The 57,671-nt window shown below is 46.1% G+C and carries 55 protein-coding genes, 1 pseudogene and 1 riboswitch (2 of these 57 only partly in view); of the genes and pseudogenes, 32 read left to right on the forward strand and 24 right to left on the reverse strand.

Going from position 1 to position 57,671, the window contains the following annotated elements; genetic code table 11:
- The 5 genes from QFZ77_RS07780 to QFZ77_RS07800 all read left to right on the forward strand — a co-directional run.
- Positions 1-8, forward strand: the 3' end of a protein-coding gene (locus tag QFZ77_RS07780; RefSeq protein WP_307438218.1) for an ABC transporter substrate-binding protein. Its footprint begins 1,336 nt before the window's first position; 8 of the gene's 1,344 nt are visible here — the last part of the coding sequence; its start codon lies beyond the left edge, outside the window; the stop codon is at positions 6-8.
- 103 nt (positions 9-111) lie between these two features.
- Positions 112-1,899 (forward strand): cache domain-containing sensor histidine kinase, encoded by a 1,788-nt coding sequence (locus QFZ77_RS07785; RefSeq protein WP_307438219.1) that lies wholly within the window; start codon positions 112-114, stop codon positions 1,897-1,899.
- 2 nt (positions 1,900-1,901) lie between these two features.
- The gene (locus tag QFZ77_RS07790; RefSeq protein WP_307438220.1) at positions 1,902-3,533 is read left to right on the forward strand and encodes a response regulator transcription factor; all 1,632 of its coding nucleotides are present in this window, start codon (positions 1,902-1,904) and stop codon (positions 3,531-3,533) included.
- Between the two features lie 545 nt (positions 3,534-4,078).
- Positions 4,079-7,651, forward strand: a complete 3,573-nt coding sequence (locus QFZ77_RS07795) for an OmpL47-type beta-barrel domain-containing protein (RefSeq protein ID WP_307438222.1) — start codon at positions 4,079-4,081, stop codon at positions 7,649-7,651.
- Positions 7,652-7,809: 158 nt separating this feature from the next.
- Positions 7,810-9,036: a multidrug effflux MFS transporter gene (locus QFZ77_RS07800; protein ID WP_307438224.1), complete on the forward strand. Its 1,227-nt coding sequence runs from the start codon at positions 7,810-7,812 to the stop codon at positions 9,034-9,036.
- Positions 9,037-9,155: 119 nt separating this feature from the next.
- On the opposite strand, the gene QFZ77_RS07805 is transcribed toward QFZ77_RS07800, so the two are convergent.
- From QFZ77_RS07805 to QFZ77_RS07815, 3 genes are all read right to left on the reverse strand, one after another.
- Positions 9,156-9,782 carry a DedA family protein gene (locus tag QFZ77_RS07805; RefSeq protein ID WP_307438226.1) on the reverse strand — a complete coding sequence of 209 codons (627 nt, stop codon included), beginning with the start codon at positions 9,780-9,782 and terminating at the stop codon, positions 9,156-9,158.
- Positions 9,783-10,004: 222 nt separating this feature from the next.
- The gene (locus tag QFZ77_RS07810; protein WP_307438228.1) at positions 10,005-10,466 is read right to left on the reverse strand and encodes a GNAT family N-acetyltransferase; all 462 of its coding nucleotides are present in this window, start codon (positions 10,464-10,466) and stop codon (positions 10,005-10,007) included.
- A 144-nt stretch (positions 10,467-10,610) separates the two neighbouring features.
- Positions 10,611-11,561, reverse strand: coding sequence for a DNA-3-methyladenine glycosylase family protein (locus tag QFZ77_RS07815; RefSeq protein ID WP_307438229.1), 951 nt, complete (start codon positions 11,559-11,561; stop codon positions 10,611-10,613).
- A 156-nt stretch (positions 11,562-11,717) separates the two neighbouring features.
- Between QFZ77_RS07815 and QFZ77_RS07820 the strand changes: the two genes are divergently transcribed.
- The 3 genes from QFZ77_RS07820 (at position 11,718) to QFZ77_RS07830 (ending at position 14,101) form a co-directional block, all read left to right on the forward strand.
- Complete coding sequence (locus tag QFZ77_RS07820) at positions 11,718-12,260, forward strand: bifunctional transcriptional activator/DNA repair enzyme AdaA (protein ID WP_307438230.1); 543 nt, start codon at positions 11,718-11,720, stop codon at positions 12,258-12,260.
- A gap of 23 nt (positions 12,261-12,283) precedes the next feature.
- Positions 12,284-12,913 carry a methylated-DNA--[protein]-cysteine S-methyltransferase gene (locus QFZ77_RS07825; RefSeq protein ID WP_307438232.1) on the forward strand — a complete coding sequence of 210 codons (630 nt, stop codon included), beginning with the start codon at positions 12,284-12,286 and terminating at the stop codon, positions 12,911-12,913.
- Between the two features lie 369 nt (positions 12,914-13,282).
- On the forward strand, positions 13,283-14,101 hold the full coding sequence (locus tag QFZ77_RS07830; RefSeq protein ID WP_307438234.1) for an SPL family radical SAM protein: 819 nt from the start codon (positions 13,283-13,285) through the stop codon (positions 14,099-14,101).
- 55 nt (positions 14,102-14,156) lie between these two features.
- Here the strand turns inward: QFZ77_RS07830 and QFZ77_RS07835 are convergent, their stop codons facing one another.
- Positions 14,157-15,098: a helix-turn-helix domain-containing protein gene (locus QFZ77_RS07835; RefSeq protein WP_307438235.1), complete on the reverse strand. Its 942-nt coding sequence runs from the start codon at positions 15,096-15,098 to the stop codon at positions 14,157-14,159.
- A gap of 209 nt (positions 15,099-15,307) precedes the next feature.
- Between QFZ77_RS07835 and QFZ77_RS07840 the strand changes: the two genes are divergently transcribed.
- A complete protein-coding gene (locus tag QFZ77_RS07840; RefSeq protein ID WP_307438237.1) occupies positions 15,308-16,045 on the forward strand; it encodes a ThuA domain-containing protein in 738 nt (245 codons plus the stop codon).
- Positions 16,046-16,362: 317 nt separating this feature from the next.
- Here QFZ77_RS07840 and QFZ77_RS07845 read toward each other — a convergent pair whose 3' ends face one another.
- From QFZ77_RS07845 to QFZ77_RS07870, 5 genes are all read right to left on the reverse strand, one after another.
- On the reverse strand, positions 16,363-16,521 hold the full coding sequence (locus QFZ77_RS07845; RefSeq protein WP_200984434.1) for a hypothetical protein: 159 nt from the start codon (positions 16,519-16,521) through the stop codon (positions 16,363-16,365).
- 50 nt (positions 16,522-16,571) lie between these two features.
- Entirely contained in the window at positions 16,572-16,904 is a 333-nt protein-coding gene (locus QFZ77_RS07850; RefSeq protein WP_307438239.1) for a winged helix-turn-helix transcriptional regulator, read from the reverse strand.
- Between the two features lie 405 nt (positions 16,905-17,309).
- Positions 17,310-18,875, reverse strand: coding sequence for a HAMP domain-containing sensor histidine kinase (locus QFZ77_RS07860; protein ID WP_307438241.1), 1,566 nt, complete (start codon positions 18,873-18,875; stop codon positions 17,310-17,312).
- Positions 18,872-19,567, reverse strand: coding sequence for a response regulator transcription factor (locus tag QFZ77_RS07865; RefSeq protein ID WP_171645048.1), 696 nt, complete (start codon positions 19,565-19,567; stop codon positions 18,872-18,874). The genes QFZ77_RS07860 and QFZ77_RS07865 overlap by 4 nt, the downstream gene beginning before the upstream one ends.
- Before the next feature lie 101 nt (positions 19,568-19,668).
- Positions 19,669-20,427 carry a hypothetical protein gene (locus QFZ77_RS07870; protein ID WP_307438244.1) on the reverse strand — a complete coding sequence of 253 codons (759 nt, stop codon included), beginning with the start codon at positions 20,425-20,427 and terminating at the stop codon, positions 19,669-19,671.
- 183 nt (positions 20,428-20,610) lie between these two features.
- Here QFZ77_RS07870 and QFZ77_RS07875 point away from each other — a divergent pair, with 183 nt between their 5' ends.
- Complete coding sequence (locus QFZ77_RS07875; protein ID WP_307438246.1) at positions 20,611-20,907, forward strand: Rieske (2Fe-2S) protein; 297 nt, start codon at positions 20,611-20,613, stop codon at positions 20,905-20,907.
- Positions 20,908-20,914: 7 nt separating this feature from the next.
- On the opposite strand, the gene QFZ77_RS07880 is transcribed toward QFZ77_RS07875, so the two are convergent.
- The 3 genes from QFZ77_RS07880 to QFZ77_RS07890 all read right to left on the reverse strand — a co-directional run bounded on the left by QFZ77_RS07880 (position 20,915) and on the right by QFZ77_RS07890 (position 22,764).
- Complete coding sequence (locus QFZ77_RS07880) at positions 20,915-21,256, reverse strand: YrdB family protein (protein ID WP_307438248.1); 342 nt, start codon at positions 21,254-21,256, stop codon at positions 20,915-20,917.
- Between the two features lie 140 nt (positions 21,257-21,396).
- On the reverse strand, positions 21,397-22,239 hold the full coding sequence (locus tag QFZ77_RS07885; protein WP_307438250.1) for an SDR family oxidoreductase: 843 nt from the start codon (positions 22,237-22,239) through the stop codon (positions 21,397-21,399).
- Positions 22,240-22,350: 111 nt separating this feature from the next.
- A complete protein-coding gene (locus QFZ77_RS07890) occupies positions 22,351-22,764 on the reverse strand; it encodes a MarR family winged helix-turn-helix transcriptional regulator (RefSeq protein WP_307438252.1) in 414 nt (137 codons plus the stop codon).
- 233 nt (positions 22,765-22,997) lie between these two features.
- On the opposite strand from QFZ77_RS07890, the gene QFZ77_RS07895 reads away from it, so the two are divergent.
- Positions 22,998-23,480 (forward strand): PDC sensor domain-containing protein, encoded by a 483-nt coding sequence (locus QFZ77_RS07895; protein ID WP_307438254.1) that lies wholly within the window; start codon positions 22,998-23,000, stop codon positions 23,478-23,480.
- On the opposite strand, the gene QFZ77_RS07900 is transcribed toward QFZ77_RS07895, so the two are convergent.
- Together QFZ77_RS07900 and QFZ77_RS07905 are read right to left on the reverse strand one after the other, a co-directional pair.
- Positions 23,380-24,207, reverse strand: coding sequence for an S-layer homology domain-containing protein (locus QFZ77_RS07900; RefSeq protein ID WP_307438256.1), 828 nt, complete (start codon positions 24,205-24,207; stop codon positions 23,380-23,382). The two genes, QFZ77_RS07895 and QFZ77_RS07900, sit on opposite strands and share 101 nt — an antisense overlap.
- A gap of 249 nt (positions 24,208-24,456) precedes the next feature.
- Entirely contained in the window at positions 24,457-25,068 is a 612-nt protein-coding gene (locus tag QFZ77_RS07905) for a biotin transporter BioY (RefSeq protein ID WP_307438258.1), read from the reverse strand.
- Between the two features lie 118 nt (positions 25,069-25,186).
- Between QFZ77_RS07905 and QFZ77_RS07910 the strand changes: the two genes are divergently transcribed.
- From QFZ77_RS07910 to QFZ77_RS07925, 4 genes are all read left to right on the forward strand, one after another.
- Positions 25,187-26,026 carry an ATP-binding cassette domain-containing protein gene (locus QFZ77_RS07910; protein ID WP_307438260.1) on the forward strand — a complete coding sequence of 280 codons (840 nt, stop codon included), beginning with the start codon at positions 25,187-25,189 and terminating at the stop codon, positions 26,024-26,026.
- Entirely contained in the window at positions 26,017-27,693 is a 1,677-nt protein-coding gene (locus tag QFZ77_RS07915) for an ATP-binding cassette domain-containing protein (RefSeq protein ID WP_307438262.1), read from the forward strand. The genes QFZ77_RS07910 and QFZ77_RS07915 overlap by 10 nt, the downstream gene beginning before the upstream one ends.
- Before the next feature lie 507 nt (positions 27,694-28,200).
- Positions 28,201-28,974: an EcsC family protein gene (locus QFZ77_RS07920; protein WP_307438264.1), complete on the forward strand. Its 774-nt coding sequence runs from the start codon at positions 28,201-28,203 to the stop codon at positions 28,972-28,974.
- A 160-nt stretch (positions 28,975-29,134) separates the two neighbouring features.
- On the forward strand, positions 29,135-30,364 hold the full coding sequence (locus QFZ77_RS07925; RefSeq protein WP_307438266.1) for an NAD(P)/FAD-dependent oxidoreductase: 1,230 nt from the start codon (positions 29,135-29,137) through the stop codon (positions 30,362-30,364).
- Positions 30,365-30,645: 281 nt separating this feature from the next.
- Here the strand turns inward: QFZ77_RS07925 and QFZ77_RS07930 are convergent, their stop codons facing one another.
- The 3 genes and pseudogenes from QFZ77_RS07930 to QFZ77_RS07940 form a co-directional block, all read right to left on the reverse strand.
- Positions 30,646-32,166: an MDR family MFS transporter gene (locus QFZ77_RS07930; RefSeq protein WP_307438268.1), complete on the reverse strand. Its 1,521-nt coding sequence runs from the start codon at positions 32,164-32,166 to the stop codon at positions 30,646-30,648.
- Between the two features lie 208 nt (positions 32,167-32,374).
- Positions 32,375-32,680, reverse strand: coding sequence for a helix-turn-helix transcriptional regulator (locus QFZ77_RS37740; RefSeq protein WP_373462728.1), 306 nt, complete (start codon positions 32,678-32,680; stop codon positions 32,375-32,377).
- A 129-nt stretch (positions 32,681-32,809) separates the two neighbouring features.
- Positions 32,810-33,422: pseudogene (locus QFZ77_RS07940) on the reverse strand (AraC family transcriptional regulator ligand-binding domain-containing protein); the annotation flags it as partial.
- 91 nt (positions 33,423-33,513) lie between these two features.
- Between QFZ77_RS07940 and QFZ77_RS07945 the strand changes: the two are divergent.
- The gene (locus tag QFZ77_RS07945) at positions 33,514-34,095 is read left to right on the forward strand and encodes an NAD(P)H-dependent oxidoreductase (RefSeq protein ID WP_307438273.1); all 582 of its coding nucleotides are present in this window, start codon (positions 33,514-33,516) and stop codon (positions 34,093-34,095) included.
- Positions 34,096-34,161: 66 nt separating this feature from the next.
- Here QFZ77_RS07945 and QFZ77_RS07950 read toward each other — a convergent pair whose 3' ends face one another.
- The 3 genes from QFZ77_RS07950 to QFZ77_RS07960 are packed head-to-tail and all read right to left on the reverse strand — an operon-like array spanning position 34,162 to position 37,644.
- A complete protein-coding gene (locus QFZ77_RS07950; protein WP_307438275.1) occupies positions 34,162-35,238 on the reverse strand; it encodes a Ger(x)C family spore germination protein in 1,077 nt (358 codons plus the stop codon).
- A gap of 2 nt (positions 35,239-35,240) precedes the next feature.
- A complete protein-coding gene (locus QFZ77_RS07955) occupies positions 35,241-36,314 on the reverse strand; it encodes a GerAB/ArcD/ProY family transporter (RefSeq protein WP_307438277.1) in 1,074 nt (357 codons plus the stop codon).
- Positions 36,307-37,644: a spore germination protein gene (locus QFZ77_RS07960; protein WP_307438278.1), complete on the reverse strand. Its 1,338-nt coding sequence runs from the start codon at positions 37,642-37,644 to the stop codon at positions 36,307-36,309. The genes QFZ77_RS07955 and QFZ77_RS07960 overlap by 8 nt, the downstream gene beginning before the upstream one ends.
- A gap of 171 nt (positions 37,645-37,815) precedes the next feature.
- Here QFZ77_RS07960 and QFZ77_RS07965 point away from each other — a divergent pair, with 171 nt between their 5' ends.
- From QFZ77_RS07965 to QFZ77_RS07975, 3 genes are all read left to right on the forward strand, one after another.
- Positions 37,816-38,550, forward strand: coding sequence for a (S)-benzoin forming benzil reductase (locus QFZ77_RS07965; RefSeq protein ID WP_307438280.1), 735 nt, complete (start codon positions 37,816-37,818; stop codon positions 38,548-38,550).
- Positions 38,551-39,001: 451 nt separating this feature from the next.
- A riboswitch (cyclic di-AMP (ydaO/yuaA leader) is annotated at positions 39,002-39,154 on the forward strand.
- A 97-nt stretch (positions 39,155-39,251) separates the two neighbouring features.
- Entirely contained in the window at positions 39,252-41,087 is a 1,836-nt protein-coding gene (locus tag QFZ77_RS07970) for an APC family permease (RefSeq protein WP_307438282.1), read from the forward strand.
- 45 nt (positions 41,088-41,132) lie between these two features.
- Positions 41,133-41,393 carry a YqkE family protein gene (locus QFZ77_RS07975; protein WP_057304082.1) on the forward strand — a complete coding sequence of 87 codons (261 nt, stop codon included), beginning with the start codon at positions 41,133-41,135 and terminating at the stop codon, positions 41,391-41,393.
- A gap of 82 nt (positions 41,394-41,475) precedes the next feature.
- On the opposite strand, the gene QFZ77_RS07980 is transcribed toward QFZ77_RS07975, so the two are convergent.
- Positions 41,476-41,643, reverse strand: a complete 168-nt coding sequence (locus tag QFZ77_RS07980; RefSeq protein WP_307438285.1) for a hypothetical protein — start codon at positions 41,641-41,643, stop codon at positions 41,476-41,478.
- Between the two features lie 28 nt (positions 41,644-41,671).
- Between QFZ77_RS07980 and QFZ77_RS07985 the strand changes: the two genes are divergently transcribed.
- The gene (locus QFZ77_RS07985; RefSeq protein ID WP_307438287.1) at positions 41,672-42,448 is read left to right on the forward strand and encodes a polysaccharide deacetylase family protein; all 777 of its coding nucleotides are present in this window, start codon (positions 41,672-41,674) and stop codon (positions 42,446-42,448) included.
- Positions 42,449-42,464: 16 nt separating this feature from the next.
- On the opposite strand, the gene QFZ77_RS07990 is transcribed toward QFZ77_RS07985, so the two are convergent.
- A complete protein-coding gene (locus tag QFZ77_RS07990) occupies positions 42,465-42,680 on the reverse strand; it encodes a hypothetical protein (RefSeq protein WP_307438289.1) in 216 nt (71 codons plus the stop codon).
- Between the two features lie 148 nt (positions 42,681-42,828).
- Here QFZ77_RS07990 and QFZ77_RS07995 point away from each other — a divergent pair, with 148 nt between their 5' ends.
- The 3 genes from QFZ77_RS07995 (at position 42,829) to QFZ77_RS08005 (ending at position 46,116) form a co-directional block, all read left to right on the forward strand.
- Positions 42,829-44,241: a hypothetical protein gene (locus QFZ77_RS07995; RefSeq protein ID WP_307438291.1), complete on the forward strand. Its 1,413-nt coding sequence runs from the start codon at positions 42,829-42,831 to the stop codon at positions 44,239-44,241.
- 880 nt (positions 44,242-45,121) lie between these two features.
- Positions 45,122-45,688, forward strand: a complete 567-nt coding sequence (locus QFZ77_RS08000) for an NUDIX domain-containing protein (RefSeq protein ID WP_307438292.1) — start codon at positions 45,122-45,124, stop codon at positions 45,686-45,688.
- Between the two features lie 56 nt (positions 45,689-45,744).
- The gene (locus QFZ77_RS08005; protein WP_307438293.1) at positions 45,745-46,116 is read left to right on the forward strand and encodes a DUF1284 domain-containing protein; all 372 of its coding nucleotides are present in this window, start codon (positions 45,745-45,747) and stop codon (positions 46,114-46,116) included.
- A 33-nt stretch (positions 46,117-46,149) separates the two neighbouring features.
- Here QFZ77_RS08005 and QFZ77_RS08010 read toward each other — a convergent pair whose 3' ends face one another.
- Complete coding sequence (locus QFZ77_RS08010; RefSeq protein WP_307438295.1) at positions 46,150-46,797, reverse strand: SOS response-associated peptidase; 648 nt, start codon at positions 46,795-46,797, stop codon at positions 46,150-46,152.
- A 239-nt stretch (positions 46,798-47,036) separates the two neighbouring features.
- Complete coding sequence (locus QFZ77_RS08015) at positions 47,037-48,128, reverse strand: GGDEF domain-containing protein (RefSeq protein WP_307438297.1); 1,092 nt, start codon at positions 48,126-48,128, stop codon at positions 47,037-47,039.
- A 160-nt stretch (positions 48,129-48,288) separates the two neighbouring features.
- On the opposite strand from QFZ77_RS08015, the gene QFZ77_RS08020 reads away from it, so the two are divergent.
- From QFZ77_RS08020 to QFZ77_RS08060, 9 genes are all read left to right on the forward strand, one after another.
- Complete coding sequence (locus tag QFZ77_RS08020; protein ID WP_307438298.1) at positions 48,289-50,511, forward strand: ATP-binding protein; 2,223 nt, start codon at positions 48,289-48,291, stop codon at positions 50,509-50,511.
- Between the two features lie 436 nt (positions 50,512-50,947).
- Positions 50,948-51,526 (forward strand): Pvc16 family protein, encoded by a 579-nt coding sequence (locus QFZ77_RS08025; protein ID WP_307438300.1) that lies wholly within the window; start codon positions 50,948-50,950, stop codon positions 51,524-51,526.
- A 12-nt stretch (positions 51,527-51,538) separates the two neighbouring features.
- On the forward strand, positions 51,539-52,342 hold the full coding sequence (locus tag QFZ77_RS08030) for a peptidase associated/transthyretin-like domain-containing protein (RefSeq protein ID WP_307438302.1): 804 nt from the start codon (positions 51,539-51,541) through the stop codon (positions 52,340-52,342).
- Positions 52,343-52,468: 126 nt separating this feature from the next.
- Entirely contained in the window at positions 52,469-54,202 is a 1,734-nt protein-coding gene (locus tag QFZ77_RS08035) for a phage tail sheath family protein (protein WP_171694288.1), read from the forward strand.
- Between the two features lie 42 nt (positions 54,203-54,244).
- The gene (locus tag QFZ77_RS08040; RefSeq protein ID WP_057304094.1) at positions 54,245-54,679 is read left to right on the forward strand and encodes a phage tail protein; all 435 of its coding nucleotides are present in this window, start codon (positions 54,245-54,247) and stop codon (positions 54,677-54,679) included.
- A gap of 122 nt (positions 54,680-54,801) precedes the next feature.
- Positions 54,802-55,179 (forward strand): hypothetical protein, encoded by a 378-nt coding sequence (locus QFZ77_RS08045; protein ID WP_057304095.1) that lies wholly within the window; start codon positions 54,802-54,804, stop codon positions 55,177-55,179.
- 20 nt (positions 55,180-55,199) lie between these two features.
- The gene (locus QFZ77_RS08050) at positions 55,200-55,379 is read left to right on the forward strand and encodes a DUF6760 family protein (protein WP_307449325.1); all 180 of its coding nucleotides are present in this window, start codon (positions 55,200-55,202) and stop codon (positions 55,377-55,379) included.
- 7 nt (positions 55,380-55,386) lie between these two features.
- A complete protein-coding gene (locus QFZ77_RS08055; protein ID WP_307438307.1) occupies positions 55,387-55,830 on the forward strand; it encodes a phage tail protein in 444 nt (147 codons plus the stop codon).
- A gap of 63 nt (positions 55,831-55,893) precedes the next feature.
- Positions 55,894-57,671, forward strand: partial view of a hypothetical protein gene (locus QFZ77_RS08060; RefSeq protein WP_307438309.1) — the start only. Its footprint extends 2,986 nt past the window's final position; 1,778 of the gene's 4,764 nt are visible here — the first part of the coding sequence; it begins with the start codon at positions 55,894-55,896; its stop codon lies beyond the right edge, outside the window.

Below are 57,671 nucleotides of genomic sequence, written 5' to 3' on the forward strand. Positions count from 1 at the left end.
CCAAGTAGTTATTAACCAACAAGTGCACCATTCCTGATATAATTGAAAGAGGAGGCCTAGGGCTCCTCTTTTTCCCATTTCATCGATTCAACCGAAAGGCAGGAGAGTGCAGTGCCGAGCTGGCTTCGTACCTTATCACTACGCAATAAATTGGTGCTGACGATTCTGATTTGTCTCGTTCTTCCTTCAATCGCTTCCATGAACGTCTCCAGTTTGCTAACACGGGATGCAGTAAGGTCGCAAGTGGCAGATAACTCGCAGGAATCGATGCGGATCGTCAATCAGATTGTTAACGGACAAATGAAAAATATGCTTTATGTGATGAATTTCATTCAATTTGATGAGGATCTGCAGCCTTCCATTCGGGAATTAGGCCGGGCAAATGACCTAACGGATAAAGGCGATGTCTTGGCTTATAAGCAAACGATAATCAAGAGAATATCAACGGTCATCAACTCTTTTGGTAATTTGTACGTCACAGTGCTTTTGCCCAATGGAGAGTATGTTGCTTCGTATTCAACCTTTGCTTTTAACCCGAACGAATTCCTGCAAAAAAGTTGGTTTAACGATGTGGAGAAGATATCCGGTTATAATGTCAAATGGATAGGAGCTGAAACCAATTATAGTCAAGCAACCAATCAACCTTATTTATTGGCGGCAGCAAAACCGCTTCGTATCAATGGATTAACGTACGGTTATGTGGTTGTTGGAATGGAATTAAGCACAATCCAACAGTTATTTGATCAATATAAAAACAATGAATCGATGGTCATTGTTGACGGTCAGGGGCGTATTCTGGTCGATAAAGACTCCAGCACAATCGGTAAATCATTTCCTTACTATAATCAGCTCCCTGCGCAGGATGGATCCTCGTTTGTGAAGGTAGATGGAGAAGATTATATCTTGCATAGCACCCATTTAACATCTGAATGGAAGCTTGTTAATATGAGTCCTTATAAAAGCGCTGCCCACAAAATTGAGTCGTTCCGAAAGACTGATTTTCTGATTCAGTTATTCTTTTTAATTCTATTCGCTGTTGTGCTCCTTTATATGGTACGCACGCTTACGAAACCGATTGCGCGGCTTGTCCAAACCGTAGTCCGAATTGAATCGGGTCAACTGAGTGAGCGATCCAACATCAGCGGGGGGGACGAAGTAGGGCGGCTTGGATATGTTTTCGACCGAATGATTGACCGTATTGAACGGATGTTAGAAGAGAACCGCCGTGAACAAGAATTAAAGCGTAAGGCAGAGTTAGCCATGCTGCAGGCGCAAATAAATCCGCATTTTCTATTTAATGTACTCAATTCGATCCGACTGAAAATCATGATGAAGGGTGATTCTGAGAATGCGGAGCTGATCAGTTCATTGTCATCACTGTTACGGATGACGATCAACCGCAACAATGAATACATTTCGCTGCATGAGGAGATTGAGATTAACGAACATTATATTCGACTATTAAATTCTCGGCACGGTGATCGGGTACATCTGCGGATTTCAGCGGCTTCAGACACCCTTCTTTTTGAAATACCTAGGTTTTTATTACAACCGCTTATTGAGAACGCTTATATACATGGGCTTAAAAGTAAGGCAGGGGATATTACCATAGCCTCGAGGATTTGTGAGGATGGTAGGCTGCAGGTGGAAGTTAGAGATTCGGGGGTAGGGATGCCTCCTGAACGTCTAGCTGCACTTCGCAATCATTTAGATGTCGTTCCTACCCAACAATCTGAAGAAACAAGCAGCCCATCCTTGTCAGGCATAGGTCTTCACAATGTATTTGAACGACTTCGTTTAATATATGGTCATCGTTTCGATTATGAAATCGAAAGCGGGCCAGATCAGGGAACGCAGATTGTGCTGCGCTTTCCTCAACAGGCAGGAAAGGAGGGTTAACCATGTACTCCGTTATGATTGTGGATGATGATTTACCTGTGCTTGAGTTTCTGAAGACTTCAATTAAGTGGGCAGAATTAGGGTATACGTTGACAGGCGCTTACGAGAATCCACTAGATGCGCTCGAAGCAGGACGCCAGGAAAAGACGGATGTGCTTATCAGCGATATTGGCATGCCTGGCATGAATGGACTGGAGCTCATTGGGCATCTTCGTGAGGCTCATCCTCACGTGAAGGCCGTCATATTATCTTGTCACGATGATTTTCACTTTGCGCAAACAGCGATGAAGCTATCGGTGAGCGAATATATCTTGAAGGAAACGATGAACGTTGGCAACATTTCCGAGTTGCTGGGAAGGCTGAAGGAACAATTGGACGCGGAGGTCCAAGTATTGTCGAAGAGTCGCAAGCTCGAGAAAGAGGCTTATCAACACCGCGGAGCGTCTAAGCGTCAATTTATCCGCAGTACGGTGAATGAGCCCTTATTTGATGCTGAAGAGTGGACTTTGAAAGCTGAAGGATTCGGTATTCGACTTGGAAAACAAGGCGTACTTCCGGTCTTTGGTTATGCGAATCGTGTGAAGGAGGCGGATAATCGTTTTCAATCCAAGGATCTGTTTGAATATACCATCCAGAATATTGTTGAAGAGCTGCTTGTCGATCAGAAGGAGACAGCACTTTTCACTTACGATACAGGAGAATTTGTTTTGTTGTTTCCTCATTACTCGGAGCTTCACGTCAACAACAGCCAGAAGGTGGAGCAGACATTAAAGCAACTGCAAAGCAGCTTGCAGCAATACTCGAAGCTATCCTTCACCTTTCTAACGGGAAGCCCAGTCAAAGATGCGCGATCTTTGAAAGATCAATTGATTCGTATGGTCGAAGGGAAGAATCTACGATTTTATTTGCCGGAGTCATCTATTATTAAATTGGGTCATGTCAGAGATGGATTCGGGGACGGAGGGTTGCTGTTAGCGCAGTACTCTGAAGCACTAGATGAGTTTCGGAGTGTCGTTTTCGATGAGCGATTGGATATGATCGACGTGTTTGTCTCGAAGTGGATAGATTTTATCCAATATAACCGATTTCGCCCGATGGAAGTAAAGGAATGGCTGCTGAAGATGATTCTCGACGTGCGGATGCGGCTCAAGTCGCTTCAGCATTATCAGTCAACCTTTTCTTCGGAGCTCTTGCATCATGATGTTCATGAATTATCATCAATTCGTGAGTTTGAGCTGTGGCTCAAAGACTACCTTCAGCAGGCCATTCAATGGGCAGGTCAGGTGTATCACGAGTCTCACAACCGTGAAATTCTAGAGTGTCAACGTTTTGTATACAATCATCTACATATGAAAATTTCCCTCGAAGATGCTGCCACTCATCTGCATCTGCATCCAAGCTATTTAAGCCGATTGTTCAAACGGGAAACCGGGGAGAATTTCATTGAATACGTCACACGGCTGAAGATGGAGAAAGCGAAGGAGCTCTTGGAAATCACAGACAAGAGCATCGAACAAATTTCCGATTCGTTAGGCTACGAGAATAAGAATTATTTCGGTAAGTTGTTCAAAGCGCATACGGGGTTTGTGCCGAATGCTTACCGAGGACAAACGAAAGCGAATCAGCCGTCTTAACTGTTGTAACCAGAATTTCTTGAGGGATGTCGATGCTATTTGGATGGAAAACACCCGAAATCATGGGGAAGTGGAACGTAGACGCGCTATTTCGCATTTTTTGCCTCCGAATCGTTCACAATGCTGTAATAGCGCATATTTTCCGAAATAACGGATCGTCGTTCCGTTAACTAAAGGTCGGGTGACTTTCCTTGCCCATAATTTGCTTAAAAAAAGCAGAGGCATACAAAAAATGAGGACAGTTGGGCAGGCAGGTATAACCTGCCGTTCAGCTGTCTTTTCAATTTTAGGGAATGCCCGAAAGCGATTGCAAGTCAACTAAAATGATATTCATGAACAATCAAGCTCGAGTGATAGTGAAGTTCGCATAGGTAGCTTATTAAACGATTGTACATCTGCACAAACTTCCTTATCTTTACAAAAAAATATCACTTTTCTCTTTTAAATCATGGTAAAATTTAGAAGTATTATTGGGCTTGTCTGTCCATAAAGCCTCGGCTTATGAAGAAATGTTTTGACTCAGCAAATGCTAAGGAGGAATTGTAATGAGTAGGCTACCAGGATGGAAAGCAAAACTTTTTAAAACAACACTCGCCTTAACAATCGCGTTGCCGTTTCAAGTGTTGGCCACAAGCAGCTGGCAAGCTGTTATGGCGGAAGGACCGAGTGATCCGGCTCCATTCATTGAAGCCAAAGTTGTGAATGAAAACGCAGGCAAGAAGGTGCTTTTCGACAATACGCATGAACAAACCGCTGGAGCGGCTGATTGGGTTATTGATGGCGCTTTCTCCGATTTCGCCAATGCTTTAGCGAATAATGGTTATTATGTAAAAGAGCTGCGCAAAACGACACCAATTACTTTGAGTGACTTGAGCGGTTACGATGTATTCGTCGTTGCAGAATCGAATGTTCCCTATAAGACGAGTGAGCAGGCTGCGTTGGAGCAATATGTGCAGGGAGGCGGCAGTATCTTCTTCATCGGAGATCACTACAATGCAGACCGTAACAAGAACCGTTGGGACGGTTCGGAAGTATTCAATGGCTACCGCAGAGGCGCATGGACGAACCCAGCTAGCGGCATGAACGCAGAGGAGAGCGCTTCGTCATCCATGCAGGATGTAGCTAGTTCGGATTGGTTGGCCACGCAGTTCGGTTTGCGTTTCCGCTATAATGCTTTGGGTGATATTACGGCGAATCAAATTGTTGCGCCAGAGCAAGCTTTCGGGATTACCAGCGGCGTTTCGACAGTGGCTATGCATGCGGGTTCAACATTAGCCATTCTCGACCCGACGAAGGCGAAGGGGATTGTGTACCTGCCGCAAACGAGTGATGCTTGGGCAAATGCAGTTGATCAAGGTGTATATAACGGAGGCGGTATTGCCGAAGGTCCTTATGTGGCTGTTGCTAAAGCGGGTGCAGGAAAGGCTGGATTTATCGGCGATTCCTCACCGGTTGAAGATGCGACACCGAAATATGTCCGCGAGGATACAGGTGCGAAGAAGACGACCTATGACGGTTTTAAAGAGCAGAATGATGGTGTGCTGCTTGTAAATATGGTGAACTGGCTCTCGAAGAAAGAAAGCTATACAAGCTTATCTCAGGTTAGCGGCTTACAGTTGGATCAACCGACAGCGCTGCTGCCTTTTGAAGATCCGGCTGCGTCAACGGAACCACAGCCAGAGCCTTGGGCTGCGCCAAACGCAGGCTACAAATGGTATGACCGCAGCACATTTAAACCGGGCTCATACGGCGGACCTACGGCAACAGCTAGCGCAGCTTACAGCTTTGTGCATCAAGCAACACTACCCAATGCAGTGGACTTCCCAGTACGGGTAGTTGTGGATAACCTTCCTGCGTCTACGACTGTAGCGGGGTTCAGTGTGGGTATTTATTTGGTTAGCGGGGGCGCTCAAATTGCCATGATTCAAAATTCAGACGGCACATGGCCTGCTGCATACGGGTACAGCTCCACGTTTAGCGTGACCTCAGATATTAACGGACATGCTTCAAAAGATTTGAAGGTTCGAATTAAGCCGGGAACGACAGCTGCGGCCAACTTGAGGCTGCGTCAAAACGGAACGAACCTGAAGACCGAAGCCGTTACACTTGGCAACGTTCCGGCTGAACCGTTACCGGAAGAGCAGAATCCGATTCCGGCGAAGATCACCGTCGCTGAAGCACGGGGGAAAGCTGCAGGAACACTGGTGACAGTGGAAGGCGTTGTAATTACGGAGCCAGGATCTTTTGGCGGACAATCTTTTTACTTGCAGGATGCTACCGGCGGTCTGTATGTGTTCCAGAGCTTGAGTGGATTCCATCTTGGAGATACCGTGAAGGTAACTGCTTCGACAGCGCTATTTAACACAGAGCTTGAGTTGACGGATCCGGTGGAAATTGCCAAAACAGGGGTCGCTGTTGTACCTACACCTGTGGTTGTAACAGCTGTAACTTACGAGAATCAAGGTCAATTGGTTGAGCTTAGCAATGTGACGATTAGCAATATCATCAGCGCTTCACCGACTGGTTCTTTTGAATTTGATGCGGTTAGCGGAGCGGTAAGCAATCATGTTCGGGTTGATGCACGTACTGGATTAACACAAAGTACGTTCCCATACCAGGCAGGTCAAACCGTGAATATCAAAGGTGTGGCTGCCATTTTCAAAGGTGTATTCCAGTTGAAACCAAGAGGTTCGGGCGATTTCACCGTAGTGGCTGACACAGTGGCACCTGTGACGACGGCGGCATTGTCGGGTGCTCCAAATAGCGAGGGCTGGTTTAAAGAAGATGTGACGATTACCTTAACGGCTATGGATGAATCAGCTGGTTCGGTGGGGACCGAATACAGTATCAATGGTGGGACAGCAGCTGCTTACGTTGCATCCATTGTCATTCAAAACGAAGGTACGAATATGATCGGATATTTCTCTACAGATGCCGCAGGGAATGTGGAAGCGGCGAAATCTTTGCAAGTGAAATTAGATAAAACAGCGCCTGTTGCTGTTTTGACGGAGTCCGGCCACACTGTGACGGATGTGACAGATGCGGATGCGCTGAGATTTGATTTGAACAGTACAGATGCACACTCTGGTGTGGCTGCACAGACGTTGACTTTGGATGGCGCTGTGATTAACAGCGGTCAAACCATTGCTGCGGGAAGTCTAGCATTAGGTGCACATACGGTGCAATACAGTGTAGTGGATGTTGCGGGCAATTTGGTGCAATCGACACAAACCTTCAACGTGAGTGCGAGTGTTACGTTCAGTCAAGCTACCCTAGCTGCTGACGCGGTGTCTCTGAAACCGGGTGAAACCACGGCTACTCATCTTACTGGTACATTAAGCAACGGAGCGCCTGCTGATCTTAGTGGTGCTGTAGTTGCCTACAACACAAGCAATGGAGCGGTAGTTACTGTAGATGCAGCAGGTAAAGTTGGCGCTTTGGCAGAAGGATCTGCACAAATTACAGCTGCTGTCACACTGAATGGAAAAACAGTACAAACCAACGCTGTGACTATTACGGTTGTGAAGCCGTTATCGGTTGGAGTGCCAGGTAAGCCAGTTTTATCAGATAACAGTGGTCATGCAACTGGATTAAAAGATGGTAACTATACAGTCACAATGAACATGTGGTGGGGGAATAACGGCTTCCTGTTCAAGCTGTACGAAAATGGCGTACTCATTAGTACGCAAACATTGACAGACGCGTCTCCAGCTGCGCAAGTGGCTAAAGTAGATGTTAAAGACAAAGCGAACGGCACTTACACCTATACAAGTGAACTTATTAATTCTTTCGGAACAACAGCCAGCAGCCCACTTGTGGTCAAGATTACAGACGCATCGCCAGGAAAACCGGTACTATCTCAAGATAATTGGGATGGAGATGGCAACTACAAGGTGACAATGAACATGTGGTGGGGCACCAACGCTACCGAGTATCGCCTATTCGAAAATGGCATCTTGATCGAAACTAAGAGCTTGAACGCAGCTTCTCCAAGTGCTCAAAGCGCTGTGTCGACGATTGCCGGCAGAGCCATTGGCGTGTATGAGTACCGCAGCGAATTGGTCAATGCGGGTGGCATTACCTCGAGCGAGAAGATTACGGTGAAAGTAACGAAGTAAGAGATGACGTTCTGGAAAAGGGCCTTTAACGACTCCAGCTGGAGTTGTTGGAGGTTCTTTTTTTGTCTGGTTTTCAGCTTTGTAAAAGTTACCTACTAGACAAAACCACATCTCGATGGTAGCGTAAATTTACTACGAATGAAAGTTTGTGATACGTGATGTCCAATCCTATTGCTTCCCAAGCGAGACTAACTGTAAGTCGTTCAAACCGTTTATGGATTGTGCTCGTGCTCGGTTCACTGGCCTCTTTCGGTCCGCTCTCGCTCGATATGTACTTACCCGCGCTGCCTGTGCTCGCGAATGATCTTCATACCACGACCTCGCTGGCACAAATGAGTTTAACTGCCTGCATGCTCGGCCTATCGATCGGCCAGCTCATCGCCGGTTCGGTGAGCGATGTGCGCGGAAGGCGAATGCCACTGCTGATCGGGCTCGTTATTTATGCGATTTCCTCGGTCCTATGCATGTTCTCGCCAACGATATGGGTATTTCTGGGTCTGCGTTTCGTTCAAGGCATGGCTGGCGCAGCTGGCATCGTCATCTCTCGTGCGATTGTTCGTGATATGTATGAAGGTGTGGAGCTGACGAAATTTTTTGCACTTTTAATGTTGGTCAATGGGGCTGCGCCTATACTTGCTCCCATCGTAGGTGGTCAAATTTTGCAGTTCACCTCGTGGCGTGGCGTATTCCTTGTTTTAAGCTTGATCGGGGTGGTTATGCTCTTTGCTACTGTGCTCAGCTTGAAGGAAACACACCCGCCAGAGCGTCGTTCCAAAGGCGGTCTCACCAATACGTTGCGAACGTTTGGCGGCCTGCTCACAGACCGTATGTTCATGGGCTATACGTTAACGCAAGGGCTCGTTTTTGCCGGCATGTTCGCCTATATATCGGGTTCCCCGTTCGTGCTGCAGGATATTTTCGGCGTTTCCCCGCAAATGTTCAGTCTTTGCTTCGCGATTAACGGTCTGGGTGTTATCATAGCCGGTCAAATCACAGGCAAGCTAGCAGGCAAAGTAAGCAATTATCGATTACTAGCAGGTGGGCTTGCCATTGCCGCTTTCGGCGGCTTGTTACTGTTCATTTCTACCCTTATCGGGGCAGGGTTATATGCGATTTTGGCGGCTTTTTTCTTTATCGTTTCTAGCGTAGGACCTGTCTCTGTAGCTACTTCCTCCCTAGCTCTTCAAAATCAAGGGAAAACAGCGGGCAGCGCCGCAGCATTGTTAGGTTTGCTTTCTTTTATCATAGGAGGCCTAGTTGCTCCGTTGGTCGGTATTAGCGGGAGCCAAACCGCGATTCCATTAGGCATCATCATAGCCGTGATGGAAATAGGAGCGATCCTATGTTTTATTTTACTTACCCGTAAAAAGGCAGCGGCACACTAGAAAATTAAATAAAGGTTGCCTCTTTCGATCTTACTAAGACCGGAGGGGCAACCTTTTCATATACATAGGGGAATTCTGTTTGACATAGAAGGTGAAATATTACTTTTCTTCAGGCCGTTTCATCGTTGAGGCTTGTGCAGCCCTGTTTTCAAACGATTACGCCATTTGAGAAGGAGAAAAAGAGCCACCGCAATACACAACCCAATCAAGGTGTAAATCAAAAACTTTTCAACCCACATAAAAATGATAAGCCACTGATCACCGAAAAGGTATCCGATTCCGAAAAATACAACCACCCATAAAGCTGAGCCTGTGAAGGCGAATAAAGCAAAAATTCGGTATGGAACGCGGATGATGCCTACAAAATAAAAGATAAATTGCCTGATTCCCGGTATGAAATAACTGAAAAGCAGCAATTTGTTTCCGTACTTTGCGTAATATTCTCTAGATTTCTGAAGATGTGCAGGTTTCAAAAACAGAAGTTTTCCATAACGTTCAATCAGAGGCGTGCCCAGTTTATATCCGATCCAATAGGTAATCGTCATGCCTATTATAGTTCCGACCCAGGCCGCAACCATGGCTAAGAACCAATGAAGCACCCCTTTATAAACTAAAAAACCCGTATACGTCATCGTCGTATTTCCTGGAGGAATTGGAAGCGCAATAGCGTCCAATGGCAGACCGATCAACAATACCCAATAGCCATATTGTGCAAATAATTGTTCAATTAGTCCCATAAACTTCATGACATATGCACTCCTTGTAACCGAGAAAGAGAATATTAGTAATAGATGTTTGCTTTAGTATACTACTTCAAGTAAAGCCACGAACCGTTTGAAAGTCAAGTTTTGACCAAGACCTAAGTCTAGTTATCGATGTTTAGAGAGACGATAGATAAAACCATAACAATAAATAAAGGTTGCCGCTTTCGATCATAAAAGACCGAAGGGAGCAACCTTTTTCTCGCATTAGGCGATTTCTTTTTGATAAAGAATCACATTGAAACCATCAATAACGGCAGGGCCTTGCAAAATATAACCGTTTTTCTCAAAAAGCTTCTGAGCGCCGATTTGATTGGATAGTGTATCTAAAATTAGCTGCTTCATACCGAGTTCTTTGGCTCTTTGCTCCAAACGGTCTAAGAGCATTTGACCATAGCCTTTTTGCTGAAAGCTGGGATGTACGCGTAATCGTTTGATTTCGGCCTTGTTGTTATCGAGGATTTTTAAACCTCCCATGGCAAAAACGGTGCCATTCTCACCTGTACCTACCAGAAATTCCCCGCCTGATTGCAAATATTGCTCATCAATATGTAGGATATCGTGATAGTGCTGATGAGTAGGTTCTACTTTCGCTTCCGAGATGACTAATAAATGAATTCTCCAAACATCGTCATGATCTAGCGTAGAATAGCGTCGAATTTGTATCATAGAATCTCTCCTCTTTGTTTTGCTATAAATGTAATATAAACTAACGCATGGTTGATAACAAATCACGTTTTTTTATATGAAATCATAGAAAAACAAATAAATGCGAGTAAAACATAACATGTACATTACATTAATTAAGAGATATCAATACAAAACACGCCATAAGTAAAAAGTTGCGTAAGCTTCCCAACCACTCCATCCTTCAGCAAGCTGTCGAATATGAGGAAGAGTCGGTTTCTGTTCTAAACCAAGCACATGCTTCAGAGCATTGTGCAAACCAACGTCGGCAAGAGGGAAAGCAGCGGGGTTCCGCAAGCAGCGCATCAGTACATAATTGGCCGTCCACGGACCGATACCGCGAATATTTAACAGCTCTTTCTCCATATCGGCAAAATCGTTCCGACTCAGCAGCTCCTCTTTAACAAGCAGCCTCTCGGCCATCAACTTGGCAACGCCAATTAAGTATTCAGCCTTTTTACCCGTGAACTGTAAAGCAGTCAAGGCATCAGGTGTGAGCTCGGTGATTCGCTCTGGTGTAGGAAATGCCCAGTACGTCCGTCCTTCCCAGTCTAGCTGTGTGCCGAAGGCTTCAACAAGACGTCTTTTGAGCGTATAGGCAAAAGTCAGGTTGATTTGCTGTCCGATAATGCCCCAGCTCATCGCCTCGAATAGATCTGGAATCCCCATCAGGCGCAGCCCATAAAAGTCCTGTGTGACTTGCTTCAGCAGCGGATCACCCTTGGCTAACTCGTAGAACGGTGTAAGTTCGGTGCCGAGGTCAAACCATTCCCACACATAACGAGCCACGTCTTCACGAAGGGAGGGGGTGAGGGTACCGTCGGTACTATGGAGTAGTTGAATGCGCAGCCGGGAATTATCCTCACTGTTGACAGCGATTAGCACGTGATTATCCCCAACCTGAACAAGCTTGTAAATAGCTAAGTTATCCACATGGAATAGGCACTCATTGGTTGATCGGGATAGGTAACCGAGATTTTGCTCATAACGAAAAGGATCGGGAAGCGGAAGTATGAGAGAGCTCGTCTGTTCGCACCATTTTAGGATAGAAGGGTCAAAGGGTTGAAGATGTGGCATGTTAAATTCTCCTCTTATCTGATAAAGTTTCTTCCTCTATTATCACTGATAGCGGCTTTCGTAATCTTGCTTTCTCATCTTCCTTCCCTTACAAGAGCAGCATAGTTTGGTTATACTGAAGTTAGTAGGGAGATGGAGCTGAGAGGAGCGGTAGTCATGCAAGAACGGTTTTGGAAAGCGATTGTTGCGAATGATGCGGCTTATGATGGTACGTTTTATTATGCGGTGACGACAACTGGGATCTTCTGCAGGCCGTCCTGCAAATCAAGGCTGCCAAAGAAGGAGAATGTCCGGATTTTTGGGAACCGCCAAGCGGCTTTCTCGGAAAATTACCGTCCTTGCAAAAGGTGCAGACCAGACGGCGTGAGACTGCCAGATGAAGAATGGGTGTCGCTTATGGCGGCTCACATCGAAGAACGTTATGCCGAATCGCTGACGCTGACAACCCTGGCAGATCACTTTTATGCGAGCGTGTATCATCTCCAAAGGACTTTCAAACGCGTGCAGGGCGTCTCGCCTCTAACCTATCTGCAACAAGTGCGTATCGAAGCCGCCAAACGGCTGCTTCTAGAGACGAGTGCTCCTGTGAATGCGATTGGTGTTCAAGTGGGGATTCCGAATGCGGCACATTTTGCCACGATGTTTCAAAAAAAGACCGGTTTTTCGCCAACGGAATTCCGTCAAATAAAATTAATTTAAACATAACCGAGGAGGGTTCGAAGATGCAAACTGTGCGGGTGAAGTCCGAGTCGCAAACCATGCAGGCGAAGTCAGAGATGCAAACCAAGCAGGCGAAGTCAGAGATGCAAACTAAACCGACCAAGTCGATCTTTTGGGGAATTGTTCGTTTACTGGAGAATAACTTTTTAATGGCGGCAACGGATGAGGGGCTTTGCTATTTGCAATTTCATGAGGCGGATCATACAGGTGGTGTAGATGAGGGTGCTTGGTTGGAATTAGTGAAATGGGCTCGTGCTCAGCTGCCTGAGCCTAACTGGGTAGAGGATACAGAGAAGCTGCAGCCCTATATCCATCAATTAGAGGAGTACTTGAAAGGACTACGCACGACATTTACATTGCCGTTGGATCTTCGTGGTACTACGTTTCAGCAGTCGGTGTGGCGTGTGCTTCATGAGATTCCACATGGGGAAACGTGTAGTTATTCACAGGTAGCCCAAGAGCTGGATAAAATAAGTGCAGTTAGGGCCGTAGGCACTGCCATTGGGGCTAACCCCGTGCTAATCGTGGTGCCGTGTCATCGCGTTGTGGGGAAGGATGGGTCGCTAACTGGCTATCGCGGTGGACTCCGGAACAAGGAGAAGCTGCTGCTGTTGGAGCGAGCAGGATTGTGACTCTGATCAGATGTGGCTGTATATAACTCTAATCCATTGGAGTTTGGAGACTGCCGATTGATTCAATATGTCTCTCACAACTGGTATTCAAAACTCCAAAATTTGATTTTAGAGTCATTAAGCTCGTGAGGAACGGGCGAATAGGGATTCATTCATTCAGCAACCTCAACCAAGCATAGTTGACGATTGATCCTTATTTAAGACACCTCAATCTAGAGCAGGATTGTTTATCAGATTTTTAATTTAGGGTTACTGATAATCGATTCTATTGGAGTATTGTATTTTATCCAATGTAATAGATGAAATTAGTTAATACGATATTTATGATATCCAAATATGTTCTCCGAAAGGGAAAATGGAGGTGAGTCTATGAAGGTTGACGTAAACCGGAAGACGGTGAAGCAGCTGCTCACGAAAGCGAGCGGCTTTCTTAAGGGGTACACACACACGCTAAACCCTTATACCGGCTGTGCTTTTGCCTGTTCCTACTGCTACGTGAGGCAGATGCCGGTCGCATTATTCCGCAGCGATTTATGGGGCGGTTGGGTCGATGTAAAAGAAAATGCGGCCGAGCTTCTAGCGAAGGAGCTGGCCAAAGCGAAGAGCAAAGGGCCGGTTACGATCTTCATGTCATCGGCAACGGATCCCTACCAGCCGATCGAACATAAGGAGCGAATCACCCGTTCGCTCCTTGAGGTGCTGTCCGCGAATCCGCCGGACTTCTTGTTCGTTCAGACCCGCAGCCCGCTCGTGACACGGGACGCGGATGTATTAAAGCTGCTCGGCGAACGTGTAAGAGTCAGCATGACGGTCGAGACCGACCGCGAGGATATACGCCGAGCGTTCACGCCGTCCGCGCCGCCGATTCCGGCGCGGCTAAATGCACTGCGCGAGCTCGCAGCTCGCGGCATTCCGGTGCAGGCCACGATAGCGCCAGCGCTGCCGAGCTCGGAGCATTTCGCCGAGCTGCTTGCGGGCATCGTGGATCGGGTGTGCATCGACGATTACTTCATGGGCGATGGCAGTGGGGGCAAGCGCACGGAACGCATCGGCGTGCGCGCTATCTATGACGCGCTGGAGCTGCCAGACTGGTACAGTCGGGATGCGTACGAGCGCGTGCGCGAACAGCTCCTGCGGCATTTTCCTCAGGAGCGTGTGTTTGTCAGCCAACAAGGTTTCCTGCCTTGATGGATATAACAAAGCCTCCTGCGGGATTTCCCGTGGAGGCTACTAGGCAAGCGCGCTAGTCCGCTTGCGCAAGCAGAGGCGTCAGCCCGGATTGACTGCGCATGCGTTGTTTAAATTCTTTGGGCGAGCATTGGTTATGACGCTTAAACAACTTGTAGAACTGCGCCATATTCAGTATGCCTACTTCAAAGCTTACTTCCATAATGCTGAGGTCGCCTGTAAGAAGGAGACGCTCGGCTTTTTTGATCCGCTTGTAATTAACGTAATCGACGAAGGATATCCCCATCACCTTTTTGAAATACTTAATAAAGTAATGATAGCTCAAATTGAGCACATTGCACATGTCTTCGACCGAAATCCGTTCGCTCAGATGCTCATCGATAAAATCTAGCGCCGGACGCACGCGAGAAATGCCGGAGTCCTCGGCAAGAGCTGAGAAATCTCGGTTGTCATTGCGCAGCATTAAAAGTAAGAGATTTTTGATCGCTGCACTGATCGCTAACTCGTACCCAATTTTGCGGGATTGCGACTCTTCGTAAATCTGCATGATGAGGTTGTAAGCAGCTTGCTTGACGGCCGTATTGCCTTTAAACAGCTCATTAAATTGCTCAAGTGGATGAGTCAGCTCTGAGAAACAGTGCAGGTAGGGCATGGTGCTAAGATCAAAATGCTGTTTTAGATCAATCTGGAAAACAATCTGTCGCAAGGCATCCGCTGAATGCTTATATGTTCGATGAGGCTGGGAAGAGCCCAAGACCATGACATCCCCAGGCGCCATCACCGTATAATCGTGCTTCGTCTGGATGCCGAGTTGACCTTCAATGACCACAAGAAATTCAACTTGCATATGTGAATGCCAACGCCAAGGAGTAGGAGGTCCGTACTGCTGGGTGTCAGAACTCATTTCCCAAATTTTCAAAAAGAGCAATGGGTTCTGATAAATGACTTCTTCATTTACAATCTCGGTGAAGGTGCTAGAGCTATGTATAGGGTCCATGGATATGTATACCTCACTACTATGAAAGACATTTTTGAATACGTAAAAAGTGGTGAAATGTAAGGATTATCAGTAATGAGTATATCATTGCTTGAAAGGGAAGGACACTATTGAATAAGAATTAGGCAGGATCTTGCCTTTATTTTCGGCGAGGGAGTGACTATACTCAAAAGTATGAATGAATACGCTACCTTGGAGGGAATAAGAAGATGAGTCAGAAGCTTAGAGTAACGGTTTGGAACGAGTTCCGTCATGAAAAAGAAAACGAAGTCGTACGCACAGCGTATCCAGATGGTATCCATACGGCGATTGGTGAAGGTTTGAGCGGAGCAGTTGATGTCACGTATGCGACATTAGATGATGCTGAGCACGGCTTGTCCGAAGAAGTCTTGAATAACACAGATGTTCTCATTTGGTGGGGACATAAGGCGCATAACGAAGTGCAGGACGAGATCGTAGACCGCGTTCAAAAGCGTGTATGGCAAGGCATGGGGCTTATCGTGCTGCATTCCGGACACTTCTCCAAAGTGTTCAAAAAGCTAATGGGCACTTCATGTGACCTCAAATGGCGTGAAGCTGATGAGAAGGAACGTCTTTGGGTTGTTGCTCCAGGTCATCCAATCGTTGAAGGCATCGGCGAGTACATCGATCTTGAAGCAGAGGAAATGTACGGTGAGCATTTTGATATCCCTCAGCCGGACGAGCTGATCATGGTTTCTTGGTTCGAAGGCGGCGAAGTTTTCCGCAGCGGTTGCACGTTCAACCGCGGCAACGGGAAAATTTTCTACTTCCGTCCTGGACACGAGACGTACCGTACATACTACAATGAGCAAATCCGCCGCGTTATCAGCAATGCGGTTCACTGGGCGGCTCCATCCACACGTGAGTATCCGAAATACGGTAACCACAAGCCGCTTGAAGAGATTAAAGCAAAGGCTAAAGCTTAATTGTGATGTGATAGGAATGCTTCCGGTGATCGGGGGCATTTTTTTGCTTTGCGATAGTTGTTACACGTATCCATGAGGATTTCCGCCATTAGGAGGAGGTCCTTTTTTTGGCAGAGTTGCTCTTAACGGAACGACGATCCGCTAAAGTGGAAGAAATGTGTAAAATTGAATTAGTGGCTATTTTTCATAAATAGGGGATCTAGGTTCGTATAAAGGAGTCTACCTTTGGTAGAAGGCTGCATATTTCCGTGAAGAGGCTGCTCACTCTAGAAGCACTAGAAAGAAGACCACTCTCTGGATGGTCTTCTTTCTAGTGCTTATTTCTTTATAAGATTCAGCTTTAGCGCCTGCTCCTCAGTCAAAATAAATTCCTCCTGTGGCCATATCTCCTCATCTTTATCTCTCCCAAAGAGACGAAGTATCTCCGACCAGACCCCTTTTTCCATTGCTTCCGAAGCTGAAATCATGATCTTCAAAGCAAACACCTCCTGAGATTAGTTACTTGAATACCGCCTTAGCTCAGTGATCAATGAGTTAATATTGGAGCCATATCTTTTTCTTTCATATGATGCTCCCCCCAAGCACACATGGCATCGAGAATGGGCTTGAAAGACCAACCATAATCGGTTAAGGAGTAGACCACTTTCGGTGGCACTTGATCATAACTTGTTCTTTTCACCATTCCATCTTGTTCCAACTCGCGTAATTGTTGAGTAAGCATTTTCTGTGTAATGTCGGGCATTAACCTTTTAAGTTCGCTTGTTCGTTTGTCCCCTTTGTCCAAATGACACAAGATGACGACTTTCCATTTACCACCGATCACATCAAGTGTAGCTTCGACTGGAACATTATAGGCCATAGTAGTAAACCTCCTTTTGAAAATAAGGGTACTTTATAGTACCTATATACCTTAAATGTATCTATACTACTTCAAAGTGCGTACTAATCAAAAAGTTCGTATACAAATATAATAGCACTCAGAGCCGAAATGTTAAAGTGTACGGCCGTTCACTTCAATTATAAACTAGGAGGATATTATGAGCCAATCATTCTATAATCGGCGGTGTGGTTGTCGACTCTTTGGACTTTTGCATACACCATGGATTGGTGGACTGATGGTTCTAGTTGCCGTCGTACTCACTGGTTTTTCCGCCAAGCTTGAAAATAATCATAATCGTGCTACTTAAATGAGCTTCCGTTGGAACAAAGGAAAAAAGCACAAGCGGCCAGGAATCGGTTCCCTGTTGCTTGTGCTTTTTCGTCCTTATGAAACTTTGGGAACGGTCGACTTATTCTCATGCTTTCCTGGCTCGATATAAAAGGATACGCCATCTCTCTGGTTTGCCGCGCGAACGGTCATGCCATGATGATCCATAATTTGTTTCACGATGGCGAGGCCAAGTCCGAATTGGCCATCACCGCCGGAGCGGAAGGGCTCAAAGAGACTGTCCGCGATGGCTTGATCAAGAAGCGGGCCATCATTACTTATACAAAACTCAGATAAAGAGGGTTGCCCTTTTATCGCATTCGCATTGTCGAGTGTCTGAGATTTGACCAGGATGCGAATGCAGCTTTTTGCATAGCGGAGCTGGTTGTCGAGCATATTTTCCAAGGCTATTTTCCACTGTTCCTGATCACCAATTAGTGTGGTATGAGGAGTGAGATCCATCTCCCACTTGATTTCAGGACGACGATACCGCAGCCGCTCAACCACATCCTCAATGACAGCATTGATCTCAAAAGGCTGAAAGGGCTTCTCTCTGGCCGTCAAATAGTTCAGCTTATTCAGCAGCAGCAGGTCGCGAATCCGCTTCTCCAGCCGCTCGCCTTCTTTCATAATAACGCCAACGCTTTCATTGAGGGTTCCCTTCGGATAAACGCCGTCTTGTATGGATTGCGCATAGCTGCGAATTACCATTACAGGTGTTTTTAACTCGTGAGACGTATGCTGCAGGAAGAACTGCTGCGCCCGATCCTGGCGCACTAACCGCTGCCGCATGGATTCAATCGCTTTGGCTAGCCGGCCAATTTCATCCTTACGTCTTGTTGTGATAGGCTCGTGCCAGTCACGTTCGGCCATCCGCCCGACATGGCGCTCCATCTGAACGAGTGGACGTGTGAAATAGCGAGCTATTCCCAGACAGGGGAGCCAGCTGATGACAATAAGTCCTACCATCAGCAGCATGAGCCGGCCAAACATCGTCATCACGAGATCGTTGCGATAGTTTCCCCAAGCATACGAGACGATGAAGTTGGGCTTAGCTAGATCACCTTCTTTGCGAATCACATAGAAGATACTTTTGTTCTCGATATTCCGCGTATATTTTTCTACAGGCAGCTGTTGTGCAAAGGCATCATGCTCCATAGCCTGCATGAAAGGCTCGCTAATGGCAGCGCTCGTAGCCCATGTTTGATTGCTGGCTGTACCACTTATCATGAAATGCTGAATGGCTGGTCCGCTAAATGTCTCTTGAAGAGTCGCGGTTGCCCGTGTCCCCATAGTTGAATTAGGGAGGATGTTGTTTACTTCATTGAGGTCCATTTTCGATACGACCAAAATGCGCTTGTCCATAGGTATGCCCTGTACAAAGCTGGGAACCGGGAGTTGAATGGTTGGCTCCGCGGGGATTGCAAAAGTCGCCGCTTTGCTGCTTTCCACCCGAAGACCGCTCTGTGTATCGAGTAAAATATCATACAGCTGCTCAGTGAAAAATCCCTTCAATGTCCAAGGAAGCAGGATAGCGAGCAGTGTGAAAATCAAAAGTGTCAAAGAGGCGAACGCCCCCCATAGCTTGACCGCAAGAGGCCAATTTCCCAGACGCATTCTCATGCTTTCACCATCCTATATCCGTAACCATACACGGTTTCAAGTCGCAATTCCGGCAGCTTACGGCGTAATCTTCGCACCAAATCGTCGACGACGCGATCCGTACCGAAGTAATCGATGCCCCAGACAGCAGTAAGCACCTGCTGACGTTCAAGCACCTGTCCATGGTGATTCACCAGGTAAAGCAGCAGTTCGAATTCCTTCGACGTAAGCTCCGGGTTCGTTCCATCGGCGTCGGTCACGATGCGGCCTTGCTCATCGATCAGATAGGGTCCTACTGTCAGTTTCACGCGGCGTTCTTGAGCGGCTGCCAGAGATCCGCCGAGTCGTTCCCCATAGACACGTTCAAGTAATTTACGTGTGCGGATCACGAGTTCCCGCGGTAAAAAAGGCTTGGCCAGATAATCATCACTGCCTAGCTCCAGTCCAATAATCCGATCTATATCTGCATCCCGCGCGGAAATAAAGATAACAGGCTGCATCGGTTGATCCGCCTTGATTTCCCGCATCAATTGATAACCATCCACGCCGGGCAGCATAATATCGAGGACCCACAAGTCCGGCCGCTCCGAGATTGCTTCTCGGGCTGAGGTTCCGTCGGGGAACGAGCGCACTTGCCACCCCTCTTTCTCTAAATATGCTGCCAGGACGCCTCTTAAATCCTCTTCATCTTCTACCAGATAGATGTGATACATGTGCATAATCTCCTACTTTCCTGACTACATAGGGAAAAAGTGGAGCCGATCAGCTCAAAAAATGCGATCGATTCCACTAGATTCAAATAGTTAAACAATCTTTATTTCTCAGCAGGTGCTGGAATTTCTGTTTTCAATTTCTTCGTTAACTCGCGTAGCTCTTCAGTTTGCTTCACATAATCCTTCAACAATTCAGGCAATAGGCTTTTAATCGCCGCTGTATCATCAGCTTCCACTGCTTCCGTTAATTTCTGTTGGCGTTTGAAAGATTCGGGTAGCTCCGCTTTCATTATATCACCAGCTACTGCACCCTCAAGTGGAAGTGCTTGGGTAACCAGTTGTTTGATCATGATATCTTTTGTAGGCGGCGTTATAACACCATCTGAATTGATGGCAACAGAAGGAATAGCAGGGACGGCAGTAACGGAAGCTGGGAGCCCTTCTAATTGAAGTGCATCGTCTTCAGTCAGGACTTTCTCATCTGTTTTACCCGTCTCAGCATCTTTCTTAAAGATCACTTTTTTTGTAAAAGCAGGTTTTGGAAACTCATTTTCTACCTGTTTGCGATCTTCCAACGCTTTCTTCCAATCGGATAAAGTTTCTGGTGCATAGGTACTGGCAAGCAGCTTCCAGTAGTTTCGCTCATGCGATGGCTGCAACAGTAAACCTGAGCTTGCGTTAGTTGTACGGAACATCATTAGTGGTTTGCTGCCTTCAGGTTGTGAGATTTGAATGCCTTGGATTGTTTTCGTTTCTTTGTTCGTGTCTGCTGCGGATGCACTTACGGCTCCGAATGCGATAGTTGCGATTACGGCTAGCAAGCTAGTTTGAGCTGCGCGTTTTTTCCATTGTGTTTTCATTTTGAAAACTCCTCTCGATATATGTAACTTGTAGGGAATGTTATTCATTTCCCTTACACCCTTACTGTACCGAAAAATTATGGACATCCTATCGTAACATTGTGGGAAATTATGTGTAGAAGAATGTGGATTGCGATAAACTAATAAGACGGAAGTAATCAATATTTTGCTAGGAGGATTAGGATGAAAGAAATTGAACTGGGCCCCGAACAACGTTTCACAGAGCTACCCGCAGAAGTTGAGATTGAAAGCCAAAAGTATTGGATTTTGAAAAACGACGAACCTGAGAGCTATCGTTTAGTGTCGCGCAAATGTCCGCATGCTGGGGGATTGGTAGAAGAGGAAAGTGGGGAGCTTGTGTGTCCCTTGCATGGTTGGGAATTCGATACTCATACAGGCGTGTGTCTGAACGTGCCTTCGAAAGGTCTAACCGCGTATACCGTTGTTGTAAAAGATGGGCTGCTCGTTGCCCAAATGTAAACGCTATTTATTGTTCCCAGAGAAACATTAGTATGCGATGAAGGATGTAAAAAAGGGCGAAACAAATAGCGAGAGAATGTTTGCCAGTTATGTAAAGAGCAATAATGGCAATAGCAAAAATAGCGAGTTCGATGAAAAATTGAAGAGGCTGAGAGACGGTTATTGAAGCTTTCGGTGAAACGAACACGCCCCATAGGAGGGCTGCAAGCAGCGGAGTGCCAATGCCCAAAACGCCTTTGAGCAGCCCTCCTTTGCCAACGTGAAATCCCCAATAGCTGAGGGAAGCAAGGATGCAAAGTTCTAGCAGAAAACGTAAGCCTAAATTGGCGGCTTTCATCATGATCATCATAGGACAACACTCCCTTTCATAGGAAGACTAATGATGATAATATTTTAACTAATTATATTAGTTTATGTAATCTTTTTTTGGATTTGAAAAATACCACTGCAGAACGTCTTTACGTTCCGAAGTGGTATTTGTTTTGATTATTACCTATTCAAATGCAGCTTACGTGTGTTGAGCATGCCGTCCAGACCAGTGGGATCTTGACTCACTTTATATTGGACGAAAGCTTCCGCAGCCTCCGATGTTCGAATGCGTAAGGGTTTCGGATCCATCTCCGTGACTAATTTAACCATCACCTCTGCAACCGATTCTGACGTTTGAGGCACCGAATTCCGTTTGGCGAAGGTGTCCAAATACTGCGTGATAATCGGCTTATATTCATCCTCAAGAATGCCGCCGGTTTTTTGAACGTGACCGAGGACGGTGCTGTTAAAATTAGTTGCGATCGCGCCGGGCTCAAGCAGTGTGACATCGATATTAAATGTCGGTTTGTAGTAGGTTGCTAAGCTCTCCAACAAACCCTCAACGGCAAATTTAGCCGCGCAATAAATCTCATTAAAGGGTTGTCCGACCAAGCCGCCGACACTAGTTGTTGCAACCAGATGCCCAGCATCTGACTTGCGAAGAAGCGGAAGCCCTGCACGAATCGTATGCATAACCCCATACACATTCGTATCAAAAACGTTATGAATCTCCTCCATAGTCGCTTGCCCCAAGGCTCTCAAAAATCCAAAGCCCGCATTACAGAACAAAACGTCAAGGTGACCGTGGTTCTTTTCGATAACGGCAAACGCATTTTCCATAGATTCAGGGCTGGTGACTTCCATTTCGATAAAATGAAGATTAGCCTGATGGCCGTACTTCTCTTGATCGCGTTCGACGTTGCGTGTGCCAGCGTAAACCGTCCAACCAATCTCAGAAAATTTCAATGCAGTCGCTAATCCTATGCCGGATGAGGCTCCTGTGATCGCTATAATTGTATTCATTCAAAATACTCCTTGTGTGTTTATGTTTTAAACTGTTTATGAACTAAACGATATATCGATTAAACGAATTCGTCAAGATGAAAATAAAAAATCCCAACAGGAACGTTGGGATTATAGCGGCAATTTTTCTAAAAGCTTTTTGAGTGAAGCCAATTCTTCCTTGGAATAGGGGGTGAATAGCTGTTCGATTTTTTTATTATACGCAGCTAAAATGCTAATTATCAGTTCATTTCCTTTATCCGTCATTTGAACGAGCTGACTTCTGCGGCTAGTGGGATGCGGCTTGCGGATGACCAAACCCTGCAATTCCAACTTATCTAACAGCTGTGTGATAGCTCCTCTAGTTAGCCCAAATTCATTGGCGATATCCACAGCGATGCATTCAGGGTGTTTGCGTAGAAACTCCAAGACATACATCATTATCGGTGAAATCTGAAAGTGAGGCAGAACCTGCATCAAGTAGGAGGAGATAACATTTTTAATTTCGCGAAATTTGGTCGTAATCAATTCTTGGTCATTTTCCATAGGAAGCCGCCCTTTTTTGTTTAGTTTCTATACATTATAACAAAAAAGTGACCCACAGCAACGGGCCGCGGGTCTAAGTATATATTTTAAAGGGGGGTCGAACTTTATTATAGGCTTACTTCATTAAAATCAGATGAATTTAAGATGTCATTTTGATTACATTTTTGCTAATGGTAAAATAGAGCTAATGAATACATCAAAGAATAGTGTTGCTAGAGTGGAGGAACCATGGTTTGAAACATTATTCTATGCGATCACATTTGACCATAACTTTCGCTATTATGGCGATGATTCCGATTCTAATTCTAGGCAGTTTTCAAGTTTCTCAAATTACCCATATTACGCAGGAGTCCAATCAGAATCAGCGGCAGACAACCTATCGACTGGGGGATGCCGTCCAAGATTACATGTACTATCATCGAAATGCGGTAGAAACGTTAGCTGCCACAATTACGGCGTCTGATGCTACATTCAGAACACGAGAGAGTTTAACGCTGAAGCTGCAATCGCTGCAAGAAAACTTGGCAGGCTTTACGGGCATCTACGTCGTTGATCAAAATGGAATCATTAAAGCGACTCATTCGGCTGCGAATAACTCACTCATCAGCTCCGATCTCAAGGAGCGGGACTACACCAAACGTGTGCAAACCGCACAAAAGTTCCAGCAGGCTTACCTTTATAAGTCAGCGTATAAGTTGTCCCGGCTTTTTGGGTAGGAACTGGAACGATGTAGGTGGATTTGGAACCTGTTTTTAACCGTGGAACATTATTGATCGCTAGGCCGTTGTCAAAAACAAAGTTTTTGGACGCTTGATCAAGTTCCAATTCAGCTGCCGGAATCAGTGCCGAGAAAGTAACTTGCAGTGTTATGGCATTCAAAGCTTGAAGCTTAGTCACTTGAATAGGCGCTAATTGCTGCACTTCAAAGATCAGAAGAGCGGCTTGACCTCGCGTCACTTGACTTCCTGTGATAGATGCAAAGCTTGGCAGCTTTTCAACCGCTGCTTTATCAACTTTTAACACGTTCACAATTACGTCTGCAAGTTGACCGGAAGAGATGGATTGACCTCCCCGGAATTGTCCGGAAGTATCTTTCATTGCACCAAGAGTTTCAAGGGCAACCGCATAGGAATAGAACCAATCACCTTTCATTACATCGTTAAAATGGTTGGCCGCGGCTGGGTCCATGCTCACATGAAGCGCTAATGCGACTATTTTGGCAACCTCTGCGCGAGTCACAGTCTGATTCGGTTTGAAGGTGTTATTCTCATATCCGGATACAACTTGCTGCTGTGCTAATTGTTCAATCGCTGTTTGAACTTGAGCTGTGTTGGCAGAATCCGTGAAAGGATTAGCTGCTAGTGCATTGAAAGGAAGAATTGCTGATAAACCTACGGTTGCTGTAATCGTTAATGCGGCTAATGTCTTTTTGCTGTTTTTCATATATAACACTCCTATTCGATGATGTTTGGATTGCGCTGTTGTTTACATCGTGCTGTCGCTCTACAGAACCTAGTTTACCTGTCAGGGCATTACAATCGAATAAAAATTCCGTGCTGCACATTACAAAATCGTAAAAATTTGATATCCCCACTCGAAAAGCAATACAAAAAACGGCCTTACAGCTGTAAAAGATTTGAGTATGTGCTCAGATCTTCTACGTCTGTAAGGCCGTTGTTCGTTTTCAGAGTCTTAAATGCTAAGATCTGTAGGGCTATTACTTTTAACGACGCTATGTGAAGAGTTGCCCGTAAGTCTTTGCGGGGGGAATACTTGGCGAACAGGAGCAATGATGAGTGCTGCAACCACAGCCTTGATGGCATCTCCTAGTAAGAATGGATAGCACGCTGCTGTCATGGCTTTGGCGAATGTATAGGTAGGTACTTTGTACATTAACCAAGGAACTCCGGCCAGATACAGAATGAGAGAGCCGAATACTTCAAGGACTAAGAAGGCGGCGATGTAACCCATAATGCCATTCACACGAATACGAGGTAAAATAAGACCGATAAGCATAGCCGAAATAGGCCAAATCATAATGAAGCCGCCAGTAGGTCCGAGGACGACACCTAAACCGCCATTCCCGTGAAGCAGGGGAAAGCCAATGGCTGTGAGGACGACAACGAGTGCCATGCTTAGGAATCCATAGCGAGCTCCTAGTAATCCGCCAGCAAGCATAACCGCTAGTGTTTGCAATGTAATAGGTACAGGTGTCAAAGGAAGAGAAATTTTTGCAAAGCTGAATAAAACGAGAATAGCGGCAAATAGTGCGCTAAAAACAACGCCGCGGAGAGTGAGTTTCATATTGTTCATCGCTCCTGTTTCTGTTATTGTAAATGTATTGTCAACCAATTATATCGACGTTGGTTAACAATTCAGATGATAGCACATCTTTTGTGAAAGTGAAAGGAACATTTTACATATGACAAAGAGAGAGATTTTAGCTTCTTTGGAGAAAGCCTCCGTTATCTATCGAACAGAATCGGGAGAAGGAAGGCAAGTATGGTCAGATATCTCCATGGATATTCGTCAGGGTGAGTGGATTGTCGTCATAGGACCCAATGGCAGCGGAAAAAGCACACTAGCCAGCGTATTACTGGGCTTAAGTCCGCTCTCAAGTGGGCAGTTCGTTCATAAACAAGACCAGCATAGGCTAACCCGAGGTGTGCTGCAAATACCAGATGCCCAGTTTGTTGGAGATACGATTCAGGAAGAGCTGGACTACCTACCGAATGGGCAGAATTTAAGCACAGAAGCACGTAAAGAGTGGTACTTTGAAACCTTATCTGCCGTTGGATTGACGATCCCGATCGAGCGGGCGCTTAATACGTTATCCGGTGGGCAAAAGCAGTTGGTGAATCTTGCAGCAGCGCTTGCTGCTCAACCAAAGATTCTTGTATTAGATGAGCCGACCGCGATGCTGGACCCTGCGGCAAGGAAGGAAGTACGCCAAGCGGTACGTGAAGCGAATAAGCGTGGAACGACGATTGTGTGGATTACCCATCGTTTGGAAGAATTGGCGGATGCCACCCGTGTCGTTGGTTTCGGAGAGGGACGGATAACCTTTGATGGGGAGCCGAGAGTGTTTTTTTATGGGGAAGGGGGAGAATTATCGGTCATGACACCCTGTATGGAATTAGGGTTTGATCCGCCTTTTGTGGTCAAGACAGCCATTGGTCTTCTGCAGCAAGGTTGTCAGCTTGACCTCCTCCCGATAGATATGGAAGAGCTGGCCAAGGCGGTGACAAACTTATGCCCATAGCTCTGCAGGACATTCGGGTAGATGCTCCGGATGACCCTAACAATCAACTGCTGAAGGATATCAGCTTCAAATTGTCGGATGGATCGTTGACCTTGTTAATTGGTCATACGGGTTCTGGGAAATCAACACTGTTGCAGGTCATGGCCGGAATTCTGGAACCATCCTTAGGAACAATTACCCTTGATGAGCAGACATTGTGGCACAAACGAAAAGTAGACCAAGCCCATCTCCTGCGTCTAGGTTTGATATTTCAATTCCCCGAGCAGCAGCTGTTCGCGCGCAGTGTACGTCAGGAATTCGCGTACTCTTTGCGTCCTTACCGGCTCGGGGCGGACGAACGCGAGCGCCGCATTCGCGCCGCTTGCGCTGATCTCGATCCACGTGGCGTCATCGCCATGGATCGGTCGCCCTTCTCGCTGAGCGGCGGCGAGCAGCGCCGGCTCGCGCTGGCCACAACCTTCGCCACTGCGCCGGATTGGCTCCTCATGGATGAGCCAACTGCCGGCTTAGAGGCGGCAGCCGTCCGCGAATTGCTGCGCATCATTCGCGTGCGCGAACGTGGCGGCTTCGTCATCGCCACGCACGACCTGGACACGTTCTTTCCGCTAGCGGACCGTGTCCTCGTTCTAGACCGCGGCGCGCTCGTCTTCGACGGCTCGCCGGAAGAGCTTTGCCGCGCGCCGGAGGTGCTGACACGCGCGGGGGTCGGCCTCCCGAGCTGCGTGGAGGCCGCTAAAGAGCTGGCGCGCTATGGCATCACCATAGCGCCGGACCGGCTCACGCCGGAGCTTGCCGCGCCGGCGATCGCAGAGGCGCTGCGCGGATGCGCCAGCGCCAGCCCTAGGCCGGCGCCGCAAGCGGCAGCGCCGAGCCCGCAGGCCAGGCGCGAAGCTGCTGGCGAGGCCTCGAAGCCGCCGCAGGCCGTGTGGCTGCGGCTGGACCCGCGCGCGAAGTGGCTGCTCTACCTGCTGCTCGTCATCGGGACGATGCAGCAGCAGCAGTGGAGCGGCCTCGCGGCATCCATGCTGCTCCTCAGCCTCGCGTTTCTCGGCCTCCCGCGATCCGTCCTTCGCGGCAGCATGAAGATCGCTCTGCCATTCCTGATCTTCATGTTCATTTCGATCTTTCTGGCAGGGCTGGACTGGTCAACCGCTGAAGGGCAGTTTCCGCTTGGTTTCTCGGCGGAGCGTGGCTGGAGCACGGCACTCATGTTAACACGGTTGTTTCTCGTCCTTATGGCAGGCTATTGGCTAGCCGTCACGACGCCTTATGGTCAGCTCGTGGAAGGGCTCAATTGGGCCTTGAAATATTTCCACAAAGTTAAGCTGCCGGTTGAATCGTTTTCTTTGGCCGTTTCCTTGATTTTCCGCTTCATTCCGCTCATCCTGCGGGAGTGGCAGCGGTTCTCAGCCATCGTAAGAGCCAGAGGCAAAGCATCAATCCGCCCGGGTACTGTTCGTTCACGAGATATCCCGGCGTTGGTCGTCCCCTTGCTGCTCGCTATGTTTCATAAGGCTGAGCAAATGACCATTGCGATGGAACTGAAAAAAATCGACGGCAAACAGCTGCTGCTGAAGAAAAACACTTTGCAGTGGCGAGGTATGGACACAATTCTCGTTGCCACGGGTATTTTTTGTTTTTCATTACTGATGTACATGCAATCATAAATTCCGGGGGCTGTCCCAAATGTAGATAATGTCTACTTAAGGACAGCTCTTTTAAGTCCTATTGACCTTCAGGGACATTTGAATCGGTATTCAAAACGAAATTCATACTTCCATTGGATTTTTCCAATGGAAGCTACTCTCAGGCTTCGAAATTCGTGTTTCTACTGGAAAAATCCAATGGAATTGATTTTTAAGCCGTCAAATCCCTACTTCCACTGGATTTAATCCAATGGAAGAAGCAAGCAGACTGCGAAATTTACAAAGTCTAAGCTGAATTTTCCATTTATGACTTTTGGGGTTGCTCCTTGATTTTTTTGTTTTTCTTTTTGCACTTTTTTATGCTCTTTTTTTAGCTCTTCTTCTTGCTCTTCTTCTTGCTCTTCTTTATGCTCTAGCTCTTCTCACTCCACTTGCTGCTCCATATTCTCCTTCGCTCGCCACGTCATCTTGAGACCAATCGCTCCGTATACTATACTTAAATGAAGAACAGGGATGGCGGTGACGAGAATGGAAACAGCGTACACAATTTACGAGCAGCAGATGTTAAAAAAGCTGAAACGCTGGGAAATTCGGCAGCAGAAGGCACCTAACCTGATGGAAAGAGCCTCCAAATCTGTTCAAACCAGCATTAATAACTTGATCCCCGACAAGGTTCATAAGACAATAACCGCGACCGTTAAAGGAATCGTACAAACGACCCTATTCGGTATGAATTACATTCCCAAAAACAACCCGTTATACGGCGTCTCCTTAGCAGATAGCGATGCCAAAGCTGAGGAACTATTATCCCTATATAAAAAGATTGCAGCAGCAGAAGGAGCAGGTACGGGAGCGGGTGGGATCCTGCTAGGATTGGCGGATTTCCCGATTCTGATCGGCATTAAATTGAAATTCCTATTTGAGCTGGCACATGCGTATGGCTACTCGACGAAAGATTACCGGGAGCGGTTGTTCATTCTCTATGTGTTTCAGCTGGCCTTTTCCAGTCCGAATAAGAAACCGGATCTTCTTCATACCATTAAGAATTGGCATACCATTTCTCATTCCTTTCCACCGGCTGAGGACTACATGAATCAAGTGGATTGGCAGCAGCTGCAGCAGGAATACCGGGATACGATTGATTTTCGTAAAATGCTTCAGCTCGTCCCCGGCATCGGGGCGGTGGTGGGCGCTTGGGCGAACTTTGGTTTGCTGGAGGAGCTCGGCGTGGCAGGAATGAACTGTTTTCGATTACGCCGATTACATGATAAAGCGGAGAGCGATGGCTTCGAATCCAAATAAAACTCATATTGTTCAAAAACTGGTCAAATTTATAGTGATTTTCGATGAGAAATAGCATATTATAAAAGAAAGAGTCGTTAATCGGCTCTTCTTATAAAAGTATGTGATATTTTTCACATATATATGTGATTTATTTCACAAATCGGAGGAGAGGATTTCAATGAGCAAACCGAAAGTGGTTATTCTTGGCGCAGGTTACGGTGGTCTGGTCACAGCTATTAGGCTTCAGAAGCAGATGAAAGCAAGTGAGATGGATGTAACTTTGGTGAACAAACATGACTATCACTACATGACGACGCATCTGCACATGCCGGCTGCTGGTACCGATCATCACGATAATGCCCGTGTGGCGATTGCGGATTTGATTGATGAGCGTAAGATTCAATTTGTGAAATCAACGGTAAGTCAAATTTTGCCCGAGGAAAAGAAGATTGTGCTCGGCGATAGGGACCTCTCCTACGATTATCTGGTTATTGGGCTGGGGAGTGAGACCGAGACATTCGGTATTCCTGGGATGAATGAATATGCGATGTCGATTAAGAGCATTAATAGCGTACGCTTTATTCGCCAGCATATTGAATATATGTTTGCCAAGTCAAAAATGGAGCCAAAGAGGAAAGAGTACCTCACCTTTGTGGTTGGGGGCGCAGGCTTCACTGGAACAGAGTTTGTGGGGGAACTGGCGGATCGGATTCCTGTGCTGAGCAGGACCTATGACGTCGACCCGTCCACTGTGAAAATCATCAATATCGAAGCCTCCCCATCGGCGCTGCCTCCTGGTCTACCTGAAGATCTTGTCGAGTATGGCATGGAAGTCATGCGCCGCAAAGGTGTTCAATATAAACTATCCACACCAATTAAGGAGTGCACGCCAGATGGCGTTAATTTGGGCAATGGCGAGTTCATTCGTGCAGGCACCGTTGTTTGGTCGGGAGGCATTCGCGGGAATTCCTTGTTACAGCAGGCGGGATTCGATGTACAGCGGGGAAGGGTCAAAGTGGACGAGTGCTTGCGCTCCTACCAGTATCCGGATGTATTTATTACAGGTGATTGCTCCATTGTGATGAGCCCTAAGGGGACGCCTTATCCGGCAAATGCCCAAATTGCCGTTCAGCAAGGCTACAACGTAGCGAGAAATCTCCTTTATGCCGTTCGCGGCCGCGACCTTAAGCCCTTCGCATACGATTTCAAAGGAACCGTGGCTTCCTTGGGCAGAGGAGAGGCAGTGGGCCTACTCAAAGTGAAGAAAGTCAAAGGGAAATTCGCAGCTCTCCTGAAAAAAGTCATCGATGCTCGCTATTTATACCTCATTGGCGGCATCCCGCTCATATGGAAAAAAATGATTTTCAAACAAAAAACAACAGCCCGCAATTATCACGTGCCGAATTGAATAAGATGAAGAGCAAAAACTGGATAGAGAAGATCAGAAACTAATCTGACTATCTCTCCAGTTTTACCTTTTTATAGACTATAGAGCTCCTTTTAGCTGAAATTGTTGTATTTATTGCAATATTCGCGTGGAAAACGCCGATTAGCTTGCGTAAATTTGTACAACATAAAACATTACACGAATAAGCAAATGCTACAACATATACGTCTTGAGCGTACCATGCGTTGCATCAACCAATACAAACAAATTCGACCAAGGACGTCATAAGCCGTGTATGTTTGTCATGCACTTGTAGTCAGAGCTTCTTTTGTAGTCACAGCTTCTTCCGTGTTCGTCAGCACTTCTTTTCTCATGAACCAGCAAGCTATGAAAGCTACAATGGCGAAAATGATGCCTATAGCAAAAATGTGTTGGAACGCCTCTGCAAATACCATTTTGATCCGCAGTAGTAGGTCTGCTGAGAGCCCTTGTGGGATACCACCATTCAGGATTGTCTGTGCAGTTCCTTCTGGAAATTGGTCCGATAATCCGGATAAACCACTGGCGATATTTCTGGAAAGCAAACTGCCGAAGATACTGAATCCTAGCGTGGTACCAATGGCCTGGAACAGCTGCACCGTTGCCACTCCAACTCCGCTGTGTTCTTTCGCTACGGACTCCTGCACGATCAAATTGTCTGAACCGAATAGAACGCCGATCCCAAGCCCCAAAATGAAGAACGCTACGATAATATAGATAACTGTTGTGTCAACATGTATGCGTGATAGCAGTACATAGCTTACGATCGGGAGGATAAACGATACAATGAAGAGATTCTTGTAGGCGATCTTCGTTATGAGATTACCGCAAAGGATACTCGCCGGAATGGCGCCTGCCATGAAGGCCAGCGACAAGTAACCGGATGCGGTGGGCGACATACCTATGACATTCTGAGCAAAAAATGGGAATCCCGACATGCCTCCCATGACACCAAGCATGGTTAGGAACACGATACAAGACAACACTACGACTGACCGATTTCTGAAGAGAACAAGCGGAATGATCGGCTCCTTGGCTTTCGATTCGATTCGGATAAAGAGTATGGTAAGAGCTGCGAATAATACCAATAAGCCGATAATAACTGGGGACGACCACGTATAGCCTTTGATGTCGATCAAGACCGGAGCCAGAAGAAGTGAGAGCATGGCAAGAACGAGTGTAAAGGCCCCTGCCCAGTCAATGGATTTTTTCTCGGTGCGGACCGCTTCACGCAAGCCTTTGGAAACGATAAAGGCAGCGATAAGTCCTATAGGAATGTTGATCAGAAAGATCCAATGCCAGCTCACATAGCTTACGAAATACCCGCCAATCGTAGGTCCGATCAGCTGTGGCAGAATCAATAACGGACCGACAAGGCTCTGGACCTTGGCTCGCTGCTCTAGCGGAAATGTATCGCCAATGATAATCATGGCCAAAGGCATGAGTCCACCGGCTCCGATTCCTTGAATACCTCTTCCGATTAGAAGTGTGGTCATCGAATCAGCGAGTCCACTGATGATGGATCCGACCATAAATAGCGCGACACAGCTTAAATAAATCTTCTTGCGGCCATAAATATCGGCAAGCTTGCCGAAGATCGGCATGAACATCGTAATCGAGAGCATGTAAATCCCTGCTACCCAGCCGTAAAGTGTCATGCCATGTAGATCACGAATAATGGTCGGCAGAGCCGTCGACACGACCGTTTGATCCAACTCTGAGAATACCAGGCCTAGCAGCAGGCCGAGTAGAACTAAAGTCTTGTTGTTTCCTTGCTTTTTCATGGTTACACCTCATCTTTAATTAAATTCCTCAACGCTTCTCTAAGCATAGATCTTCAAGGTGTTTCACTCATCCGGCGCAAGCTTTAAAGTGTTCTCGGTCTGGCGATGTAGTTTTTAAATATTAGTTTAACGTAAAAAAAGCCCTTTCGGGCTTTCTCGGCTTTGGTTGATATCACAGTTGGAGATGTTTCAATAAATCCATCCGATACTATCTTGGTGTTACCCCTGTCCACTTCTTAAAGGCACTTTGAAAGGCACTTGGCTCTGAAAAGTGAAGAAGGTAAGCGACCTCTCCTATTTTATATTCCGGTTTAGCCAAATAACCAACAGCAAGCTCTCTTCGAGCCCGATTCATGATATCTTGATAGGTTGTATTTTCCTGCTTTAACCTTGCCTGAATGCTTCTAACACTCATTTTAAAAGCCATTGCTGTCTCTTTTAAACTTGGAAAAGGCATCGGCATGTCCTTGATGATCCAATTGTATAATTGGTCAGAAAATATTCGACCTTGCATGAGTCTGTGTCTGGTTTCCTCCGCGATAGCCTCGAAAGTCCCCAATAGCTTGGAGTCCGCTAATAAAATGGGGTATTCCAGAATGTCCTTGCTTATACGAATTGCATTCGAATCCTTACCAAACTGCGGCGTGATTCCTAATACCGATGTATACGCGTCAATCTTCGTGGAGAGAGCATGAGTGAAATGCACTTCTTTTAAAGAAATGTTTCTGCAGCTTAGCCTTATCATCAAATGATACAAAGAACTAGCCATATCCTCTATGCAATGTGCGGGCCGGTTGCTTGTGAGGACGATTGTAGGACAACCCGATGATAACGTCATTCTCTTCTATTTGCCAATTGATGTTGTATCCGTCACATACGATCATATTATATTTTTGAAAAGCAGCTAAGCCTTGGCCGATGGTTTTTGAGTGAAGCATCACATAGCCTAGAATCCCCAAATCAGAAAGCTCTATGTTCTGACCCTGATGTAACCCGAACATGTCATCCGATGTAATGGCAGCGGCTAATTCCGTTATACGTTCGAAATCCTCTTCCGACAACCGAGCCTCGGTGTCATGAAGAATGGACTCATCGATATGTAGCCTTTTGAAAAAATCGTCTTTGTTATGTCCCTTGAACACAATCGCTTTGATAATCGGATAAACAAGGGATACAGATAACCCTGTGTAGTTGGGTGACAACTCCCGAGACCTCCTTTCTGCACATAAGAATAAGATTTTGGCATGTTTCATCATACTTTTCTAGCCCCAAATGGCTTATTCTTACTTTATCTTAACACGCACAGTGATCAAAGATGAATAAACAGAGTCACGAGGAGGCAGGAGCATGCAACCAAACATAGCCATTATTAACGGACATCCCTATGCCAAGAGCTATTGCACAGCGTTATCGGAGGCCTATAAGAAGGGTGCAATCGCTAGCGGCTCGGAAGTACGCAGCATTCATATAGGCTCTTTATCTTTTGAACCGAATTTGAAATATGGCTACCATCAACGGCTGGAGTTAGAAGAGGATTTGCTTGCGGCTCAAGAGACGATCCGTTGGGCGGATCATCTGGTGTTCATATATCCGATATGGTGGGGGACGGTCCCAGCGATCTTAAAGGGGTTCATCGATCGTGTATTTCTACCAGGCTTCGCCTATCGGAATCGTCCCAATTCCATGTTCTGGGACAAATTAATGAGTGGGAAGTCTGCCCGTCTCATAGTAACCATGGACACACCTTCCTGGTACTATCGGTGGGTGTACAAACAAGCAGGGCATCATGTCATGAAACGTGGGACCTTGCAATTTTGTGGAGTCAATCCCGTCAAGATTACAGAAATAAGTCCCGTTAAGTCTTCAACGGATAAGCAGCGTGAAAAGTGGCTGCAAGATGTTGAAAAGTTAGGTTTGAAGCGTTCATAGAAATGGAAGAAGACTGAAAAAATGCAGCTTGGAAGCTGTGTTTTTCAGTCATTGCTGCCCTTATGTTCACGAATCAACCGTATTAAATTTCAAATTCCCACTATTTCTAATATTCACTTTCACATTTAATGTCACTTTCAGCCGTGGATACCAGGTATTTCTCCATTCCTTTAATTGAGCATGAGAAAGATCATTACGGAAATATTGTCCATAACCAAATAAATCAGACTGATTTTCCTGTAGTTTGGCAAGCATGGCTTTAGCCCGCTTATTCAACAAGCTTTTGAGTTCTTCACTAATCAGTTCTTTACTGGAGTTACCCTTCGTCTCCAGAAGCATGCCAATGACCTTCATATCCGTATCCACTTGCGGTATATGGCCATCCCAATGATGACGATGTTTAAAATCCACATCGAGAAGAAGTACACTGGCATGTTCCATTACTTCTACATTAGCCCCCTGGAAATTACCTTTCATAATGTTGTATATTAGCGTATCATCTGATGAAATCGTTCCAACCATGACTCCCCGGCTCATGATGGCGGAACCATCTAACTTAAACATCGTACGCTCTCCAGGTTTAATGATAGGAAGAGCATAATCTTCCGTATGTGAAAAGCCCCCTCGAAACGCTTCCCATAAATACACAATAGAAGTATTGGGGGTCCAGCCAGCCAACTTGTTGAAATAATCATAGCTCGCAGTGCCCCCCTCCGCTCCGCCTTGCTCTTTTTTGTTTAACATTTCGATCAAATCACCTCTATATACAGAAACCAGCGCTTTAGGTGCAATGTCATGAGACCTAATGGCATATTCAAGCACTTCTTTTATACCAAACTTAGCGGTTTTTTCATCAATCATCAGAAGTTTGAGGTGCAGTAAATCAATACTGCTTTCTACATTTCCACGCATCCGATCCAACGCTTCACTAATCGTGGAGGCTTCCCCCGTTATGATTCGAGGCGTCATATTAGTGGAACTAGGTTGAGGCACTCGAAGCCCCACTTTATACGTTTTTGCGTCTGTTTGACTAATAGCCATCTCTACAGGCAATATCCTTTTATTAATATCCTTATTGTCCCAACAGCCTGATAACAGGGAAATAGCTAGGAGTACTAAGACTGAACGAAATATGTATGTCATCCTTAGTTAACTCGCCTCCTTTGCAGTGCGCCAATAATCCCAATTACGACTGGAAAGACAAAGATACTATAAGCTCGGAGACCAGTATCCAGCCAGATTAGGTGTTCGGTTTCATACCAATCTGGAATCAGAAAACTAAGAAAGTAGGCAATTATTGTAATAATTACACTCAACCACCTATTGGATAAGGGAACTACGATGCTCCGAAACATCTCAGCTAAGATCCATATTAAAACCGAACTATAAACAATTAGAAAAGCAATCATAGAAGTCGTGTAAAACAGCGTCATTCTCTCGAATATGGACCAACTCATATCGATCGTATCCATCCCTGTGTGAAGAGGAAATTGGAATTGAATGACAGTCTCTTGCCCGAAAATGAGAAGGGGGATATACACGGATGCCAAATATAAAGGAAACAAGCCAGCCATCAAAAGGATGAATACCTTGCGGCTGCGCGCGACATTTCGAAAATAAGGGTGAATCATACCCAAAAATAAAAACCCAGAAAAGGCAAAAAAACTGGAATAATAAGCAGGATGCTTGAAAAAATCAAAGTTAGTGTTCCAAATTGGGGATGCATTACGTATATCGAAATTTGACATGGAGCTGATGAGTGCTGCAAAAATCCAAGGTATGAATAAAACGGAGATAATGACACTTGTTCTGAGCACAGTCTTGATGCCATACCAGGCAGCAAACAAGCTCAAGAAGATAAAACAGAGTAAGGCCCATATCGGCGTTTTTGGTAAAAATACGATGGTCATCATTTCCGAATATACCCTGGAAACTAATGCTAGAGTCGCAAGAAAATATAACATGATTGGAATTAGAAGGATTCTTGACAGCCAGGGGCCTAATACTTGTTTACAAATCTCAACGATCGTCATGTTAGGGAAAGATGACAGGCCTCTTAAATAGATCCACATCATAGTTCCTTCCAAAAGGCAGCCAATCAGTATAGCTTCCCAATGGCCTTTGCTTGTCGATTCAAATATTTTCTCAGGATAAATGAAAAATATCAGCCCGAAATGTACAGTGATGAAGGTTAGATAGACTGATATTTTATTAACCATCTTGGGGACCTTCCTTTACATTTACATTGACGTAGGCGACCTCAAATGTCGTGATAGAGGCCATATAGATGGACAGCCAGATGATTCCGCCAATCGTACCAAGAACACCAAAAATAGCACTAAAGACAAGCAAAACATATTTGGATATTCGAATAAACAGGGCATTTTGTACCCCGTTCAATGTAAAATTCGCTAAAGCGGAAGCTGCCAAAACAATAATGAATAGATTACTTACCAATTTGGCGCTTACAACAGCTTGCCCGAGAATAATACCACCCACTGTCGTTATGGAGGGACCTATACTTTTGGGAAGACGAATACTGGCTTCAATCAGCATTTCCAGAACAATTAACATAAATAAAACTTCCAATAAGGCCGAATAGGGTACCCCTTCACGGCTCTGGGCAACGGACAAGGCTAGCTGGATTCGGAGCACCTCTGGATTCACAGAGACCAAAGATACATATAGAGCAGGCAAGACCAAAGCGATAAACATGCCCATTATTCGAAGCATTCGAATGGTAATCATTGTAATCTTAGGGAAGTTACGATCGGAGTTAACGCACCAGAGATCTGTAATGATAACAGGCATAACGAAAGCGTACGGAAGCCCTTCGATAAACAGGATAACACGGCCATTTTTCAGATGGTCTGCCGCTTCTGCCGGTCGCTCAGAAGTTAGACATGGGGAAATAAGACTGAAATTCCCTTCTCCCAATACCTTGATGATTTCCTGCAAATGGCTAAATTCCTTGGCTTTATTTGCCTCCAGCTTCTTCATTAAGGATGAAAGCAGCTTATGGTTAACAGAGTCGGATAAATAAGCTAAGGTGGTTCTTTTGGGTTGTTTTGTCCCCATCATCAAAGAATTCATAGTTAGTAGTGGGGATCGTAGCTCTTCGCGGATCAACGCCATATTGGTATCCAAATCCTCATTAAATGCTCCAAAGGAAGACTCAATCACATTCTCATTTTGTGGAACATTTATCGTTCTCTTAATCGTTGATGGCACGGGCTTGATAACAAAATTTCTTATAGGGTTCTCGAGTAAATAAATAACTAAATTCCCTTCCAATAAGCTGCTCATCTGCATGTCGTAAGTAGTGTTTAATTGGCCATTCAATAGGCTTATTTGTTGAAGCCAATCATTGATCGGACTGGACTCCATCCAAGATAATAATTGGTTCGTATGTGCCAAATTAACAAATGGGCGAAAATAACAAAATACAACTTCCTGATCCAAAAGTTGCTTTTGTTCCATCACAAAATCGCTATTTGATTCGAATTGAAGTTTCAGTCTGGCCATATCCGTTGTTTCTGGCAGATTCATGTTATATCACCTGAGAGTAGGTTTCCTTAGAAAACGGAAATTTATTCCTTGTACCATGACTAAAAAAAAGGGGCTGTGGAGTGGTAGCTTGATTTACATTGATGTTTTCCAAATTATGGATTATACTCAGGTGAGTTAGTACCAGGTACTAATTTTTGGGGAGGTATTTAAATGAAGTACTTTATTATTACTGGGACATCTAGAGGTTTAGGTGAAGCACTTGCTCGTAGACTTCTATCCACTGAACATCATTTGCTGTGTATTTCCAGAAATAGGAATGTGGGCTTGATGGCTGAGAGTGAGCAGATTGATTACTTTGAATTTGATCTAAATGATATCGATCAAGTGGATAGTCTGATGAGGGATGTATGTAATAAAATCGATGAAAGTAAAGCCGAAGCCATATACCTAATCAATAATGCTGCAGTTGTAACCCCGTTATCCAGTATTGAGCATGGAAGTACTGAAGAGTTGACTACGAATGTCCATGTTAATTTGCTGGCCCCAATCCTTTTAACCTCCTTGTTCATACGGTTTTCCCAACACCTTCGGATTCCAAAACGTGTATTAAATGTTTCCTCCATGTCCTCGAAAAATCATCTTTCTGGTATGAGTGTTTATTCAGCAGCCAAAGCTGGCCTAGATGTCTTCTCAAAATGTGTTGGGAAAGAGCAAGGAGATGGTGCCTTTGCAGTTAAAGTACTATCTGTTTGGCCGGGGATGATTGACACTTCCTTACAGGAAGAAGCACGAAGTGCCAATAAAAATGTTTTTGCCGCCTCTGAACTATTTAATAGGGTAAAGGATAAAGGGATGCTCGCCTCACCTGCGACTATTGCCGAGAAGTTAGTGGATTTATTACTTAGTGACCAATTTGCCCAAGGTATTGTCGTTGAAGAGCTTTGAAAATCCAAAATGAAAGAAGATGTAAATTTGGAAATTACCTCTCGCCGTAAGAAGCTTCTAGCTGTTTATGCTGTCGTTATCATCATTTTTTGCTTTCTTGCCGTTCCTGTTGATTATTTCCAAATATCGAATAGTCCGTTTCCTTTTCCTGAAAAACAAGGTTATGTACAAAGTACAACTTTACACAGATGTGTAAACGAATGTTTCAACATTTCGTCGGGAATTATCATTATAATCCAATATTTTCTTTCACTTTGCTCCAATAATAACTCAATGCATTAACAAATGTTTAAAAAACCACGATGTAGTAAGAGAATGGTAGTAAATCAATGAATCGTATGATTGTAAGCGAATTATTGAGTGAATGTGGTGGTTGGAGTTATATTTTTAAGTTTTTTCAATCCTTTACTATGCTGCAAGAAGAGAGTAGTATTCAACTCGTACGTTATAGTTGAATATTTCGCTTAATTTTCTTATTAGAAAAGCGGGGGAACCACAAGTTTCATGGGGTGAGTAAAGGTGCTTAAGTGTATGGCACCATTTAGGGCAGATTCTCGCGGCCCGAACCCGACAGCTAACCTCGTAAGCGACCGTGGGAAGGAGAACATGTGTATAAACACAAGGTCTATCCTTGTGTTTTTTTGCGTCCTAAAACGCAAGTTTATGTCAGATATTAGGTTTAATTGGGGGAACTAGCACGAATGACAAGCGACTCATTGAAAAAAATTATGTTTGGCAAACCGCTTAAATCCAGCGAAATTGAATCTGAAAAAATGCAGGTTTGGAAAGGACTGCCGATCCTATCCTCGGATGCCTTATCGTCAGTTGCCTACGGGACTGAGCAGATTCTTTTAGAACTCGCGACTGTTGGGATTGCCGCTTTTGCGTTCTCTTTGCCCATTGCGATATCCATTATCGCTCTCATTATGCTGCTAGTTTTGAGCTATAGACAAGTGATAGAGGCCTATCCGCAAGGTGGCGGAGCCTATATGGTTTCCAAAGAAAACCTAGGTATGGTGTGGGGGAGGCTGACTGGGGTTTCGCTGCTTATTGACTACACACTCACCGTTGCCGTTTCGATCTCTGCCGGTGTGCAGGCGATTACTTCAGCTTTTCCCTCGGCGGTGCCATATATTGTTCCGATTACTTTAGTTCTTGTGTGGATCATGGTTTGGCTTAATTTGCGAGGAACTTCGGAATCAGGTACGATTTTCGCTATTCCAACGTACTTTTTTATTCTTTGTATTTTGCTGCTAGTGGGCAAAGGCATATACGATATGCTGACGGGATCCATTAATACGCATCCCATTGCATTTGCTCCGAGTTCAATGACGAGCTCATTAACGTTATTCGTCCTTTTAAAAGCATTTTCCTCCGGGTGTTCAGCCGTGACAGGAATCGAGGCCATCTCCGATGCCGTGCCGCATTTCCGCTCACCGTCCGTGCAGAACGCGAAGCGCACGTTAGTATCCTTAGGGACACTTTTGGCTATCGTGTTTGGAGGCGTAACGGTGTTAGCTTTGGGTTATGGTATTGTACCTGATCCTAATGGCCATACATCCGTATTATCGATGGTGACAGAGCAGGCTTTTGGTCGTGGGGCGATGTACTACGCAACTCAAATTGGTACCATGCTCATTCTGGTTTTGGCTGCTAATACTAGCTTCAACGGGTTTCCAATCTTAGCATCCATTATGGCACAGGATAAAAACTTCCCGCGTATGTTCTCATTCCGAGGAGACCGACTTTCGTTTCATTATGGTATTATCACACTTGGTGTGCTTGCCAGTATTCTTCTGATTGGTTTCAAAGGTAAGACCGATGCACTCATTCCTCTATATGCGATAGGCGTGTTTTTATCTTTTACACTTGCGCAAGGCGGCTTGGTTCGTAAATGGTTGAGAGAGCGAGTGAAAGGTTGGATCGGAAAGCTGCTCATCAATGGTTTAGGCGGGATCGTTTCTCTAGCTGTTTTACTTATATTTTCTATAACTAAATTTACCGAAGGTGCATGGATTGTTATTATTATAACCCCGCTGCTGCTTTGGTTAATTACGAAAATTAGTCATCACTACGATGATGTAGCGAAGCAATTGCGTATTGATATAACGATTGAGCGGGTTTGCACGAAGGAACCTTTGATTATTGTGCCTGTGGCGGGCATTCATCGGGTTGTGGCACAGTCCTTGAACTATGCGAAATCGTTGTCGCCAAACGTGATTGCCTTCTACGTATCATTCTCAGATGAAGATGAAGAATTGATGCAGGAGAAGTGGGATAAGTGGGATCCCGGCGTTCGATTGGTTGTTTTTAAATCACGTTATCGGACGATACTGAAGCCTCTGGCTGAATTTATTGAGAGAATTGACACGCATGTTTCGGAAAAACAAAACATTATGGTCATTTTACCGCAATTTATGCCGAAAAAATGGTGGCATCGACTGCTCCATAACCAGTCTGCTGCACGTATTCGTTCGAAGCTGCAAGCGGATAAAGATATCGTCGTGGCGACGGTACCGTATCATTTGCACGAATAGAAGTGGTACAATAAAGGGGAGAAACTGAACTGAGGTGAACCCATTATGGCTAAGAAAAAATGGTCGTCTACTCCTGCTGTAACCAGCGTGCAAGATAAACCTGCAACACTTAAGGATTTACTGCGTCCGGAAATACTTGAGGGACTCAAAGCGCAGGCTGATGCCATGAAAGCAGAGGAACAAGCGAAGAAAGATGCAGAGAGAGCGAAGGCGGAAGCTGCTCGCAAAGCAGAAGAAAAGCGGCTTGAGAATGATTTTGGACATCTGCTCAGTAAGAGCAGTCTGGATTGGCGTAAGCACAAATGAGGGAGCGCACAGTGTGCCTCCTTTTCTTTCTTTTCGCAATGATAGCGCTGTCATCCTGTGAGGTGGGCAATAGAGAGGCAGCTCAAGGGACTGCTGAGGTAAGTGGTGCACCGGTAGCGACAACAATACCACCACCAATTTCAACACCAATAGAAACACCAATAGAAACACCAATGACAACAAATATATCAAAAGAAATATCAAAAGAGACACCAATACCAACAGCAATAGAAACACCAAAAGAGACCACGGCGGTATCTGCAACAGCCCCAACAGCAATGGATACACTGACGATTCCATCGTCGGAGCCAAGCGACCCAAGTTCATTGGCTATTCCGGCTTTTTTGTCTTTGGAAAAGACCTTGATCGAGCGTTACGGAAACGCTAAACCAAAGAAATGGGGCGAAAATGTCCCTGGTGTTCGGACACATCTTACTACGAAGGAACAAGTGATTGCGCTGACTTTTGACGCATGTGGGGGGAAGGAGGGCAGTGGGTACGATGAGAAATTGATCAACTATTTGATCAAGGAGAACATCCCGGCTACCTTATTTATCAATGCGAGATGGATAACGGCCAATAAGGACATATTTGCCAAATTAGCCGCAAACCCACTGTTTGAGATTGAAAATCATGGGACAGAGCATAGACCCTTGTCCGTAAATGGCAAGTTGGCGTATGGCATCGCGGGAACCAAGAATGTGAATGAAGTTATTCATGAAGTGAAAGACAATGCTGACCAGATCGAGAAGCTGACTGGAAGGCGTCCTTTATTTTTTCGCTCGGGCACAGCCTATTATGATGATATTGCAGCAGGAGTTGTTCATGATTTAGGCTTTCAGTTGGCTGGTTACAATGTACTCGGCGACGCTGGAGCGACTTATAACACGGAGCAGGTCTACAAAGCGCTGCTAAAAGCACGAAACGGTTCCATCGTACTAGCTCATATGAATCACCCAGAGAAAGATACGGCAGAAGGTATTATGAAAGCTATTCCTGAGCTTCAAAAAGCGGGCTACCGCTTCGTTCTTTTAACTTCCTATACATTAAACTAAGCGATAGCTGCAACAGCTATCGTTTTTTCATTTCAAAAAATTCACAAACCTCTCGATCATAATACGTCAAATCACTAACACGAGTTTGTACGACAACCGTTTTTTCACTGAAACGCAATACAACCGCATTCGAATCTACAATGTGATCATCCTTGAAAACACGGACGACAGCCTGTCTTTCAACAGCATCTTGAAAATCTGTATCCGTTACTAAGCGTTCATTTCTAGCCATCCTCGGCATTCCCCTAACTTGGTTAAAATAGTTCTTCTATTGTACCACAAGGTGTCGCTCAACCCGAATTCACACGAACTCCTCCGCCCAGCCTAGCATACAATGTAGCACCAAATGCTGTATGGGCAGAGAGGATGCGTGATCTAGGGTGGACATTCAATTATTGCCGATTCATTGGGTCTATTTAGTATTTATCGGTTTTATTCTTACCCTTTTAATCAAGCGCAGAGATACAACGATGATTTGCGTGGTTGGTATTTTCGCGCTTGGCTTGCTGGCAACGGAAACATTGAGCGGCTCCGTTTCCGGTATTTTCAACAGCTTCATTTATGCGACCAAAGAGCTGATGGGTACCATCATGATCATCTCTATAATTGTAGCAATGAGCCGCGTGCTCATTCGAACAGGCATTAATGAAACCATGATCGCTCCGCTAACCCGCTTTCTGCGAACGCCTGCTTTAGCTTTCTGGGGTATCGGTATCATTATGATGGTGACGTCATGGTTTTTCTGGCCGTCTCCCGGTGTTGCGCTCATTGGTGCTGTTCTGTTGCCTGTGGCCGTCCGCGTTGGTCTACCAGCGCTAGGTGCGGCTATGGCAATGAACTTATTCGGACATGGGATTGCGCTTTCGGGGGATTACATTATACAGGGAGCTCCTAAATTAACAGCAGATGCAGCTGGATTACCAGTGACTGCCGTCATGGAGGCAAGCATTCCGCTGGTTATCGTGATGGGGCTTGTCACGACGATCACCGCTTTTTGGATGATGCGGCGGGACATGAAGAACGGGACGTGGCGAAATGGCCTCGTGGCGAGTGGTCCAGGGGATAGCGGTTCACTTATTTCGGCTACTTGGCAGGCCAAGGTCAATTTAGCGCCACGTCTGAAAAAGACTTTGGCAATTATGATTCCTCTACTCTTCGCCTTAGACGTAATTGCGATGTTCGTGCTTGATCTGCAAGGGGGAGATGCGACAGCGCTCGTTGGGGGCACCGCCGTATTCATTCTCATTGCGGTGACGCTGCTCGCGCATCGGAATCAAGGACTAGAACAAACGACCTCCTACCTCATCGAAGGTTTTGTATTCGGTTTCAAAGTATTCGGCCCCGTGATCCCGATCGCCGCTTTCTTCTACCTAGGCGACTCCGCGTTCGCGGAGCTGTTTGGCAAAGTACTTCCGCAAGGCTCGCACGGGATCGTGAACGATCTGGGTGTGGCACTCGCGGGGCAAGTGCCGCTGAACGGCGCGGTCGGTGCCGTGACGCTTACCGTCGTAGGCGCCATAACGGGCCTCGACGGCTCCGGCTTCTCCGGAATCTCCCTCGCGGGCTCGATTGCGCAGCTCTTCGCAACCGCCATTGGCTCCGGCGCGGCTGTGCTCACAGCGCTCGGCCAAGTGGCCGCCATCTGGGTCGGCGGCGGCACGTTGATTCCGTGGGCGCTGATTCCAGCAGCAGCCATCTGCGGCGTGAGTCCGTTCGAGCTGGCGCGACGGAATCTGCTGCCTGTGCTCATCGGCCTCGCGGTGACGACGGTCGTGGCGATGTTTTTGGTGTAGGGTGTAACATTTAACCCGTTACATCTGTGGAAGTGTCCATGGGGTGTGGCGGGTCTTTATGGTTTGGGTGGTACCCAAACCACCCAAACCGTCAAAACTATCAAAACCATCAAAACCCGTCAACCCCATCAACCCCGTCAAAACTGTCAAACTCACCCGGCATTAGCACTTTTGAAGCAAAATTGTATGTCTGTAAACAAGAAGATGTAAAAAGTGCAGCAAAATACAGTAATTTTCCGCTTTGAGTAATAATAATGTATTTTGTGCATTTGAGGAGCCGAAAAGCGAGCCGAAAGCGCCTTTGTGGCGCTCTCAGGCGGCGTTGAGGTTTGTTGTAGAGCTGAGAGCGCCGAAACGGCGCTTAAAGCTGTAGGCTTAGAGGGTTTTGTGCATTTGAGGAGCCGAAGAGCGAGCCGAAAGCGCCTTTGAGGTTTGTTGTAGAGCTGAGAGCGCCGAAACGGCGCTTAAAGCTGTAGGTTTAGAGGTTTTTGTGCGTTTGAGGAGCCGAAAAGCGAGCCGAAAGCGCCTTTTTGGCGCTCTCAGGCGGTGGTGAGGTTTGTTATAGCGCTGAGAGCGCCGAAAGGGCGCTTAAAGCTGTAGGTTTTGAAGTTTTGTGAGTTTGGTGGCGGATAGCGGCGCCTGAGAGAACTTGTATGGGACGAGTTTGCAGCAACTTTGATCTGGCCCCCAAATCTTTCTTGGGATGTCTAATTCAGCGATATCGCAAGACAAGCGCAGGAAGTATCGCCAATTTCCTATACAATGAACGGAAAACGTACGGGATCGGAGTTGCCTATTGCCCACTTTAAGCAGTAAGCTTACATACAGTGAACTCGAATGGAAGTTGGAATTGAGAAATAGGAAGTTGGAGATGAGATAGATGGAAGCCAAGTTTTGTATGACCTGCGGAGCCGCTATGGAGTCGCGCGATGTGGATGGCACGATAAGAAGAGCTTGTACGGAGTGCAGCTTTGTTCATTGGGGTAATTATAGCATCGGTGTAGGCGCACTCGTGATGAAGGATGAGAAGATGCTGCTTGTACGCAGGGCTCAGGAGCCAGGGAAAGGCCGATGGACCAACCCGGGCGGTTATATTGAGCAGCATGAGCTGATCCAAGATACGATTGAGCGCGAAGTGATGGAGGAAAGCGGAGTTAAAGCGGTTGTAACCCGCCTTGTAGCCGTGCGTGATTTGCCTAGAAGCATACATAATGTATACATTGCTTTTGAAATGGATTACATAAGCGGTGAGCCTCAGCCAGACGGCGTGGAGGTCGATGCAGCAGGGTTTTATAGTTTGGCCGAGATGGAATCGATGAATGTGGCAGATTTTACACGCTGGCTCATTGATGTTGCCCTGCATTCCGAAACGACCGGACTAGTTGAAGATAAAGATCCAATCATCAAAATGGATGGATACGGATTGTACCGTGCACCTAAAATATGACCAAGGCGATCCAGCTTCGGGGACATCACTTAATTTGTCTGCTAGGATACAGAGGAATGGGTTATTCGAAAGAGTTTTGCGAAAATATGACGAACGTCTACGAGGAATTGCGTCAAAAGCCCGAAACGATGATCCGCATTGTTCTTGGACCTGATGATCTTTGCGCAGCTTTCCCGAAGGATCAAGAAGCGCATTGTGAAAATAGGACGGTCTATCAGCGCGATGCAGAAATCGTCACCAAGCTTGGCTTGCAAGTGGAGATGGAGCTAAGCTGGTCGGAAATTTGTGGGCAAGTGGCTGATCGTGTGAGACCGGACGACATTGGTCACCTATGTGCCACATGCCGTTGGGAGCCTTACGGTGTTTGTGCGGAAGGTGTACGATTGATCGGGGAGGGTGGCGACTTGCCGCCCGTCATTACCAAATAAGAGGGCTTGCGTGTAGACGCAGCCCTCTTATTTTTATACAAAAACACTTACATCCGAGCCGCTTTCCAGCTTCTCCGCAGGAGAAGACAATACATTTGCAACCATGAGCAAATCATCTACAGGTCGAAGGATGGATCTGAGGAGTCTGCTGTCTTTCATCTCTGGCTGCAGCCACATCTCGCCCTGATCTTGGTCGAGTATCGCAGGCATTCTGCGTTGATAAGGAGAGACGAGTGAGTTCGCTTCTGTCATCAGCATCATACACGTACGAAGCTCCTCTTCACCAGATGGAGCCCGCCAGACATCATACAGTCCCGCGATGCCAAAGGTGCCGCTGCGCATTTTGAACTTAATCCACTCTGTCTCTTTTCCCTCTGTCACGCTAATATAAAATCCACTGCAAGGAATAATACAGCGCTGCTTTCTGACGATACGCTCGAAGACTACATTGGTGAAGATTGAATCGCGGTCCCCGCATACGGCATCTTTTGCCCAGAACGGCATCAGACCCCAACGGAATTCATCAAGGATGCGCTCTCCCTTTTTGTTCATCATCACAGCGGAAACAGACTCTGTCGGCCGCACCTCATAACGATTGGAGCTATACGATAGCAGCCGATCAATGCGGAATTGTTTAACCAGTTCGTTGACATCAGCAAGAATAGATATGGAATGACACATTTTTTTTACCACCTCATTTGGTTTTGGCTATTATTTGCCTAATTAACCAAATACATGTATGAGGCCTATCTTTTTATTAACCTGTATTAACCCTGCTTCCTCACCTTACACAATCAACAGCTTCTGCATCGTTTCGGAAGAGGCGACTCATTTCATGAGGGTTTTCGTTTGGTAAGTAATGACATGGTAATCGGCAGCCAAAAAAAGCTAGAAGCTTTAGGGCTCCTAGCTGAAACAACCTATTCGGAAATATGCGAATGAATGCGATTTTTCCCATTTCTCTTGGCGGTATACAAACATTCATCAACAAGCTGGAACCAGGCTTTTTTCATCGTATTGCGATTATAGCTAGCGAGTCCGATACTCATCGTTAACGGTTGATCCGGCATCTCAGGAATTTCGGTATTCCGGATGACATCCATTAATTTTTCGCAAATATGTAAAACTTCCTCGTGTGATTTGCCTGCAAACAGAACGGCGAATTCCTCACCACCATATCGAAAAGACATATCGTCAGGGCCGAGCACGTCTTTCAGAATGGAGCCAATCGTTTTGAGAACCATGTCACCGACCCAATGCCCGTAGGTATCATTAATCCTTTTGAAATTATCGATATCGATAAGAGCAAGCTCAAGCGGTGTATCATGGGGCATATGTGAAATCAGATGATCGGTATGTTCTTGAAAAGAACGATGATTAAACAGCTCGGTGAGCGCATCCACTTTGGAGAGTCGATCAATCATCACATTTCGAATAAGGAGATCCTGTTCGCGGACGACCGAATCTTTTAACTCTGTAATGAGAACTAGCCCTTTATTCATGATTGCAAAGCACACAAGCGCGGTTAAGGTGATGACTGTAATGGATACGATCACATCAGAGGGCGTTAGGGCATACCTTTGATATACCTGGCAAACTAGTATTGAAATTAAATATATAATGCCTAAACTATAAGCGTAAATAATATATTTCTTTTGGAAATAGACAGAGGCTAAAATAATAGGGATACTAATTAATTCGTAGCTGCTCATCAGCTCGGGAATACAGATAATAAAGATACTAACCATGGTCATGGTCCATGTAGTCATGATAAAATCGCTGTATCGTTTCAGAAAGTGAATAGCCAAATAACCGGCTCCCATTAAGATGAGCTGTAGACAAGTCGTAATGATTTGAACATGCAGGAACCTGTTAAACCATTGCGGAGGCTGATCATACAAATTAAAGAAGAATCCAAGGATAGCAACTACTCCATAGATGAATAGGATCCACCATAAAATATGTATAAGTTTTCGATTCCATATATGATCATTAGCCGGAAGTTGTTCCATGTAAAGGAGGCCACTTTCCTTTCGGGTTAGCAATTATTGGAAAAACATTTTGTGCCTTATCAAATCATTGTAAAGAATAACACCCCTTTTAGGCAAGCTGTTTACGAAGGGGAGGGTTGTATTTTTTTGTAAATATAGATCAGGGTTATCAGGAGGGGCTATGACAGCTCAAGGTTACGTACATGCATGGGAACATTATAAGGATGAGCTTACCTTGTTGGATAAAAAGCTTGAGCTTTTATATAAGCGTCGTCAAAAGCTAACGCCCGATCCGCAAACGGATTCGTTTCGCGGGATGTTCGTGTCCGAAGATGAGTTCATCCGTCTCATAGGCGGGAAAAATAAAAATGAGGAGCTTGATGGGGAAGAACTCGGGCTCTTGGCTAGTATTCGGAATTCGGAGGCGTTCATTGCCCTGCGACGTGAAGAAAGCCGCAAGGCAGGTGTGTTCTTGCCTCTGTCGTATGTATCTTCTGTGTTTGGGTTGTCCCTCGTAGAAGAGCGGTTCGTTATGCTAGGGCTCGCGGTAGAACTGGATCGCAAATATGAACGCATCTTCGGCTTTCTGCAAGATGATCTAACCAGCAAAACGCCTAATATTAGTCTGGCGCTGCAAATTGCTTGCAGCAGCCCTGAGGATATGCGGGCAGCACGGACGACATTCATGGCGCCTGAGGGTAAACTGGCGCGCTATGCGCTTCACCGCGAAGCGCAGGAAATTAGCGGCCAGACGTTATTGTCTAGGCCGCTGCTTCTCGATAAGCGAATCATCTCATTCATGCTGGATTCCGGTGAAATGGACCCGAAGCTGAAGCCGGCAGTCCGGATGGTTTACCCAGATGACGAGCTGGCCCCTCTGCTCGTCCATGAGGATTTTCAGCAGCGGCTGCGGGGCTTCATCCAAGCTGCGTTCCAGGCTCCGACGGCTGAGCGCAAACGGCTCGCCTTCCACTTGTGGGGGAATGCGGGCGCAGGCAAGAAGCTGCAGGTGGAGCACCTCAGCAGCCATTTCAATAAGCCGCTGCTGCTTGTTGATCTTGCTGATGTGCTTCTGCACGCAGCGAGTTTTGAAGAGCAGCTGAGCGCGATTGTTCGTGAAGCGATCCTGCACCAAGCCGTGCTGTGCTTTACACGGCTGGAGGCGCTCTATCCGGAGGAGCCGGATCTTGCGGCGCAGCGGCGACTCGGGTGGTTTCACGAGCTGCTGGAAGGCTACGGCGGCATGGTGTTTCTGCTGGCCGGGCGGTTCAACCGGCTAACGTGGAAGCCCAAGGAGCGGCTGCTCCTTGAGCACGAACTGCATGTGCCGGACGAAGGCGGGCGTGAGCGCCTTTGGGCGGCATTCGCGCGCGAGCTCAGCGTGAGCGCGGACGTGGACTGGCGGGTGATGAGCGGGAAATTCCGCTTCACCCCAGGGCAAATTCGCCGCGCGCTGACGCTGGCGCGCGGGTACTCCGCCTGGCAGCGTGAGACGCAGGCTGCTGTGGAGGGTTTCGGCGACGTGGCTGCGTCGAATACGCTGCGGGCCGATGCGCTCTACAAGGCGTGCTACCAGCAGGTGCAGCACAAGCTCGAGCGCAAGGCGACGCGCATTGAGCCTCGCTATGGGTGGGGGGATGTGATCCTCCCGCCTGAGCAGAAGGATCAGCTCCGCAATGCGTGCAATCAAGTGAAATACCGTGGCGTTGTCTACGGCGACTGGGGGTTCGAGAAGAAGCTGGCCTACGGCAAGGGGCTAAGTATGCTGTTTGCCGGTCCACCGGGTACGGGGAAGACGATGTCTGCACAGGTTGTCGCCGGTGAGCTTCAGCTGGAGCTATACAAGGTCGACCTCTCGCAGGTGATCAGCAAATATATTGGCGAGACCGAGAAGAATTTGCACGAAATCTTCGAGGAAGCGCAGCTCAGCAATGCGGTATTGTTCTTCGACGAAACCGATGCGCTATTCGGAAAGCGTTCGGAAGTCAAAGATTCGCATGATAAATATGCGAACATCGAAACCGCCTACCTGCTTCAGAAGATGGAGGAGTATCAAGGAATCACGGTGCTGGCAACGAATCTATTAAATAATATTGATGAAGCCTTCCTCAGGCGAATCAATTACGTCATTAAATTTCCGTTTCCGGATAGTGAATATCGTGAAAAGATTTGGCATTCCATGTTTCCATCTGCCGCCCCGCTTAGCGGTGATGTCGATTTCAAATATTTAGCTCAGCGCTATGAGATCGCCGGGGGGAATATCAAGAACGTCGTCCTTTCTTCGGCATTCCTAGCTGCTGAGGCTGGCGAACCCATCCGGATGCAGCATATTATCAAGTCGATTCGGCATGAGCTGCAGAAATCAGGTAAAATCCTTGCCCGCCAGGAGTGGGAAGAGTACTAATAATAGCTCCGAGAGACATATCGGAATTCATTGGACCGGATAGCCCGATCCCCCGAGTGCATCTTTCCTGTCTGGCACTGCATAACGATGATAAACATCGTTATGTATCCCTATTTATCAATGAAGCCCTCGCTAATGATGAAAAGCATCCTTAAGGTGAGAGCTTTTGAGTTTTGGCGCGAATTTTTTTGTCTGAAATGATGAAAAACACCGTTATAGCGACTAGTCTCTCACTATTCTCAAACTTAACGATGATAAACATCGTAAACGCTCAGCACAAGCTAGCCACCCAAATTGTTGACCAGCAGAATTATAAATAAATAATTTTTATCCCTATAGTCATCCTAGTAAATTGCAATTATAATAGAAAAAGATACACAATATGACATAATCCTTACCATCTTCATTACATTACATAGGTATTTTGAGGCAGGAAGTGACTCCTATTGGCGATTATTCTGTAATTGCAGATGTAAGCGCATCTTTAATCAAGCTTCTCAGAGAAAATATGACACCTGATCCCATTCCTCAACCAGAGATGATTGGGCTTGCTTCGCCTGTCGATAAAGGGGATTTCTACTTATCTCTTTATTTGTACAGCGTCCGCGAAAGCGGCGATAATCGTCGTACCCACATGATTGCCAGAGGGACGAATGAAATTCAGTATCCGCCTATGGTTGTAGATCTTAGCTACATGCTGACGGTACAATCACCAGCAGAGCTGCAATCCAGAGCGCTGGATGAGCATAGGATACTAGGAAGAGCGATGCAAGTGCTCTACGATCATTCTATACTTCGAGGTTCTATGACCCTCGGAACTCTAGCAGAGCAAGATGAAGAAGTGCGCATTGTCATGGAGCCTCTTAAAGGAGAAAGCATCCTGAATATGTGGAACTTTGCTGATACCCCTTACAGACTCTCTGTTAGCTATTCAGTTGGGCCAATAAATATCGATTCAACCCGCATCAAGACAACCAAAAGAGTTTCGGAAACCGATTTTCGTATACAGGGTTAGGGGGCTTAGGTTGTGGATCACATTCGCGTATCGCAATTGAAAACCCGCGTATCTTTGGTTGTATGCGTCATCGATGCAATTACCTCACAAACTCCTCTTGGCAACACGACCACTGTTTATCTGGAAGGCACCCGTTCGAAAGCAATTCGTAAATCGAATGGTTCCTATATATTCAACGATTTACCGCCCGGTGATTACCGTCTTATAGTAAGCAACGAGCACTATTTTCAGGAACAAACTCTCATCACAGTAGGAACCGGTAATTTTATAGAGGTTGTTCAGTTAAAGCCGCTGCCTTCTTATCCTTTTTCGCAAGGAACAGGACTTATCCGAGTCATGCTGCAGGATGCAGCCGGAGCTCCTTTGAGGGATGCCCAGCTGCAAGCGATGATACTATCGGAAGAGTGTGCCCGCGCTCGAATTATGGCAGATCAAGCCGACAAGGGAGCACTTGAAGTAACACTGGGTTCGTTTACAGGTGTTATCGCAGTTGGAGATTCTTACTTGCTTCGAGGACGCGGATCTAAAGCTGCCGAAGAGCAAATTCGAATTGCCCAGGTATTGGAGCATCAAAAGCGTTTTCGTCTAGAGAAAAAGCTGACTAAAGTATTCACTCGTGGTGCACTGCTGCTGCCCATCCAAGAAAGCCGAGTTACAGAAAAAGGAGAGGCTGTTGTAGCTTTTCGTGGCAATCGGATTCCGTCCTTTCAGACAGAGTTGGCTATTACATACGGCGAAGATCGGCGGCATATTATGAAGGAAGTAATAGTAGCAGAAGGAACAACGACGAACCTTGGCATCATTCGGCTCACTTAACCCTAATTAGTAGAATGGACACGTCCATCTTCTATACAAAAATGACAAGCAGAAAGGAGAGAACTGGTTTCATGTCTGTGGCCGTATTGATTTGCAAGAAGTGCCATCTGACTGAACTGGGGAACAATGGCTGACTATTTATCACCTGGAGTCTATGTGGAAGAGTTTGACAGCGGGGCGCAACCGCTTGAAGGTGCAAGCACAAGTACGGCCGGGTTTATAGGGCTTGCGCAAAGAGGGGAAATTGAAGGTGTCCCTCAACTGGTTACGAGCGTAGCTGATTTCCATCGTTTATTCGGCAGCTACTTGTCCGAGAATGAATTCGGTGAGTATCGTTTCCTTTCTTATGCGGTTGAGCATTTCTATTTAAACGGAGGTTCTCGCTGTTATGTCATGCGTGTAGCGCCAACTGACGCTAAGGTAGCAACGAACAAAGCGGCAACGAACAAAGAATCTGCGATTCTGGAGATTGCTTCCAAGAACCCAGGGACATGGGGTAACCAAGTTCGTATCGTGGTTGTTCCGTCAAGTAAAGCTAAGACGCAAATCTATGAAGTGCTGAGCGAGACCCAATATCGCGTGAAAAATAATGCTGGTTTCAATGTCGGCGATGTTGTTGCCTTCGAAGCCGCTGGCCAGAAGCAGTACAACAAAGTCGTTTCTTCCCAAGACAACATTATTGAGCTTGCTGAAGCGCTTGATGGGGATGTTGTGGATAGCGGTCTGCTTCCATCCAAAGTGTTAACAACTAGCGAATTCACGTTGCATGTATTCTACGGCGATGAAGCAGAGACTTATGAGAAAGTGTCCCTAAATATCTCTGCAGCGAACCACATTGAGAAAATTGTTTCCCGTTCGAACATCATTACGGTGAAAGATTTGACAGATGGTAAGGATCTGGGTGCTGTTGCTCCGTTCGAAGTGCTCTCAGGTGAGAGTGAAACGGTTGGCAAATTCCAAATCGCATTGTCTGGCGGAAGCAACGGTTCAATCGCGCAAGTGACTCCTGATATCTTCATGGGTGTAGACCGTGGACCTGGTAAACGTACAGGTATCCAGTCTTTCATCGACAACGATGTTGTTAGCATCATCGCGATTCCGGGCGTAACTGAGCCTACGGTTCAATTATCTCTTGTAGCACATTGCGAAAACTTGGGCAGCCGTTTTGCCGTTCTTGATATTCCACGAGAGAAAACAAAAGTAGCCGATGTAATGACGCACCGTAACATCTTTGACAGCAGTTACGCAGCGATGTACAATCCGTGGCTTCAAGTGTTCGATCCATTAGACAAAAGAAATATATACATACCGCCATCTGGCTCTGTTATTGGTATCTACTCCCGTTCCGACCAAACGCGTGGCGTTCAAAAAGCGCCTGCTAATGAAGTCGTTCGTGGCGCAGTGGGTCTTGATTGCCAATATAACAAAGGCGAGCAAGATATCCTGAACCCACAAGGCGTCAACTTGATTCGTGCTTTTGCCGGACAAGGTATTCGTGTATGGGGTGCTCGTACAACGTCGTCGAACGGTTTATGGAAATATGTGAACGTGAGACGTTTGTTCATCTTCATTGAAGAGTCCATCAAGAATGGCACGAACTGGGTCGTATTCGAACCGAATGATGAACAGCTTTGGGCTCGTGTACAACGAACCATTGATGCGTTCTTAACTCGTGTCTGGAGAGACGGTGCCTTAATGGGCGGAAGTCCTTCCGAGGCGTTCTATATCAATATCGGACGCAGCACAATGACGCAGGATGACATCGACAACGGTCGACTTATCTGTGTGATCGGGGTAGCTCCGGTCAAACCTGCCGAGTTCGTCATCTTCCGTATTACTCAGAAAACAAGAGAAGAATAGTCGAAACGTTAGATATTTCTCATATTAGGAAAGGGGTATTATATGGCTGGCGAACGTAGGGATCCATACCGCAATTTTAGATTTAGAATTGAAGTAGAAGGTATTCAGCAAGCTGGTTTCAGCGAAATCTCTGGATTTGACGCATCCCTGTCGGTAATTGAATACCGCGAAGGAAACGAAACCATTACGCCTCGGAAGCTTCCGGGACTTGCGAAATATGGCAACATCTCACTAAAGTGGGGTGTTACTGACTCCATGGACATGTATAACTGGATGTCGGAGTCGATTCAGGGGAAAGTTTCCCGCAAAACGGTCACGATCATCGCAATCAACGAAGAAGGCGCAGACGTAGCGACTTGGCAGGTTATTGAAGCATGGCCGTCCAAGTACTCTGCTCCAAGCTTCAAAGGTACAGGCAATGAAATTGCCATTGAGAGCCTAGAGCTTGCCCACGAAGGCATGACACGCACGAAGTAATGCAGCACTAGAGTAGGCGCCGGAGCACGAAGTCTCCGGTTCCTAACTCTTCTTTTTTTCAGGCGCTAAGCTAGTTTGCTTACGCAGTAAGTTTTCTTTGATAATGCTAAGGGGGTAACATCATGGCTTTCAAAACGGAATATGAATTCGAGCTGCCTAGAGGATATGTGGATGACAACGGTACGCTGCACAAGAGAGGCGTTATGCGGTTAGCAACAGCTGCGGATGAAATCCTACCCATGCGTGACCAACGCGTCCAGCAAAATCCGGGCTATTTAACGATCATCTTACTTACTCGTGTGATTACCAACCTAGGTGATCTGCGTGCGATTGATACACGTGTGGTTGAGAAGTTCTTCACGGCCGATCTAGCCTTCTTGCAAAACTTTTATCGTCAAATTAATGAAATGGAAGTGCCAAGAGTACACACTAGCTGTCCGAAATGTGAGCATGAGTTTGATGTGGATGTGTCTTTTTTGGACGAGATGGCGGGGGCATAACGGGTTATCCCATTGACAAGATCTATGAGGAAGCGGGCTTTATTGCTTACTACTTTCATTGGACACATGATGAAATCATGTCAATGGAGCACCGGGAGCGCCGAACGTGGTGTGAGGAAATATCCCGCATCAACCGCAATCTGAACGACGATGGTAAAAAGCAGCCTGACAATCCGTTTGATGTGTTCGGTAAGAGGTGAGTAACAAGTGAAACAGTCCAAATTGCATAACGTAGGTGGCGCATTCCGGTTCGAGGTAGAGCTGGACGGACTCATTGTCGGCGGTTTTTCTGAAGTAACTGGCATGAAGTCTGAAACGGAAGTTAAGCCCTTGTGGGAAGGCGGCGTGAACACGCACCCCCACTATATGATCGAACATACGAAGTATCCCAATATTGTGCTAAAAAGAGGCATCACCACTTCCAGCGAGCTCTGGGAATGGTACAATGGTGTCGCCCAAGGCAAAATAAAGCGTAAAAATGGCTCCATTATTTTACACAACCAGGCAGGCACGGAGATGTGCCGATGGAATTTTTTTAGTGCTTTTCCGGTGAAATGGAACGGACCTGATTTGAATGCCAGCAGCGGTAATGTAGCTATCGAGTCGATCGAGCTGGTGCATGCCGGTTTGAAAACTATTTTCAAAAAATAAGTGTGCTCAGTAAATGCTTACGATGCTAGTTTTGCTAAAGCAAAACTTTTAGGGGGATTGTTCATGAAATCTCGACAATCGCATAAACCCCGAGTGAAGAGAACCAAGGGCCTATTACAGATTTCTGCCGCAAGCAGTAGTTCTGCAGGACGTGCAGCCAGGCAGTCCAAACAGTTTGCATCCGGTATTATGGGTAAATACGGATTTTGGCGTAATAACTATTTAGGTCTATTAGCTCTAATTTTTAAACAAAAAGGAATTCTTACGGATAAGGAATTATCGGCCTTAACGGAGTCGAATGATCAGTCGTGGGTTATCCAGCTGCAACTGCAGCTTCAAAGCTTGCAGCATCCCGAATCAGCACCGCTTATTACGAAAAAGCAAACGATTCGTCAGTTACAGCAGCTGATTACGAATAGTGGATATAGGCTTGCTTCACAGACGACTGTTGATCATTTTTCAAGCCAACCGGATGTACAATCTTCTCACCAACAGATGCAAGTACTTGCTGACAAGCAGAGCAAGAAAAAAGGACGAAAAAGCAAAAAGAATGCGGACCTATCCGTAAATCAAATGAATCTTCAAGCTACCGCTGCTCATGAGATATTGGGTGAGAAGCAGGCGATGCCGCCAAAGAATTCAAATTCATTTAACTACGTTAACAAAGGGATATCACCGTTAATCCAGCGTTCTATTCGGCAAATTACCGCTTCAATTGGGATGCTTTCACATGCCCAAAGCAGTAACCCGAATCAACAATCGCAATCGGTGAATGGACCTCAACATACAAAAATACATACGCAGCGCTCAATCGTGCATAGAGCTGCACCTCTGGTTAATCATGTGCAGGTAGTTAAACATGTGGATGCTATTCGGCATACATCGCAATGGATAGAGGAGTTCCAAGAAGGGAAACCAAGCGCTGGTTTGCCTGATGCCAAGGCAGGTCATTCTGCTATTGCTCCTTCTGTGGTATCTACAACTGGGATGCAGCCTTCACTACTGCATGCAGCTAAGCTCTATTTAAATGGTGTGGCCCAAACACAAACGCTGCAAAGGGGAAAACAAAGCTTACAACCGCGGTATGTGAACTCATTGCCGAAGCTTGGTGAGGGGCCTTTTTCGAATGCGGAAGCACCTGCTTCTGTACATTTTATTAGAAGCTTACTTGTCAGAAATATGGCTAATGTCAATGATATGGAGGATGTTTCGCCAACTGCTCTATTGTCGCCGATAGGTGAGCCAAAGAGCGATGGGAAACTAAATCGCAAGGAAGAAGCTTCAACTGCTAGAGGTTTTCTGGCTGCTAGTCAGCAACCGTTAGCTATTAATGCAGCGCGGTTGACTTCAACTTTGCCTTTTGCTATGCATGCTTCCACATCAAGGGGAGCCCGGCAGAGTGTGCCACATGTTTGGCGTAAGCGGGAAGAGCAGCTAGAAGGATTAGGACAAGAACGACTAATAGATCAAGTGGTGCATCAAGTTGATGCTTTGGCTTTGGTGAGAAGGCAAGAGCAAGAGGAACTAGTAGAGCGAATTCGTGATCTAGAGCAGGAAAGAGTGCTAGAAAGATCGCAGGAGCGTGATCAGGGTAGCGAGCAAGTGCAAGATCGAGCGCAGGAACGATCACTGGAGCAAGATCAGGGTATAGAGCAATGGCAAGATAGAGTACAAGAACAAGTAGAAGAACTTGTACATATGCGAGAACAAGAACAGTTGCAAGAACGACTGCGAGGGCAAGAACAGGAAAAAATGCAAGAGTGGGATCACGCCCAAGATAATGAGCAGATTCAAGTGCAGAATCAGGTGCAAAATCGAGCTCAGAATCAAGTACAGAATCA

The organism is Paenibacillus sp. V4I3, assembly GCF_030817215.1.
Lineage (GTDB): Bacteria > Bacillota > Bacilli > Paenibacillales > NBRC-103111 > Paenibacillus_E.

What these genes read in the sequence shown, in the direction of transcription:
- QFZ77_RS07805 (WP_307438226.1), bottom strand. Translation starts at nt 9,782, where the DNA reads ATGAAGTTTATGGGACTAATTGAACAATTATTTGCACAATATGGCTAT.
- QFZ77_RS07925 (WP_307438266.1), top strand. Translation starts at nt 29,135, where the DNA reads ATGAGCAAACCGAAAGTGGTTATTCTTGGCGCAGGTTACGGTGGTCTG.
- QFZ77_RS07870 (WP_307438244.1), bottom strand. Translation starts at nt 20,427, where the DNA reads ATGAAAACACAATGGAAAAAACGCGCAGCTCAAACTAGCTTGCTAGCC.
- QFZ77_RS08015 (WP_307438297.1), bottom strand. Translation starts at nt 48,128, where the DNA reads ATGGAACAACTTCCGGCTAATGATCATATATGGAATCGAAAACTTATA.
- QFZ77_RS08035 (WP_171694288.1), top strand. Translation starts at nt 52,469, where the DNA reads ATGGCTGACTATTTATCACCTGGAGTCTATGTGGAAGAGTTTGACAGC.
- QFZ77_RS07985 (WP_307438287.1), top strand. Translation starts at nt 41,672, where the DNA reads ATGGATACACTGACGATTCCATCGTCGGAGCCAAGCGACCCAAGTTCA.
- QFZ77_RS07875 (WP_307438246.1), top strand. Translation starts at nt 20,611, where the DNA reads ATGAAAGAAATTGAACTGGGCCCCGAACAACGTTTCACAGAGCTACCC.
- QFZ77_RS07840 (WP_307438237.1), top strand. Translation starts at nt 15,308, where the DNA reads ATGAGTCAGAAGCTTAGAGTAACGGTTTGGAACGAGTTCCGTCATGAA.
- QFZ77_RS07905 (WP_307438258.1), bottom strand. Translation starts at nt 25,068, where the DNA reads ATGAAACTCACTCTCCGCGGCGTTGTTTTTAGCGCACTATTTGCCGCT.
- QFZ77_RS37740 (WP_373462728.1), bottom strand. Translation starts at nt 32,680, where the DNA reads ATGCAAGGTCGAATATTTTCTGACCAATTATACAATTGGATCATCAAG.
- QFZ77_RS07960 (WP_307438278.1), bottom strand. Translation starts at nt 37,644, where the DNA reads ATGAATCTGCCAGAAACAACGGATATGGCCAGACTGAAACTTCAATTC.
- QFZ77_RS08020 (WP_307438298.1), top strand. Translation starts at nt 48,289, where the DNA reads ATGACAGCTCAAGGTTACGTACATGCATGGGAACATTATAAGGATGAG.
- QFZ77_RS07950 (WP_307438275.1), bottom strand. Translation starts at nt 35,238, where the DNA reads ATGACATACATATTTCGTTCAGTCTTAGTACTCCTAGCTATTTCCCTG.
- QFZ77_RS07975 (WP_057304082.1), top strand. Translation starts at nt 41,133, where the DNA reads ATGGCTAAGAAAAAATGGTCGTCTACTCCTGCTGTAACCAGCGTGCAA.
- QFZ77_RS07850 (WP_307438239.1), bottom strand. Translation starts at nt 16,904, where the DNA reads ATGGCCTATAATGTTCCAGTCGAAGCTACACTTGATGTGATCGGTGGT.
- QFZ77_RS07945 (WP_307438273.1), top strand. Translation starts at nt 33,514, where the DNA reads ATGCAACCAAACATAGCCATTATTAACGGACATCCCTATGCCAAGAGC.
- QFZ77_RS07800 (WP_307438224.1), top strand. Translation starts at nt 7,810, where the DNA reads ATGTCCAATCCTATTGCTTCCCAAGCGAGACTAACTGTAAGTCGTTCA.
- QFZ77_RS07920 (WP_307438264.1), top strand. Translation starts at nt 28,201, where the DNA reads ATGGAAACAGCGTACACAATTTACGAGCAGCAGATGTTAAAAAAGCTG.
- QFZ77_RS07835 (WP_307438235.1), bottom strand. Translation starts at nt 15,098, where the DNA reads ATGGACCCTATACATAGCTCTAGCACCTTCACCGAGATTGTAAATGAA.
- QFZ77_RS07965 (WP_307438280.1), top strand. Translation starts at nt 37,816, where the DNA reads ATGAAGTACTTTATTATTACTGGGACATCTAGAGGTTTAGGTGAAGCA.
- QFZ77_RS08005 (WP_307438293.1), top strand. Translation starts at nt 45,745, where the DNA reads ATGGGTTATTCGAAAGAGTTTTGCGAAAATATGACGAACGTCTACGAG.
- QFZ77_RS07880 (WP_307438248.1), bottom strand. Translation starts at nt 21,256, where the DNA reads ATGATGATCATGATGAAAGCCGCCAATTTAGGCTTACGTTTTCTGCTA.
- QFZ77_RS08040 (WP_057304094.1), top strand. Translation starts at nt 54,245, where the DNA reads ATGGCTGGCGAACGTAGGGATCCATACCGCAATTTTAGATTTAGAATT.
- QFZ77_RS08000 (WP_307438292.1), top strand. Translation starts at nt 45,122, where the DNA reads ATGGAAGCCAAGTTTTGTATGACCTGCGGAGCCGCTATGGAGTCGCGC.
- QFZ77_RS07820 (WP_307438230.1), top strand. Translation starts at nt 11,718, where the DNA reads ATGCAAGAACGGTTTTGGAAAGCGATTGTTGCGAATGATGCGGCTTAT.
- QFZ77_RS07865 (WP_171645048.1), bottom strand. Translation starts at nt 19,567, where the DNA reads ATGTATCACATCTATCTGGTAGAAGATGAAGAGGATTTAAGAGGCGTC.
- QFZ77_RS07930 (WP_307438268.1), bottom strand. Translation starts at nt 32,166, where the DNA reads ATGAAAAAGCAAGGAAACAACAAGACTTTAGTTCTACTCGGCCTGCTG.
- QFZ77_RS07825 (WP_307438232.1), top strand. Translation starts at nt 12,284, where the DNA reads ATGCAAACTGTGCGGGTGAAGTCCGAGTCGCAAACCATGCAGGCGAAG.
- QFZ77_RS07955 (WP_307438277.1), bottom strand. Translation starts at nt 36,314, where the DNA reads ATGGTTAATAAAATATCAGTCTATCTAACCTTCATCACTGTACATTTC.
- QFZ77_RS07910 (WP_307438260.1), top strand. Translation starts at nt 25,187, where the DNA reads ATGACAAAGAGAGAGATTTTAGCTTCTTTGGAGAAAGCCTCCGTTATC.
- QFZ77_RS07810 (WP_307438228.1), bottom strand. Translation starts at nt 10,466, where the DNA reads ATGATACAAATTCGACGCTATTCTACGCTAGATCATGACGATGTTTGG.
- QFZ77_RS07790 (WP_307438220.1), top strand. Translation starts at nt 1,902, where the DNA reads ATGTACTCCGTTATGATTGTGGATGATGATTTACCTGTGCTTGAGTTT.
- QFZ77_RS07990 (WP_307438289.1), bottom strand. Translation starts at nt 42,680, where the DNA reads ATGGCTAGAAATGAACGCTTAGTAACGGATACAGATTTTCAAGATGCT.
- QFZ77_RS07815 (WP_307438229.1), bottom strand. Translation starts at nt 11,561, where the DNA reads ATGCCACATCTTCAACCCTTTGACCCTTCTATCCTAAAATGGTGCGAA.
- QFZ77_RS08045 (WP_057304095.1), top strand. Translation starts at nt 54,802, where the DNA reads ATGGCTTTCAAAACGGAATATGAATTCGAGCTGCCTAGAGGATATGTG.
- QFZ77_RS07890 (WP_307438252.1), bottom strand. Translation starts at nt 22,764, where the DNA reads ATGGAAAATGACCAAGAATTGATTACGACCAAATTTCGCGAAATTAAA.
- QFZ77_RS07860 (WP_307438241.1), bottom strand. Translation starts at nt 18,875, where the DNA reads ATGAGAATGCGTCTGGGAAATTGGCCTCTTGCGGTCAAGCTATGGGGG.
- QFZ77_RS07885 (WP_307438250.1), bottom strand. Translation starts at nt 22,239, where the DNA reads ATGAATACAATTATAGCGATCACAGGAGCCTCATCCGGCATAGGATTA.
- QFZ77_RS07900 (WP_307438256.1), bottom strand. Translation starts at nt 24,207, where the DNA reads ATGAAAAACAGCAAAAAGACATTAGCCGCATTAACGATTACAGCAACC.
- QFZ77_RS08010 (WP_307438295.1), bottom strand. Translation starts at nt 46,797, where the DNA reads ATGTGTCATTCCATATCTATTCTTGCTGATGTCAACGAACTGGTTAAA.
- QFZ77_RS07830 (WP_307438234.1), top strand. Translation starts at nt 13,283, where the DNA reads ATGAAGGTTGACGTAAACCGGAAGACGGTGAAGCAGCTGCTCACGAAA.
- QFZ77_RS07915 (WP_307438262.1), top strand. Translation starts at nt 26,017, where the DNA reads ATGCCCATAGCTCTGCAGGACATTCGGGTAGATGCTCCGGATGACCCT.
- QFZ77_RS07970 (WP_307438282.1), top strand. Translation starts at nt 39,252, where the DNA reads ATGACAAGCGACTCATTGAAAAAAATTATGTTTGGCAAACCGCTTAAA.
- QFZ77_RS07795 (WP_307438222.1), top strand. Translation starts at nt 4,079, where the DNA reads ATGAGTAGGCTACCAGGATGGAAAGCAAAACTTTTTAAAACAACACTC.